The 52,767-nt window shown below is 60.9% G+C and carries 63 protein-coding genes, 1 tRNA gene and 2 pseudogenes (1 of these 66 only partly in view); 22 read left to right on the plus strand and 44 right to left on the minus strand.

Annotated elements, in window-relative coordinates; translation table 11 throughout:
- Nucleotides 1-345: a nitroreductase/quinone reductase family protein gene (locus tag ASU23_RS24895; protein ID WP_037129595.1), complete on the minus strand. Its 345-nt coding sequence runs from the start codon at nt 343-345 to the stop codon at nt 1-3.
- A 238-nt stretch (nt 346-583) separates the two neighbouring features.
- Here ASU23_RS24895 and ASU23_RS34535 point away from each other — a divergent pair, with 238 nt between their 5' ends.
- Entirely contained in the window at nt 584-805 is a 222-nt protein-coding gene (locus ASU23_RS34535) for an RGCVC family protein (RefSeq protein WP_081557469.1), read from the plus strand.
- Nucleotides 806-912: 107 nt separating this feature from the next.
- Here the strand turns inward: ASU23_RS34535 and ASU23_RS24905 are convergent, their stop codons facing one another.
- Nucleotides 913-1,515, minus strand: a complete 603-nt coding sequence (locus ASU23_RS24905) for a hypothetical protein (protein ID WP_081557470.1) — start codon at nt 1,513-1,515, stop codon at nt 913-915.
- Between the two features lie 23 nt (nt 1,516-1,538).
- Complete coding sequence (locus ASU23_RS24910; protein WP_007726458.1) at nt 1,539-1,988, minus strand: helix-turn-helix domain-containing protein; 450 nt, start codon at nt 1,986-1,988, stop codon at nt 1,539-1,541.
- Between the two features lie 127 nt (nt 1,989-2,115).
- Between ASU23_RS24910 and ASU23_RS24915 the strand changes: the two are divergent.
- A pseudogene (locus ASU23_RS24915) lies at nt 2,116-3,243 on the plus strand (MFS transporter); the annotation flags it as partial.
- A gap of 36 nt (nt 3,244-3,279) precedes the next feature.
- On the opposite strand, the gene ASU23_RS33570 reads toward ASU23_RS24915, so the two are convergent.
- The 5 genes and pseudogenes from ASU23_RS33570 to ASU23_RS34540 all read right to left on the minus strand — a co-directional run bounded on the left by ASU23_RS33570 (nt 3,280) and on the right by ASU23_RS34540 (nt 6,368).
- Nucleotides 3,280-4,530 carry an amidohydrolase gene (locus ASU23_RS33570; protein ID WP_064689438.1) on the minus strand — a complete coding sequence of 417 codons (1,251 nt, stop codon included), beginning with the start codon at nt 4,528-4,530 and terminating at the stop codon, nt 3,280-3,282.
- Nucleotides 4,531-4,627: 97 nt separating this feature from the next.
- Nucleotides 4,628-5,050 carry a hypothetical protein gene (locus ASU23_RS24930; RefSeq protein ID WP_007726468.1) on the minus strand — a complete coding sequence of 141 codons (423 nt, stop codon included), beginning with the start codon at nt 5,048-5,050 and terminating at the stop codon, nt 4,628-4,630.
- Between the two features lie 195 nt (nt 5,051-5,245).
- Nucleotides 5,246-5,344 (minus strand): annotated as a pseudogene (locus tag ASU23_RS34950) (FAD-binding oxidoreductase); the annotation flags it as partial.
- Between the two features lie 175 nt (nt 5,345-5,519).
- Complete coding sequence (locus ASU23_RS24935; protein WP_003943619.1) at nt 5,520-6,068, minus strand: hypothetical protein; 549 nt, start codon at nt 6,066-6,068, stop codon at nt 5,520-5,522.
- 159 nt (nt 6,069-6,227) lie between these two features.
- Nucleotides 6,228-6,368, minus strand: coding sequence for a hypothetical protein (locus ASU23_RS34540; protein ID WP_156423194.1), 141 nt, complete (start codon nt 6,366-6,368; stop codon nt 6,228-6,230).
- 187 nt (nt 6,369-6,555) lie between these two features.
- Between ASU23_RS34540 and ASU23_RS24945 the strand changes: the two genes are divergently transcribed.
- From ASU23_RS24945 to ASU23_RS24960, 4 genes are all read left to right on the plus strand, one after another.
- On the plus strand, nt 6,556-8,271 hold the full coding sequence (locus ASU23_RS24945; RefSeq protein WP_058038916.1) for a 3-ketosteroid-delta-1-dehydrogenase: 1,716 nt from the start codon (nt 6,556-6,558) through the stop codon (nt 8,269-8,271).
- 689 nt (nt 8,272-8,960) lie between these two features.
- Entirely contained in the window at nt 8,961-9,773 is an 813-nt protein-coding gene (locus ASU23_RS24950) for a peptidoglycan DD-metalloendopeptidase family protein (protein WP_253741465.1), read from the plus strand.
- Between the two features lie 175 nt (nt 9,774-9,948).
- The gene (locus ASU23_RS24955; protein WP_253741467.1) at nt 9,949-10,779 is read left to right on the plus strand and encodes a pentapeptide repeat-containing protein; all 831 of its coding nucleotides are present in this window, start codon (nt 9,949-9,951) and stop codon (nt 10,777-10,779) included.
- Nucleotides 10,780-10,793: 14 nt separating this feature from the next.
- Nucleotides 10,794-11,210, plus strand: a complete 417-nt coding sequence (locus ASU23_RS24960; RefSeq protein ID WP_058038919.1) for a hypothetical protein — start codon at nt 10,794-10,796, stop codon at nt 11,208-11,210.
- Between the two features lie 78 nt (nt 11,211-11,288).
- Here the strand turns inward: ASU23_RS24960 and ASU23_RS24965 are convergent, their stop codons facing one another.
- The 4 genes from ASU23_RS24965 to ASU23_RS24980 form a co-directional block, all read right to left on the minus strand.
- On the minus strand, nt 11,289-11,630 hold the full coding sequence (locus tag ASU23_RS24965) for a hypothetical protein (RefSeq protein WP_058038920.1): 342 nt from the start codon (nt 11,628-11,630) through the stop codon (nt 11,289-11,291).
- Complete coding sequence (locus ASU23_RS24970; protein WP_058038977.1) at nt 11,627-12,778, minus strand: alkane 1-monooxygenase; 1,152 nt, start codon at nt 12,776-12,778, stop codon at nt 11,627-11,629. Before ASU23_RS24970 ends, ASU23_RS24965 begins: the two co-directional genes overlap by 4 nt.
- Nucleotides 12,779-12,873: 95 nt before the next feature.
- The gene (locus tag ASU23_RS24975) at nt 12,874-13,527 is read right to left on the minus strand and encodes a class F sortase (RefSeq protein ID WP_058038921.1); all 654 of its coding nucleotides are present in this window, start codon (nt 13,525-13,527) and stop codon (nt 12,874-12,876) included.
- A complete protein-coding gene (locus ASU23_RS24980; RefSeq protein ID WP_058038922.1) occupies nt 13,528-14,859 on the minus strand; it encodes an ice-binding family protein in 1,332 nt (443 codons plus the stop codon).
- Between the two features lie 223 nt (nt 14,860-15,082).
- On the opposite strand from ASU23_RS24980, the gene ASU23_RS24985 reads away from it, so the two are divergent.
- Nucleotides 15,083-15,799 (plus strand): TetR/AcrR family transcriptional regulator C-terminal domain-containing protein, encoded by a 717-nt coding sequence (locus ASU23_RS24985; protein WP_058038923.1) that lies wholly within the window; start codon nt 15,083-15,085, stop codon nt 15,797-15,799.
- A gap of 356 nt (nt 15,800-16,155) precedes the next feature.
- Here the strand turns inward: ASU23_RS24985 and ASU23_RS34360 are convergent, their stop codons facing one another.
- The 5 genes from ASU23_RS34360 to ASU23_RS25005 all read right to left on the minus strand — a co-directional run bounded on the left by ASU23_RS34360 (nt 16,156) and on the right by ASU23_RS25005 (nt 20,991).
- Nucleotides 16,156-16,299 (minus strand): hypothetical protein, encoded by a 144-nt coding sequence (locus tag ASU23_RS34360; protein ID WP_172827092.1) that lies wholly within the window; start codon nt 16,297-16,299, stop codon nt 16,156-16,158.
- Between the two features lie 57 nt (nt 16,300-16,356).
- Entirely contained in the window at nt 16,357-16,818 is a 462-nt protein-coding gene (locus ASU23_RS24990) for an Hsp20/alpha crystallin family protein (RefSeq protein ID WP_058038924.1), read from the minus strand.
- A gap of 186 nt (nt 16,819-17,004) precedes the next feature.
- On the minus strand, nt 17,005-17,889 hold the full coding sequence (locus ASU23_RS24995; protein ID WP_042452347.1) for an MBL fold metallo-hydrolase: 885 nt from the start codon (nt 17,887-17,889) through the stop codon (nt 17,005-17,007).
- Between the two features lie 137 nt (nt 17,890-18,026).
- A complete protein-coding gene (locus tag ASU23_RS25000; RefSeq protein ID WP_054780856.1) occupies nt 18,027-19,280 on the minus strand; it encodes a wax ester/triacylglycerol synthase domain-containing protein in 1,254 nt (417 codons plus the stop codon).
- A gap of 46 nt (nt 19,281-19,326) precedes the next feature.
- Complete coding sequence (locus ASU23_RS25005) at nt 19,327-20,991, minus strand: hypothetical protein (protein ID WP_253741469.1); 1,665 nt, start codon at nt 20,989-20,991, stop codon at nt 19,327-19,329.
- A 183-nt stretch (nt 20,992-21,174) separates the two neighbouring features.
- Here ASU23_RS25005 and ASU23_RS25010 point away from each other — a divergent pair, with 183 nt between their 5' ends.
- Nucleotides 21,175-21,792, plus strand: coding sequence for a hypothetical protein (locus ASU23_RS25010; protein WP_007726510.1), 618 nt, complete (start codon nt 21,175-21,177; stop codon nt 21,790-21,792).
- Between the two features lie 200 nt (nt 21,793-21,992).
- A complete protein-coding gene (locus ASU23_RS25015) occupies nt 21,993-22,484 on the plus strand; it encodes an FBP domain-containing protein (RefSeq protein WP_058038925.1) in 492 nt (163 codons plus the stop codon).
- A gap of 149 nt (nt 22,485-22,633) precedes the next feature.
- Here ASU23_RS25015 and ASU23_RS25020 read toward each other — a convergent pair whose 3' ends face one another.
- The 4 genes from ASU23_RS25020 to ASU23_RS25040 form a co-directional block, all read right to left on the minus strand.
- Entirely contained in the window at nt 22,634-23,374 is a 741-nt protein-coding gene (locus ASU23_RS25020) for a hypothetical protein (protein ID WP_058038926.1), read from the minus strand.
- A complete protein-coding gene (locus ASU23_RS25025; RefSeq protein ID WP_058038927.1) occupies nt 23,371-24,306 on the minus strand; it encodes an ABC transporter ATP-binding protein in 936 nt (311 codons plus the stop codon). The genes ASU23_RS25020 and ASU23_RS25025 overlap by 4 nt, the downstream gene beginning before the upstream one ends.
- Complete coding sequence (locus tag ASU23_RS25030) at nt 24,306-24,665, minus strand: GntR family transcriptional regulator (RefSeq protein ID WP_058038928.1); 360 nt, start codon at nt 24,663-24,665, stop codon at nt 24,306-24,308. Before ASU23_RS25030 ends, ASU23_RS25025 begins: the two co-directional genes overlap by 1 nt.
- Before the next feature lie 2,435 nt (nt 24,666-27,100).
- Nucleotides 27,101-27,174, minus strand: a tRNA-Gly gene (locus ASU23_RS25040).
- Between the two features lie 173 nt (nt 27,175-27,347).
- Here ASU23_RS25040 and ASU23_RS35140 point away from each other — a divergent pair.
- The 4 genes from ASU23_RS35140 to ASU23_RS25060 all read left to right on the plus strand — a co-directional run bounded on the left by ASU23_RS35140 (nt 27,348) and on the right by ASU23_RS25060 (nt 30,211).
- The gene (locus ASU23_RS35140; RefSeq protein ID WP_256261805.1) at nt 27,348-27,470 is read left to right on the plus strand and encodes a hypothetical protein; all 123 of its coding nucleotides are present in this window, start codon (nt 27,348-27,350) and stop codon (nt 27,468-27,470) included.
- A gap of 9 nt (nt 27,471-27,479) precedes the next feature.
- Nucleotides 27,480-28,049 (plus strand): dCTP deaminase, encoded by a 570-nt coding sequence (gene dcd, locus ASU23_RS25045; protein ID WP_058038930.1) that lies wholly within the window; start codon nt 27,480-27,482, stop codon nt 28,047-28,049.
- Between the two features lie 25 nt (nt 28,050-28,074).
- On the plus strand, nt 28,075-28,359 hold the full coding sequence (locus ASU23_RS25050) for a hypothetical protein (RefSeq protein WP_058038931.1): 285 nt from the start codon (nt 28,075-28,077) through the stop codon (nt 28,357-28,359).
- A 328-nt stretch (nt 28,360-28,687) separates the two neighbouring features.
- A complete protein-coding gene (locus ASU23_RS25060) occupies nt 28,688-30,211 on the plus strand; it encodes a hypothetical protein (protein ID WP_058038933.1) in 1,524 nt (507 codons plus the stop codon).
- 3 nt (nt 30,212-30,214) lie between these two features.
- Here ASU23_RS25060 and ASU23_RS25065 read toward each other — a convergent pair whose 3' ends face one another.
- A complete protein-coding gene (locus tag ASU23_RS25065; protein WP_058038934.1) occupies nt 30,215-30,967 on the minus strand; it encodes an IclR family transcriptional regulator in 753 nt (250 codons plus the stop codon).
- On the minus strand, nt 30,967-32,478 hold the full coding sequence (locus tag ASU23_RS25070; RefSeq protein ID WP_042452324.1) for an APC family permease: 1,512 nt from the start codon (nt 32,476-32,478) through the stop codon (nt 30,967-30,969). The genes ASU23_RS25065 and ASU23_RS25070 overlap by 1 nt, the downstream gene beginning before the upstream one ends.
- Nucleotides 32,479-32,716: 238 nt before the next feature.
- Here ASU23_RS25070 and ASU23_RS25075 point away from each other — a divergent pair, with 238 nt between their 5' ends.
- From ASU23_RS25075 to tatA, 3 genes are read left to right on the plus strand one after another with little or no spacing between them, the layout of a single operon-like run.
- On the plus strand, nt 32,717-34,297 hold the full coding sequence (locus tag ASU23_RS25075; protein ID WP_003943721.1) for an FAD-dependent oxidoreductase: 1,581 nt from the start codon (nt 32,717-32,719) through the stop codon (nt 34,295-34,297).
- Nucleotides 34,298-34,336: 39 nt separating this feature from the next.
- On the plus strand, nt 34,337-35,008 hold the full coding sequence (locus ASU23_RS25080) for a Rid family hydrolase (RefSeq protein ID WP_058038935.1): 672 nt from the start codon (nt 34,337-34,339) through the stop codon (nt 35,006-35,008).
- A complete protein-coding gene (gene tatA / locus ASU23_RS25085; protein WP_003943732.1) occupies nt 35,008-35,184 on the plus strand; it encodes a Sec-independent protein translocase subunit TatA in 177 nt (58 codons plus the stop codon). The genes ASU23_RS25080 and tatA overlap by 1 nt, the downstream gene beginning before the upstream one ends.
- Before the next feature lie 52 nt (nt 35,185-35,236).
- Here the strand turns inward: tatA and ASU23_RS25090 are convergent, their stop codons facing one another.
- The 5 genes from ASU23_RS25090 to ASU23_RS25110 all read right to left on the minus strand — a co-directional run bounded on the left by ASU23_RS25090 (nt 35,237) and on the right by ASU23_RS25110 (nt 39,240).
- Entirely contained in the window at nt 35,237-35,851 is a 615-nt protein-coding gene (locus ASU23_RS25090; RefSeq protein ID WP_007726541.1) for a class I SAM-dependent methyltransferase, read from the minus strand.
- The gene (locus tag ASU23_RS25095; RefSeq protein ID WP_058038936.1) at nt 35,848-36,606 is read right to left on the minus strand and encodes a PIG-L deacetylase family protein; all 759 of its coding nucleotides are present in this window, start codon (nt 36,604-36,606) and stop codon (nt 35,848-35,850) included. The genes ASU23_RS25090 and ASU23_RS25095 overlap by 4 nt, the downstream gene beginning before the upstream one ends.
- Nucleotides 36,600-37,538, minus strand: a complete 939-nt coding sequence (locus ASU23_RS25100) for an acyl-CoA dehydrogenase (protein WP_054826873.1) — start codon at nt 37,536-37,538, stop codon at nt 36,600-36,602. Before ASU23_RS25100 ends, ASU23_RS25095 begins: the two co-directional genes overlap by 7 nt.
- Nucleotides 37,535-38,239 (minus strand): glycosyltransferase family 2 protein, encoded by a 705-nt coding sequence (locus tag ASU23_RS25105; protein ID WP_042452319.1) that lies wholly within the window; start codon nt 38,237-38,239, stop codon nt 37,535-37,537. The genes ASU23_RS25100 and ASU23_RS25105 overlap by 4 nt, the downstream gene beginning before the upstream one ends.
- Nucleotides 38,240-38,472: 233 nt before the next feature.
- The gene (locus ASU23_RS25110) at nt 38,473-39,240 is read right to left on the minus strand and encodes a GAF and ANTAR domain-containing protein (RefSeq protein ID WP_058038937.1); all 768 of its coding nucleotides are present in this window, start codon (nt 39,238-39,240) and stop codon (nt 38,473-38,475) included.
- 136 nt (nt 39,241-39,376) lie between these two features.
- Here ASU23_RS25110 and ASU23_RS25115 point away from each other — a divergent pair, with 136 nt between their 5' ends.
- On the plus strand, nt 39,377-40,048 hold the full coding sequence (locus ASU23_RS25115; RefSeq protein ID WP_242692654.1) for a HemK2/MTQ2 family protein methyltransferase: 672 nt from the start codon (nt 39,377-39,379) through the stop codon (nt 40,046-40,048).
- On the opposite strand, the gene ASU23_RS25120 is transcribed toward ASU23_RS25115, so the two are convergent.
- Nucleotides 40,005-41,054 carry an iron-containing redox enzyme family protein gene (locus ASU23_RS25120; RefSeq protein ID WP_058038939.1) on the minus strand — a complete coding sequence of 350 codons (1,050 nt, stop codon included), beginning with the start codon at nt 41,052-41,054 and terminating at the stop codon, nt 40,005-40,007. The genes ASU23_RS25115 and ASU23_RS25120 overlap by 44 nt on opposite strands.
- On the opposite strand from ASU23_RS25120, the gene ASU23_RS25125 reads away from it, so the two are divergent.
- Nucleotides 41,055-41,294 (plus strand): CDGSH iron-sulfur domain-containing protein, encoded by a 240-nt coding sequence (locus tag ASU23_RS25125; protein ID WP_003943717.1) that lies wholly within the window; start codon nt 41,055-41,057, stop codon nt 41,292-41,294.
- Nucleotides 41,295-41,440: 146 nt separating this feature from the next.
- On the opposite strand, the gene ASU23_RS25130 is transcribed toward ASU23_RS25125, so the two are convergent.
- The 3 genes from ASU23_RS25130 to ASU23_RS25140 all read right to left on the minus strand — a co-directional run bounded on the left by ASU23_RS25130 (nt 41,441) and on the right by ASU23_RS25140 (nt 43,462).
- Nucleotides 41,441-41,644: a cold-shock protein gene (locus ASU23_RS25130; protein ID WP_003943666.1), complete on the minus strand. Its 204-nt coding sequence runs from the start codon at nt 41,642-41,644 to the stop codon at nt 41,441-41,443.
- 316 nt (nt 41,645-41,960) lie between these two features.
- A complete protein-coding gene (locus ASU23_RS25135) occupies nt 41,961-42,938 on the minus strand; it encodes a YihY/virulence factor BrkB family protein (RefSeq protein ID WP_003943713.1) in 978 nt (325 codons plus the stop codon).
- An 86-nt stretch (nt 42,939-43,024) separates the two neighbouring features.
- Nucleotides 43,025-43,462: an STAS domain-containing protein gene (locus ASU23_RS25140; protein WP_058038940.1), complete on the minus strand. Its 438-nt coding sequence runs from the start codon at nt 43,460-43,462 to the stop codon at nt 43,025-43,027.
- A 330-nt stretch (nt 43,463-43,792) separates the two neighbouring features.
- Between ASU23_RS25140 and ASU23_RS25145 the strand changes: the two genes are divergently transcribed.
- Entirely contained in the window at nt 43,793-44,041 is a 249-nt protein-coding gene (locus ASU23_RS25145; protein ID WP_003943680.1) for a hypothetical protein, read from the plus strand.
- Between the two features lie 16 nt (nt 44,042-44,057).
- Here the strand turns inward: ASU23_RS25145 and ASU23_RS25150 are convergent, their stop codons facing one another.
- Nucleotides 44,058-44,777 carry a SigB/SigF/SigG family RNA polymerase sigma factor gene (locus tag ASU23_RS25150; RefSeq protein ID WP_223304625.1) on the minus strand — a complete coding sequence of 240 codons (720 nt, stop codon included), beginning with the start codon at nt 44,775-44,777 and terminating at the stop codon, nt 44,058-44,060.
- A gap of 59 nt (nt 44,778-44,836) precedes the next feature.
- Nucleotides 44,837-45,271, minus strand: coding sequence for an anti-sigma factor (locus tag ASU23_RS25155; protein ID WP_003943620.1), 435 nt, complete (start codon nt 45,269-45,271; stop codon nt 44,837-44,839).
- Between the two features lie 237 nt (nt 45,272-45,508).
- Here ASU23_RS25155 and ASU23_RS25160 point away from each other — a divergent pair, with 237 nt between their 5' ends.
- Nucleotides 45,509-45,946 (plus strand): hypothetical protein, encoded by a 438-nt coding sequence (locus ASU23_RS25160; RefSeq protein WP_039972685.1) that lies wholly within the window; start codon nt 45,509-45,511, stop codon nt 45,944-45,946.
- Between the two features lie 9 nt (nt 45,947-45,955).
- On the opposite strand, the gene ASU23_RS25165 is transcribed toward ASU23_RS25160, so the two are convergent.
- The 5 genes from ASU23_RS25165 to ASU23_RS34365 all read right to left on the minus strand — a co-directional run bounded on the left by ASU23_RS25165 (nt 45,956) and on the right by ASU23_RS34365 (nt 48,175).
- Nucleotides 45,956-46,273: a WhiB family transcriptional regulator gene (locus ASU23_RS25165; RefSeq protein WP_003943622.1), complete on the minus strand. Its 318-nt coding sequence runs from the start codon at nt 46,271-46,273 to the stop codon at nt 45,956-45,958.
- A gap of 185 nt (nt 46,274-46,458) precedes the next feature.
- Nucleotides 46,459-47,130, minus strand: coding sequence for an ANTAR domain-containing protein (locus ASU23_RS25170; protein WP_007726556.1), 672 nt, complete (start codon nt 47,128-47,130; stop codon nt 46,459-46,461).
- A gap of 48 nt (nt 47,131-47,178) precedes the next feature.
- Nucleotides 47,179-47,313, minus strand: a complete 135-nt coding sequence (locus tag ASU23_RS35145) for a hypothetical protein (RefSeq protein WP_256261806.1) — start codon at nt 47,311-47,313, stop codon at nt 47,179-47,181.
- A gap of 73 nt (nt 47,314-47,386) precedes the next feature.
- Nucleotides 47,387-47,932, minus strand: a complete 546-nt coding sequence (locus tag ASU23_RS25180; RefSeq protein ID WP_003943731.1) for a Dps family protein — start codon at nt 47,930-47,932, stop codon at nt 47,387-47,389.
- Between the two features lie 84 nt (nt 47,933-48,016).
- On the minus strand, nt 48,017-48,175 hold the full coding sequence (locus tag ASU23_RS34365) for a hypothetical protein (protein WP_003943664.1): 159 nt from the start codon (nt 48,173-48,175) through the stop codon (nt 48,017-48,019).
- A 358-nt stretch (nt 48,176-48,533) separates the two neighbouring features.
- On the opposite strand from ASU23_RS34365, the gene ASU23_RS25185 reads away from it, so the two are divergent.
- Entirely contained in the window at nt 48,534-48,836 is a 303-nt protein-coding gene (locus tag ASU23_RS25185) for a MerR family transcriptional regulator (protein WP_003943719.1), read from the plus strand.
- A gap of 24 nt (nt 48,837-48,860) precedes the next feature.
- Here the strand turns inward: ASU23_RS25185 and ASU23_RS25190 are convergent, their stop codons facing one another.
- From ASU23_RS25190 to ASU23_RS25205, 4 genes are all read right to left on the minus strand, one after another.
- Nucleotides 48,861-49,238: a hypothetical protein gene (locus ASU23_RS25190; RefSeq protein ID WP_007726560.1), complete on the minus strand. Its 378-nt coding sequence runs from the start codon at nt 49,236-49,238 to the stop codon at nt 48,861-48,863.
- A 136-nt stretch (nt 49,239-49,374) separates the two neighbouring features.
- Nucleotides 49,375-50,862 (minus strand): trehalose-6-phosphate synthase, encoded by a 1,488-nt coding sequence (locus ASU23_RS25195; RefSeq protein ID WP_058038941.1) that lies wholly within the window; start codon nt 50,860-50,862, stop codon nt 49,375-49,377.
- Nucleotides 50,859-51,278, minus strand: a complete 420-nt coding sequence (locus ASU23_RS25200; RefSeq protein WP_007726563.1) for an STAS domain-containing protein — start codon at nt 51,276-51,278, stop codon at nt 50,859-50,861. The genes ASU23_RS25195 and ASU23_RS25200 overlap by 4 nt, the downstream gene beginning before the upstream one ends.
- Nucleotides 51,279-51,537: 259 nt before the next feature.
- Complete coding sequence (locus ASU23_RS25205; protein ID WP_136472457.1) at nt 51,538-51,726, minus strand: PI-type proteinase; 189 nt, start codon at nt 51,724-51,726, stop codon at nt 51,538-51,540.
- 166 nt (nt 51,727-51,892) lie between these two features.
- Here ASU23_RS25205 and ASU23_RS25210 point away from each other — a divergent pair, with 166 nt between their 5' ends.
- Nucleotides 51,893-52,141 carry a hypothetical protein gene (locus ASU23_RS25210; RefSeq protein ID WP_007726566.1) on the plus strand — a complete coding sequence of 83 codons (249 nt, stop codon included), beginning with the start codon at nt 51,893-51,895 and terminating at the stop codon, nt 52,139-52,141.
- Between the two features lie 220 nt (nt 52,142-52,361).
- Here the strand turns inward: ASU23_RS25210 and ASU23_RS25220 are convergent, their stop codons facing one another.
- Nucleotides 52,362-52,767 carry the 3' portion of a hypothetical protein gene (locus ASU23_RS25220; protein WP_207624484.1) on the minus strand. The gene runs 86 nt beyond the window's last position, so only the last 406 of its 492 coding nucleotides appear in the window; the start codon falls outside the window, past its right edge; it ends in the stop codon at nt 52,362-52,364.

Genomic DNA, 52,767 nt, shown 5'->3' on the forward strand with positions numbered 1-52,767 from the left:
TCAGTCGACGGGAGCGAGTTCGACGGAGACGTAGACACCCTTGCCTTTTCGGTGTGCGAGTGCCTCGCCGGGGCGATCGATACCGTCCAGTTGGAGAACGATCGGACCTTGTTCCGGGTAGAAATTGCGCCACCAACTCTTCTTGTCCGGCATGGCAACGCCGATCGTCACATGGTCGCCTTTTCGTTTGTAGGACACGGGCGCGCTGAAGGTGCGACCGGACTTGCGTCCGACGTAGGTGATGACGGTCATGGAACGGCCCAGTAGTTTGCCTACGATCGGAGCGCCGATCAGTGGTTGGACCACTACGTTCACGGCGGCGGATACACGTTGGAAAGTGTTCACGAGAAGCCCTTTCACGACGAATGCTGCACGAATTCGAATCCTGCACGGAAATGGTGCGTGCAGTAGTTCTATCCTGCTCGACCGGGATTGTCGCGTGGGCAGAAATTGGTACAAACCGGTGTGCCGAAGCGAGTAGCGTGGGGTACGTCGAGGGTCATTCGAATATGCGCGGTCAAGCCATGTCGTCCTCGACGCCAACCCGGTCTGTGGTCGAACGGCCGAGAACTGGAGCGCCGGTATGGCGTCGAACCCGTCCGATGTGTCGAATGCACGAGGGCAATCCGAGTCGACTGACGAGGATCAGAAAACACCGTCGATCTGCCCGGCGTGTCAGCACAGTATGAAATCCCACGATCCGCTCGGGGTTCGCTTCTGCGCAGTGACTGCCGACCGCGGTCTCGATCGAAAGTGCATCTGCGCTGCCGATCGTGAGGAAATTCAGCACTACTCGCGATACTGATCCGCCTGGGCATCACGTCAATTCATACGCCAAGATTCGACTGTCACCTCGACGACACTGCCCGCGCCACTGAACGCGCCGCGGGTGAACCGCACTGAGTGACAGATTCACCCTCGTTGCGACCACTTGCTGCGCAGAAGCATCAGTGCGGTAAGGGTGAGGCCCCATCCGATTGTGGACAGTGCGACGCCCACGCCTGCCTGTCCGGTGACATCAGTACTGGCGTCGATGCTGAATGCGGTGGTGAATCCCGCAGCAGTGCCGGCAGCGGCCGTCATACCGCCGGCCTTCATCCATCGCGAGCAATGGGCGGAACCGAAACACGCCAGAATCACTGTCAGTCCACAGGCGACGACCTGCCAGGTGGGGAACTGTGTCGGGGCAGGCAGGCCGGGGCCGCGGAATCCGCCTTTGTAGTCGGCTGACCAGCTGAGCCAGCCCATGCAAGACAGAAAGCCCAGTGCAAAGGCCAACAGGCCGGTGCTCCACAGTCCGAGTGAGCCCGATCCCGTGTGCCCGCCGCCGAGGGCGGTCGTGGAGTGCTCCAGGCCAGTTCGTTCCGAACGCCAGATTGTCCAGATGATGCTCGCGCCGATAGTTGCGGGCACGCCGACGAAGATGAATGCAATCCAGAGAAACTGCGGCCAGGAGAACTCGAGATCGACAGTCATAGTCGGAGTATGCGCGCACTTCGAATCATGTGCGCCCATCTGTCAATCTGGCGAGTTGCGGGTCAACCTTCCTCGACCTTCTCCACATGTGTACTTGTAGGGTCCAGGTCGATATTCCGTGTGTTGATCAGTCGAAGCCTGGGAACCGGATCGCCCGTGGTGTCGTCGATCAAGATCGAGTGTGGCTCACCGTCATCGAAGGCGTGGCGCTCTCCCCACTGTCGCAGGCTAATGATCACGATGAACAGATCCATACCGCGTTCGGTCAGGATGTACTCGTTGCGGGTACCTTGCGCGTTCGGTTGGACTTCGAAGATTCCCTGCTCGACAAGGACTTTGAGCCTGTCCGTGAGAATGTTCTTTGCGATGCCCAGGTTTCGTTGAAACTGACTGAATCTCGATGACCCGTCGAAGGCGTCACGCACGATCAGCAGCGACCATCTGTCGCCGATGATGTCGGCCGCTCGGGCCGTCGGGCAGTGCGGGTCCGTCCATTGTGCGCGATCCGGCATCGAGTTCCTCATTGGTTGCGTTTTGAAACTGTATTGACGTAACCTCCAAATGGTATCAAAACGCAACCAAGTTGAGGTGGAAGTGACTGCACGTCATGCTGTCGAGAACGCGCGGGGCAAGTTGAAAATGTCTCGCGGACTTCGCCTGTTGCTCGCAGTGCTCTGCGGGGTCTCGGTAGCCAACATCTACTACGCACAGCCGCTCCTCGGGCAAATAGGCTCGGATCTTTCCATTCCTCCGGCCGGCCTCGGTTTCGTAGTCGCACTCGCCCAACTCGGTTATGTGGTGGGGTTGATCGTGTTGGTGCCATTGAGCGATCTCGTGAATCGAAAGAAATTGATCGCAATCCAGATCGTCGCTGCTGCAACGGGAACGATGCTTGTTGCTCTGGCCACCACGAATCTGCAGCTGTTGATCGGGATGGCGGTCGCAGGCACGTTCTCGGTAGTTGTTCAAGTCATAGTTGCCTATGCTGCGGCAATCAGTGACCCGGACGAGCGGGGCGCAAACATCGGTGTCATCACCAGCGGCGTTGTCGTCGGCATCATCCTCGCTCGGACTGTCGCCGGCGCAGTTGCGGATCTGGCAGGCTGGCGGGCGGTCTACGCGGGATCCACTTTCATTTCGGTACTGGTCGCGGCCGTCGCGCTGACGATGCTGCCGAAAGATCCTCGTTCGCAACACGATAGGCGTTCGTACGTGCGTGCAATGGGGTCTGTCGTGACGTTGACGCTTACGAACCGACTGTTTCGCACCCGGGCCCTGATCGCCTTGTTCCTTTTCGCGTCCTTTGGTGCTTTGTGGAGCGGAATGGCCCTGCCGTTGAGTGAGGAACCATGGCGGTTGTCGACCACACAGATCGGGCTCTTCGGAATCGCAGGATTGGTTGGAGCATTGGGCGCGGTCGGTGCCGGTCGGTGGGCCGATCAAGGCAAAGCGCAACGCGTCACCGGGGCGTCGTTGGTCGTTCTCTTGCTGTCGTGGGTATTCAACGCGCAGGCGACGCACTCGCTGGTGTTACTCGTAGTCGGTGTTGTTGCGTTGGACTTCGCCGTGCAGGCTGTTCATGTCACGAGCCAGAATCTGATCGTCGCGAACACACCGGAATCGTCGGGGCAGATCATCGGTAGTTACATGGTGTTCTATTCGTTGGGCAGCGCGGCTGGGGCGGTTTCCACCACTATGGTTTTCGACGCGGCAGGGTGGGGCGCTGCAAGTATTCTCGGCGGCGCCTACGCGTTTGCAGCCTTGATCGAATGGACGATCGATCGATTGCGGACCCGCAACACTCTAGGGAGTTGGGAGCCACGTCCTGGCCGCGACGACCAAGGCGTTCACACCGATGGTCAGGGTCGGCTCGATCACGGGAGCGTAGTGCGGAGAGTGGTTCGACGGCACGGTTCGCAAAGCCGGATCAGTCATGTCACCTGTCGTGAACAGTGAAGGGTCGGTACCGCCCAACAGCCAGTACGACAGTGGCGCACCGGCACTGGTCGCGAGAATGCCGACATCTTCACTACCTGCTCCCGCTCCGGGATCGAGAATCTTGTTCGTCCCCAACCATTCGGCAAACGCATCGAGTGTCTTGTCCAGCGCTGCCGGATCATTGACGACGATCGGAAAGTGCTCCGTCTCGGTGATGGTCGGTGGGGTGGGTGCACCGGCGGTGGCCGCTTCGCCCCGGACGATGCGGTCGACGCTGTCCAGGATGCGCTGACGCACACCTGCGTCGTAGCTGCGGATGTTGAGTTGCAGTTCTGCTTCGCCGGGAATGACGTTGGCGGCATCTCCAGCATGGATGGAGCCGACGGTGAGGACAGCTGTGGCAGTACTCGGGACCTCGCGTGAGATGACAGTTTGCAAACGCAACACGGTTTCGGCTGCCATGACCACGGGATCGACCGAGTTCTCCGGCATAGATCCGTGGGCGCCCTTTCCGACCAGTCTCACACGAAGTGAGTCCGATCCCGCATACGAGGGGCCGGCGTGCCCGGCGATCGTGCCTGCCGGTAGCGGCGATACATGTTGTCCGAGAACGATGTCGGGCCTCGGGAATCGCTCGAACAGTCCGTCGTCGACCATGGCTTGCGCACCCGCGCCAAGTTCCTCAGCCGGTTGGAAGACGAGGACAAGAGTGCCAGACCAGGTCGTCGTATCCTGAGAGAGGATCCGGGCCGCACCGAGTAAGCAGGTCGTATGCAGGTCATGGCCGCACGCGTGGCTGACCGAGACGGTCTTTCCCTGATCGTCGGTCGTTGTTACGGTACTGGCGTAGTCCAATCCGGTTTCTTCCCGAACCGGGAGGGCGTCCATATCCGCACGCAGCAGCGCTGTGGGGCCCACTCCGTTCTTCAGGACTCCGACGACTCCGGTAGTCCCGACATCGGTGGTGGTGTCGAATCCAAGTGCTGTTAAATGTCTTTCCACCAGACTGGATGTTCGTTGCTCGTGAAACCCCAGTTCCGGATGGCTGTGGAGGTCCTTGTACAGGTCGATCAAATCCAGATCCACGGCGATCGTTTCGTGCACTGACGAGGTCATGAGTGTCCTCTCGGTAGCGTCTTTTCAGGCTAACCGGGATGACGGGTCGGTAAACAGGACCTTAGGTCCAACGGTGCCGGTGATGCGGAGTCTGGTGCTACGGCACGTAGAACGATGTGACACCTGGGGTGATGATGGATCCGGCCACGGACAGCACGGCAACAGCGACTTGACCGGTCCCGGTCTGCACGATCGCCTCTGCTGGGACTCCGTTGAGACCGTCCGAGAGCCGAGCCGAGCCGGAGGCCCCGGTCGAAAGGTTCAGCCAGCGCACTTCGGACGAGAGCAGGCATCCCCACCGGCCTTCCTTGCCTCCGGTGATCGTCACCGTGCCGGGTTGTTCACCGACGACAGCTACGCAGCGGACGGCCGGCGCGTCGAAGCTGCCGTTCGGGTTGCCGTACGGCGCAGGGTTGACCTGGAATGGAATGGTCACCGCGGCGGATGCGAGCGCTACCGACGTCAGAGTAGAAGCGATCACGACGGATGTGCAGACGCTCAGTCGGCGAACGAGATTCATCACGGAGGCCTCCAGCCATGTCCAGGTGATTTGCTTGTCTTCCCCGACGTAACGTTTTGGTCGTAGCTTCCCTTCTTGCATCGCCGCATTGAAGACGACAGCCTCACCGTATCCGGTTGCACAGGAGAATTCAGGTACTCGTCGCTATTCGCTACATGTGGCGGCCTCAGATGCCGTCCGTCGAACCGCCTCTGCCGTCGTCGAAGCACGTACTACGGCAACCGGTGTTCCGGCTGCGGGATCGAAACTCCAGTCCTGCCGATAGGACTGGAGTAGATCTGGATCTGTGATCATCGCACCTGGCGACAATCGCTGGGCGAGCGTGTTCAAAGCGTCGACACTACCATGATCTGGTTTCAGCCTTCCGCTCCGAGATGTGAAACTCATTGTGTCCAAGGCATGTCCGTGGATCCGAGAGTTGAAAGTCAGTATCTCGAGTGCGGTTGAGATCCACCGAATATGGCGTACGTCATATGTTGCTGAGGTCGGTCAGTACCTGATCGAAGGCGCCGGTACGTCCAGGTGTCACTACCTTCTGAAACAGTGTCAGGACACATTCGTCAAGGGCGTCCGTTGCCGTGAGGGTTCTTCTGGCGACGGTGCTTCTACCGGACCATCGGCCACGTTCCATGTGTGCCAATGCGATTCCGTCACGCCGGGCTGTTGCCTTTCGGCCCGATGAATGAACGAAGAGGTATGTTCTGCCCGCGATATCGACTTCGCACAGCTTGTTCTTGCGGCGCATGGCCTTGGGCTTCTGGTCGATCAGGGTCCCGATCGTTCCGTCGGACAATCGAAGTGATGCAGGTCGGCCTTTACGGAATGTGAGCCTGGATCGATCCTGCTCGGCTGTTGACGATTTCCTCTTCCGCCCGCCGGCAACGCTCTCCGATCCGTCGTCGGATGCGGGAATCAGTTCGCCTTGAACGTTCCCCGACGGATCGAATATCGATACGGCCGAACCACCTTCGGCGAGGTTGACGAACCAGCCGGTCTCTGTAGGGGTGTTCCATTTCATGTAGATGATTATTCTTCATCAGTGCCGAGGAACATCAGCCGACAGCCCGAGACGAGGATCGCGGTCAGGATTCGACAGTCATCTCGATCACGCCATCGTCGCCGTTGAAACGAACCGCCGGCCAGTACCCGTCCATGAAATGCAAACCGCACGAGTCTGTCAGACGTTGACAATCGCTTCGACGGCCAGACGGTGAAGAGCCTGGTGCTGCTCGAAGACGTGGCGTAGGCGGGGAAGCATGCCGCGTGCAAGGGTGCCGAGCGTTTCGTCGACGATGCCGAAGCTGGGATTTGTCCTCACGTGAGCAGCGTAGACATCGAAGAAGGCAAGCCGCGATTCTGCTGGGGCGGGCACAACGCCCGAACCGTGGCAGGAGCCGTTCTTCGCCAATCCACTCGCAATGTCCCGCTGACTGGGCATCCGGAACCTTCTGCGCCGCGACTGCCTTAGCGTTCTACGTCGATAACCACGTGAAGGGATTTGTTCAATGGCGAAGAATCAGGCACCCCCCGCGACACAAGCCAAGGACATCGTTGTCGATCTACTGGTGATCGGGTCCGGTACCGGCATGGCTGCCGCCCTCACCGCGAACGAGCTCGGCTTGTCCACGCTGATCGTGGAGAAGACGCAGTACGTTGGCGGTTCGACGGCGCGGTCCGGTGGAGCGTTCTGGATGCCTGCCAACCCGATCTTGGCGAAAGCCGGTGCGGGCGACACCGTTGAGCGCGCGAAGACATACGTGCGGTCGGTGGTCGGTGATACTGCCCCTGCCCAACGTGGGGAGGCATTCGTCGACAACGGTGCGGCCACCGTCGACATGCTTTACCGCACGACGCCCATGAAGTTCTTCTGGGCCAAGGAATACTCCGATTACCACCCCGAACTGCCGGGAGGTAGCGCCGCCGGACGTACCTGCGAGTGCCTGCCGTTCGACGCGTCGGTACTCGGCGCGGAACGCGGTCGCCTGCGGCCCGGTTTGATGGAAGCCGGACTGCCGATGCCGGTGACAGGTGCGGACTACAAGTGGATGAACCTGATGGTGAAGAAGCCGAGCAAGGCTTTCCCTCGCATCATCCGCCGCCTGGCGCAGGGCGTTTACGGCAAGTACGTACTCAAGCGTGAATACATCGCAGGCGGTCAGGCGCTCGCCGCCGGCCTGTTCGCAGGTGTGGTCCAGGCCGGTATCCCGGTGTGGACGGAAACGTCGTTGGTTCGGCTCATCACCGAAGATGGCCGCGTAACGGGTGCAGTTGTGGTGCAAGACGGACGTGAAGTGACGGTGACCGCTCGGCGTGGTGTCGTTCTGGCAGCCGGCGGGTTCGACCACAACATGGAGTGGCGCCACAAGTACCAGTCGGAGAGGCTCGGTGAGCACGAGAGCCTGGGCGCAGAGGGCAACACCGGCGAAGCGATCGAGGCAGCACAAGAGCTCGGCGCAGGTATCGGATCGATGGATCAGTCGTGGTGGTTCCCGGCGGTGGCAAGCATCAAGGGCCGCCCGCCGATGGTGATGCTCGCAGAGCGTGCGCTGCCAGGCTCGTTCATCGTCGACCAGACCGGTCGTCGATTCGTGAACGAGGCGACGGACTACATGTCGTTCGGCCAGCGCGTGCTCGAACGGGAAAAGGCCGGAGATCCGGCCGAGTCGATGTGGTTTGTTTTCGACCAGGAGTACCGCAACAGCTACGTGTTCGCAGGCGGTATCTTCCCTCGTCAGCCGCTTCCGCAGGCATTCTTCGACTCCGGCATCGCGCACAAGGCGAGCAGTCCGGTCGAACTTGCCCGCAAGGTCGGTCTTCCCGAGGAGGCTTTTGCCGAGTCCTTCGAGAAGTTCAACGAGGCCGCTGCTGCCGGTAGCGATGCGGAATTTGGTCGCGGCGGAAGTGCATACGATCGGTACTACGGCGACCCGACAGTGTCCCCGAACCCGAACCTGAGGAAGCTCGACACGAGTGCCCTCTACGCGGTGAAGATGACGCTCAGCGACCTCGGCACCTGCGGCGGTGTGCAGGCAGACGAGCATGCACGCGTGCTTCGTGAGGACGGCAGCGTGATCGACGGCCTGTATGCGATCGGCAATACTGCGGCCAACGCATTCGGTCACACCTACCCGGGCGCCGGTGCAACGATCGGCCAGGGGCTGGTTTACGGATACATTGCCGCTCACCACGCAGCCGAGAAAGTAGCTGCGACTCAGCAGTAGATCCACTAGGCAACAGATCGCCGAACGGGAGATCAGCACGCGTTTCCGATGCCGGGAACGTGCACTGGTCTCCCGTTCGGCTTGGAGGAGCAATGCCGCCTGTATGTCCCATCTCGGTAACGCTGACGCGCCGGGTGACCAAGACGCGGTATCGTCTCCAGAAGTGACATGGGGCACTGGCGATTGTTCGACCAGATGCCATCCACCGAAGGCGCGCCTGATATCGACCGGTCGGGTCGAATGCGCAAAAACAGGTATGTACCCAGGTAATTCAACCGTGGTGTGGAGCGTCGTGAAGCGACAGCGTATGAGGTGATTCCTCATCCGCAACGCAAGGATCTCCATGTTCCACCCTCTTTCCGACCATCCGGGTAGACACCCACCCTGTCGATCTTCGAATGAGAAGCCTTCGGTTTGTTCCGGCATTCGTAGTCCTCGATCAACGATCGATTCAGGCACTGCCTCGATGTAGAACCCGTATCTCCTGTGCTGTCACCAGGAGATACAGACCTGCGGGTCTATGCGCGCGCTCGCGTTCGAGAGCGGTCACCGTACCTCTCTCCATGGCGCGATCCGAACATTTCACTCCAACGGAGTCTTGGTGCGATACACCAAGTAGCTCAGCACGTATTGAGTGCTGTCTGCGGGTAGAGCCTGCACCTGCTCCGAGCACATCAGTCAAGGAAAACATGAGTAAGCACAGAAAACACAAGCCTTCCAGCACAAAACGATTCATCGCCGTAACTGCGGGACTGGGCGCCCTTGTGGGGGCCGGAGCAGTAGCCAATGCAGGTACCGCCGGTGCGCAGGGCTGGTCGGGGAGTTGCAATTGGGAGTGGCCGGTAAGCGGATCACTTTCGCAGGGTTACCACGCGGGACATGACGGAGTCGACTTCGCTGTCAACGTCGGCACCGCGCTCCACGCGCCCACATCGGGCACGATTTCTGTTGCCGGACCCAATGATCCGGGTGGATATGGAACGTATATCCAGTTGGAAGCGGACAGTGGCGAGCAGATTCAGATGGGCCACCTCTCCGAAACATGGGTCGGTGTGGGGCAACACGTCGAGGTAGGCGACGAGATCGGGGCAACGGGCAACACCGGTAGCTCCACCGGTCCACATCTGCATCTCCGCATTCACAGTGGAGGCGCAGTCGATCCCATGTCCTTCCTGAGTTCGATCGGGGCGTGCGATACCGGGTCGAGTATTGTTCCCGCGCCCGCGCCCGCGCCCGCGCCGGCACAGGACGTAGCACCCGAATTTGCACCGGAACCGGCGCCTGCTCCCGTTGTCTACTCTGAGACATCCGAATCTGCACCGGTAGAAAGCATTCCGGAGTCGGAGACTCCAGCGCCCGGCTCAGAGGTAGTCGTTGCGGCCGGTGATACTTTGTTCGACCTCGCGGCAGAACGAGGTCTCACCTGGCAGCAGGTGTGGGACATGAATCCGCAGATCGTCAATCCCGATCAGATCTTTGTGGGCGACGTGATCAACTTGTGAGAGTTGATAATTCGATACTGATCCGGGGATGAGTCAACTACTCGTACACGACCGGTTTCAGTACCCCAGTTGACTCCGAGTTCCACTTGGTGTGCGTGAGCGCTGCAGCCGGGCCGTGTATTTCACGGTCCGGCTGTTTTGCGCGCTCCGAGAAGTGATTCCTACCGAAGTACTGATGCGTGGTGGTTCGCTTCTCGGACAGCCACGGCCAATCGCTGGGGATCTTGCCGATACTATTGAGCCCGTGAACCGGTCCGCGATCACCTCCCTACGTCGACGTTGGTCAGATGAGGACGTCGATAATTTACGGGCGCAATTGCTCGATCAGTCGCGGATCGTCAAGCCTCCCCACACTCTCGTCTCCCCACGGGCGGAGACCGATGACGGGCTGATCGATGTGCGTGGCCTGACAGCGGGTAGCGCTGGATTGGACATTCGGTATCTCACGTTGGAACGGATTGATCTGAGCTTCGCTCGGGGTTCGATCTCCGTCTTCGAATCCGAATTATTCGACTGCCGTTTCGATTTCGTGGCACTGACCGGACAGCCCCGTTTCAATCGCCGACTCGAACGGTGCAGTTTCCGGGGTGCGACGCTCTCGCGTGTGGCGCTCGGACCGAGGGTCGTCGATTGCGATTTCACTGGAGCCAAAGCACGCGGGCTCCGCTCCGTGCCCAATACTGTGTTCGAACGATGCGCATTCGACGACACAGACCTGACTGGTGCGCAGCTCGCCGATACCTCATTCGTGGAGTGTACTTTCGGCGGCGCACGATTCTCGGCGGCCACGAGTTTTGTGCGGTGTTCCTTCACCCGGACCGCTGTCGAGTTCTCCGAGGCGCAAGTGTCGCGAACAACGTGTGACGGCACCGCGATTCCGGATCAATGGGAAGGTGAGGCCGATTCAGCAGTCGCACTGGAGCGGTATGCCGGTCGATATGCCCGAGCACTTGGCGTGGGGGATACAGAGGGTATGGCCCTCGATCCTGAAATGGATGATTCGTAAAGGGGGGCAGATCGATGACTCGCGGGGTCACGTTCAGGACAGTATTCGGTGGACCGTCGGTGCCGCTTGACTTCATCGAGGAGTTGACTCGGCTCAGACACCGGCTGAGGGGCATCGCGATGCAGTACGACTTCGATCTGTTTGTTGTGGTTGGTGGCGACATCTCCGTGGTGACCGATCCGACCGGGACCCGGCTTCCGCGTGTGTTTCTGGGCAGGCGTACCGCTACGGCGCAGGTACAGATGAACACTGACGACGTGATGGGGGTGCCCGACCCGCGTGCATTTCTGTACACGACGATCCATGCGGCACTGACGGAACTGATCACGCGTGTCTCAGACCGCGACAACGACTTCGATGCGGACGGGGAGCGAGCGAAGATCGAGTTCTTGATCCTCGATGACATTGGCGAGCGCGAATCAAAGCTGTGATGGCAAATGACAAATGCTGCGCTCCCGCATTCGTCAGGCTGTTGTCACTCTCTGGCATCAAACACTGCGGTGACCACTTCACAGAAAATCGCCGGGTGCCGGCGATGGACGAACCTCACTGTGAGTTCTGCGGTGCGCGGTAGCGGTGACAAGTGGGTAGCGTTCAGCTGCGGCGTAGTCGGTGATCGATGTTCCGTCGGGCCCGGGGGTTTGAGTGATCAGGTCGAGGTATCGGCGGCGATAGAGGTATGCGTCGGGCTGGGTCAACAGGTACTCCGCGGCAGCGACGACGTCCAGGCTCGGTGCGGCTCGTCTGAGCCGGGTGCGCGCCGGCTGGTACGCAGCTCTGGCGTGTTTGGTCGGCCCGGTGGCCGTGTAGTGCCCGTCGCTGTGGTCGTCGTCTCGGGCATTGTCATTCATATCGTCGCCTTGGTGTGAATGAGCTCGACGTTGCCGTTGTAGTAGCCGAGGACACGGTGATCCATCATCCGCCGCCACAGTGGTGGTACGGCAGCGCAGACGATCATCACCGCGTATCCGGCAGGGAGTTGCGGAGCGGTTGGAGCGCTGCGCAGAGATTGGTAGCGCAGACGCGGATTCGCGTGATGGTCACTGTGTCGTTGTAATTGGTACAGGAACAAATTGGACAAGAGATGATCACTGTTCCAACTGTCTTCGGGCCGGGCTTTGACAAAGCTGCCGTCTTGTCTTCGCGCACGGAGCAATCCGTAGTGTTCGAGGTAGTTTGCGGCCTCGAGGAACGTGATCCCGGCCAAGGCTTGCAGGAGCAGCCAGGGCAGTATCTGCCACCCGAATAAGTTGATCAACGTCCCGAACAGTGCGGCGCTCAGCGACCATGCCTGCACGATGTTGTTTCGAGGTGACAGTGCGGGTGAACCCTGCCGGCGCAGGCGTGCTGATTCGATCCGCCAGCCCGATTTCAGACCTCCGAATATGCTGCGGGGCAAGAATATCCAGAACGATTCCCCGAAACGAGCACTGGCGGGATCGCGCGGCGTCGCAACGTTGACGTGGTGACCGTGATTGTGCTCGATGTAGAAGTGCCCGTAGAACGATTGAGCGAGCACAATTTTCGCCAACCGCCGCTCGAGGCGGCTGCTCTTGTGGCCTAGTTCGTGTGCGGCATTGATACCGACGCCCGCAACGACGCCGACGGTCATCGCCAGTGCGATCTTCTCTCCGGTTGCCATCGGGGCGTGCGCCCAACACCATGCGGCGAAGACGAGGCCAGCGTATTGAAGTGGCACGAACAGGTAGGTACACCATCGGTAGTAGCGGTCGTCCTGCAATACCGCGATCACGTTGTCGGGTGGGCTGCGGCCATCTGCGCCGACTGCGACGTCGACGATCGGGATGACGAGAATCAGGATCCAGGCACCGGTCGCCCAGAACAGGCCGAGGTGCAAATATTCGACCAGCAGCCAGGACAGGAAGGGACTCAGCGGGATCAGCAATCCCAACGGCCACCAGTAACGCTTCCGATCCCGCCATGCAGGAGCGTCGACACCTGCTTCGGCGCTCGCTCGAATGTCGCCGGTGTCTGTCATCGAAACTTCTCGAGCACGGGAAAGTGGAATACGGTCATTGTTCTCCAACGGTTCGTGCGGACTTTCGAAGTGGTGTGCTGCGGCGTCTCAGGCGGTTAGGCCAGGTCGGCGAATGCGATGATGTTGTCGTTGTAACTGCGTGCGGTTTCGTCGAAGGATCCACCGCACGTGATGATCCGGAGTCCGGGGTGGTCGATGTCGCCGTATACGACGTCGGTGGGAAAGTCCTCTTTGGGGAAGTGTTCGACACTGGTAGCGGTGAACACTGCGCGACTTCCGTCTTCGCGGGTGACGATGATGTCGGCTCCTGTTTCGAGATTCCGCAGATCGAAGAAGACCCCGTCGGTGCCTTGCCAGTCGACGTGGCCGGCGATGATTGCCGGTCCGACCTCACCGGGGGCGGGAGCGCCGGTGTACCACCCTGCGTCCTTCCCATCCGGTGGGACCTCGAGTGCTCCATCGGTATCGAGTCCGAGATCGATGATGTCGGTGTCGACGCCGATGGACGGGATTTCGAGGCGCGCGGGGCGGTGGTCAGCAGTTACCGGCGCCCTTTCGGGCAGTGCAGAGTCAGTGGCGCGCGGCGCGGATGTGGTGTCTTGTCGAGGCGACGAGTGTGGTTGTGAATTTCCGCTGTCGGATTGTCCGCCGGCGCATCCGACCACCGTTACGAGTACTGAAACAGTAAGGGCGAGAGCCGTGATGGCTCGGCGAGTTCGCGGAGCCATCACGGAGTTTTCGTCTTTCATCTATCGACTTGTCCGACGGATGACGAGGGCCGACATAGCCACGACGCTGAAGAAGCCGACGAGCAGGGCGATCCACCCTCCACTGGACTGTCCGCCGCGTTGGGATTGTGTGCTTCCGTCACCGGTGTCGACCGACCCTCGTGGTACCTGCTGCACCTGAGGGGCTCGAACATTCGGGGATTCCGGGCCTACCGGTTGAGTGGTCGGGGTACCCGTTCGAGAAGCTGACGTCGTCGGCACCCGAGACGGGACGGTTACCGTCCCGGGAACGGTGGGAGGTATTCCCGGCAGTGGTGGGAGACCGGGAATCTCGGGTATGGACGGAATGTTTCGGCTGGTCGTGATGATCGGCGGTACGTCCACAGTGGTTGTAGTCGTGCCGTTCGGCCCTGGTGTGGTGGTCGTCGCTTCCACCGGTGTACCAGTCGTGGTTGTAGTCACCTCCGGCGGGACGACCGTCGTGGTTGTAGTCACCTCCGGCGGGACGACCGTCGTGGTTGTAGTCACCTCCGGCGGGACGACCGTCGTGGTGGTAGTTGTCGCGGTGTCAGGCGGGACCGTAGTCGTCGTAGTGGTCGGTGTCGTGGTCGTGACAGGAGGCGCACAGGTCGGGATCGTAACGGTGTTCGTATCCAGAGTGACCGCGCCATTGATCGCCAACAGTCGACCCTCGACGGTTGCCTCGGTTGTGGCAGTAATGTCTGTCAGCGCCAACAGGTTTCCTCGGAAGACGGAGTTGGTGCCCAGGGTGGCGGAACTTCCAACCTGCCAGAAAACATTGCACGCCTGCGTTCCGTTGATCAGTGCAACGGTGCTGGACGACGATGTGATCAGCGTTGATCCCGCTTGGAAGACGAAGACTGCATCGGGGTCACCTTGCGCGTCGAGGGTGACGGTTCCCGACAGTGCGATCGACGAACCGGAGTTGTAGACACCCGAAACCAGTGTCCGACCGGTCAAGTCGTCTCCCGTCGGTTGTGTGAGTCCCTGACCGGCAAGAGTGTTGTAGGCAGTCAACACGTCGGGTTTCGCTCCCTGCGATACCGCGTCGCCACCATGATTGGTGCCGGTAATCGTCAGGCCCGATACACCGGTGATGGTTGGAGTCGGATACGTGCCGATATCGCCGCCGAGGGTTGTCGGTCCGGTGTTGGTGATTCCTGCTCCGGCAAGGACTGCAAAGGGCTCAGCGGTGCCGAGTCCGACAGCAGTCGCTTCCGCGCCGGCAGTGCCGGCCGGCAAGACGAGAATGCCGACGGAGAAAACGGAAATCGTTGCAATACCCGAGAATTGAAAGAACCGCGAGCGTCGTGTTGCGGTGGGTGCTGTCATGTTCTGTTCATCTTCGATCCTTTGAAGAAGGGACTCATGCGACGAAAGTGAGTCCGTACGTCCGCGCCGACTCCGGCGCCGGGACGTATCGATGAGCGCCCACGTAAATCCGGACATTCCGGGTATACGTTGCGCGTATACGTTGTATGCATAGGGCGTATCCGAACAGTAAACCAGCCGTACTGTTCTGTCAACGCGTAGGCATACGATGTATGTTTTGTGGATGACCGGACACTCGCCAGATCGCACTAAGGGTTTGATTCCCGCCGCGGACCGCGAGGAGCCCCTCACCAGGGCGCTCGTACTCTCGACGGCGTTGGCGATCATCAACGAGGAAGGTGCCGACGGCCTCTCCATGCGCCGACTGGGCAAAGCGCTCGACAGAAATCCGATGACTCTCTACAGGTACGCGGCCAACAAGGCGGCCCTGCTGGACGGGGTCGTCGAGACCGTGCTCGAACAACTGGTCGTCGACCCGTCCGATCGCGACTGGAGGGGGCAGCTGCACGCAGTTGCGTACGGGTATCGCCGCCTCGCGCTCACGCACCCCAACGTGGTTCCTTTGCTGGTCACTCGGCCGCTGTCCACCCCGCTCGGATTGCGTCCTCCCGGGACGTTGCGCTACGTCGAAGCGATTCTCGAACTGCTGATACGGGCCGGTTTCACTCCTGAAGACGCATTACACATCTACCGAGCAGTGTTCGGCTTCCTCAACGGGCACATTCTCAACGAGCTTCAGGAAATAGTCGAAAATCCCGAGGAGACGGACGATCTCTTGCGGCTCGGTCTGCATCGGCTTGCGCTTGCCGAGTTTCCGAGACTGCGGTCGATGGCTACGATCATGGCTCACTACGACGGGCAGGACGAACTCGAGCGCGGTCTGGCAATCCTTCTGGAGGGTCTGGCGACGGCATCTCCTCCGACGAGGGTTGAGGGCTGACCACTTTCAGTTTGGGTATAGACATGAGACGACCTCGACGGCCACACAATTCAGGGGACCGACGAGGTCGGTAAGCGTCAGCGCAGTCACTGACGTCTACATTTCAACCGTACGAGTCACGGTTGGCAGGTGGCGGCGAGCTTCGTCCTTGTTGTGTGAGTGTTTCGTCCTGCTTCGCCCATTTCGGGCGGTTCCTGACCTGCTGCAGGTGATGGCTCTTCGGTTCGGCCGGAATGCTTCATCGAGCTGAACGTGTGTAGAGCGCCTGTAAATGCCGTCCGTCCGCCTCGGTGGACGGACGGAAGGCATCAATTCATTTGTGGGTGACCGTATTCGGCGAACACGGTCTGGTTTTGTCAGGGTTGAAATTCTTCGTTGGTGGGGTTCTGGGGCGGGGTGGCCGCGAGGATGCGCTTCCACCAGCCTTGCCGCTGCGGGTCTTCGTTCCAGACGACCGGTTCAGCCAGAGCTGCGGCGGGGGCCATGATTGGCGCGGGCATAGTGGACCTCCTGGATGAAAGGTTCTCGTACAGTCGATTTCGTGCAAGCCGTTCAGGTCAGGCTTCGATCTGTCCTTGGGTTTTCACCTCGGAGTTTGCGGTGCGGGACGGCGGTCTCGACGAGATTTCGATCCGCCGCGGTTTCGCCTTCTCTGCGATCGGCAAGGTCACGGTCAACACGCCGTTGTCGTATGAGGCGACGATCCGTTCGGAATCGATGTCCTCACTGATGGACAGCTGCCTTCTGTATGTTCCTGTGAAACGCTCACCGGCCAGCCACGTCACTCCCTCTTCGGAAATGGCGCTGCGGTGCGCGGTCAGGGTGAGGGTCGAGCCGTCTACCTGTACGTCCACTGATCCTGGGTCGACGCCGGGAAGATCGGCGTGAAGGACGTAGTGGTCATCGATCTTGTAGAGGTCCATCGGCATGAAGCGTGGACTTCGGCTGCTGCCGGTTCCGGTGGCAAGCAGGGACTTGGTGATCGCGTCGATGTCGGTGAAAGGATCGAAACGAAGCACAGCAACACACCTCCCGTATCGTCTAAGAAAGGTCACCGTCACCTCGACGGCGACCGAACTTACTGTGCGAGAACATGATAACCAGCCAAATTGGCACTCTGCAACCTCGAGTGCCAGATTTTTTCGGTGAACTTCGGTCCGATTTTCGGAAGTATCCGAAATGGCGCGATCAGTTCGCCAGGGATGTCAGAGGGTCCGGCGAAACACCTTGTCTTCGTCGACTGTGACGGCACCGGATGCGATGAGTCGTTCGAGGTGTAGCTGAGCTGTCCGTCGTTCGACGGCGTCGACGTACGGTGCCGATACGTGGGGGCGGTAGACGAGTCGATGAGCGACTATGTCTTCCAATAGTTTTGGTTCGCCGAGGAATTGGATGAGACGGTCTTCGCGGCTCAGTAATTTGTCGCGGTATGCGGACAACCGGCGACGGAACTCGTCGCTGCCCTCGACCACGCCCTTCTGATGGAATGTTCCGTACCAGCGTGCGTCGATCGTTGCGACGTGGTCGATGGAGTCGAGGAAGTCGTTGACGCTGCTACCCAGGTCGCCGTACATCGGGCCGAAGGAGGTGAGGTCGATGTCGGCGACGTAGAAGAAGCCGTCTGGTTCGACGAGGACCCCGCAGTGTCCGCGGGTGTGCCCTGGCAAATGAATGACTGTCGCAGTGCGGTCGCCGAGGTCGAAGACGTGGCCGCCCGCGATCCCCGACACGTTCTCGTGGGTCGGGGGTATGCCGTATTGCGTAGCAATCGACTGCTGGACCTCGACTCGTTCGTTCGGAGGAAGGCCGTAATTGGTGAGCATCGTGTCGAGGGATGCGACTGCGGGTGCGTCGAGATGGTGCGCATAGGCCGGGGTGTCGAAATGGCGTAGTCCGGCGATGTGGTCCTCGTGCCCGTGGCTGACGAATACGAGGTCTGCGCCGACGGGGTCGCGGTCGAGGGAGAGCGAAGGGTCGATGACGAGCGTGCTTTCAGATCCGTGCACTACCACGGTGTTCCCGTAGGGGACGGCACCACCGTTCTCAGGAACCAGTACCGAGACCTTGCCGAATTCTGCAGGTGTGAACATCTTTCGCCTTCCTCGTGACGATCGTGTCGTGACGACACCGGCTTGCAGGCTCGAATCAGTGGAGATGTTGTCGAGACGTCTCGACAGTATCCGTTGCCCAAGCGGCGAGGTGCATCGGATAGTGGCAGTAGATCCAGTCAGTGTGCAGTGCCGGCTATTTCGTCGAGAGTCCGTTCGACGGCTCGGGCGATCTTGCTTGCAGGTGGGAGATGCTCGGCATCGGCCTGGATTCCGATCCAGAATGTGTCGTTGTAGGACGCTGCGGTGAAGCCGACGCGGACATTGCCCGCCAACGGGCCCAGAGGCCAGAGTTCGACTAGCGCTGCCCCGTCGAGCGTGAGCGGGCCGCGCGGTCCATGGACGTTGGACGCGACTGCACCGATCATGTGCTGCCGCTTTGCGAGCTTGTCGAAAACGCCGGCGATACGCGGTGACCGAAAGGTTGTTCCCGCAGCGCGTGCGGAAGGTTTGGCCGCAGCGGTTTGCTTCGCGACGATCGCGACTGTGCGTTGTGGGTCGGTTTCACGAAGTGGAAGGTCGATGATCATGAACCCGACGGCATTGCGTGCGCTACCGATCGCTGTGACTGCGACGGGTACCGATACCGCAATCGACTTGGGGATGGGCTCGCCGCATTCTTGGAGGATGAATCGCAGTCCGCCGCCCACCGCAACGAGATAGGCATCGTTCAAAGTGCCTCCCGCTTGCTGCGCGGCATGCTCGATCAGAGAGGTGCGGACGTTGACGGACGAGATCGATCTCGTGGGACCAATGGCGCCCAGCAACACCCGTGATCGGATTGGCCGGTGCAGGAAAGTACCGATTCGAAATCGGAGGAGGTCGAGGGAACCGGCGGCCTTCGGAGGGATGTTCGGCACGGGAGCGCCCGGGTCGGTACTTTTCGAATCAGGTGAGGCGAACAAGCGCTCGAAAAGGTCGCTGGCTCTGGCGCCGTCGAGAACCGCGTGATGCACTCGGATCACAATGCCGCACAGACCCGGTCGAGCTGCAGGAACGAAGGCGATGTGCCACAACGGTCGGGTGGTGTCGAGGGGTTGCATCACGAGTCGACCACAGACGGATTCGAAGTCGGGTTCTGTAGGCCCGCGTTCGTCAAGCGAGAGATGGAGGTCGAAGTCGATGTCGTTTTCCGTCCACCACCATGACCCGTTCCGCATGATCGGTCGCTGCCGCAGTAACGGCTCCTGCGCGATGTGAGCGGCGAGAGTGCGGTGAAGTCGCACTAGATCAGGTCGACCGTCTCGATCGACGAAGCCACCAGGAGCGAGCAGTCCGGCAATAGTGACCAGGTAGGGCTGGACGTGCACACCGAGCTGGAAGCTCGCAGCGTCGACGGGTGATATCGGCACGTCGGGTGTGGTGTCGACCATCTGCTGAGCCTAATCGAGGCGACATGGTGGACGGCGCTGTTTTCGGCTAGCGGATCACCAAGTCGTGGTCGGTGGCGCTGAGCGTGATCGCGGCAATGGGGTTTCCGTGCATCCAGTCCTGCACGAACGCGTCCAGAGCGGGGTTCGATGCCCGATCCGCGTACGCGTCCGACGGGATCTCGATTGCCCCGACGAGGTGGCGCGGATCGGCATCGAGGCCGGATGCGCGGGGAGTCATCCGTAGTCCGTCGGCGGTGTGCAGGACGACCGGAAGAACCGTGCCATCCGGTGCAGTCACGGTCGCGGTCCGCGTGGTGGCGACCGGGTCGAAATGGTCCACGTCCAGTCGGTATCCGGACGGTTGTGCGTGCTGGCCGATCGCGTCGAGCATGCGCGGATCCACCACAGAGTACGGAAACCCGATGTCGATCAGAGTCTGACCGTCGATGGCACCGTCGCGGGCGGGCAAGGTCGTGGACAAGTGCCAGGGGGCAGCGGGGGACAGGGTATCCGTCGACCGGTCTGTCGGCGCGTTTTCGATCAGTGTGCCGAGGAGGGACGCGCCGGTCGGTGTGAACTCCCAGTCGCCGCCGACGAGATCCTTGTGCCAGAAGCCGGATTCGGCGCCGCGGAGACCCTCGACACGCAACTCCCGCCGGTTCGGGCCGGGACCGAGTGAGTGCACACTGATCGCGGATGTAACTTCACCGGGAATTTTGGGCTGGTGCACCCAGTCGGGGGCCGGAAGTTGGATCGCGGCGGTGCTGCGGTCCAGTGTTTCGGCCACGAGGTTGGGTGCCGACGGCTTGTCCGACTGATCTTCCCAGCTGTAGCGGAAGAAGATCGAGTCCGATCCCGAAGAATCGAAATCAAATGTGCGGGTGTACATGTCGCCGTACTTGTTCATCACGAAAGTGGTTGATCCGGCCGCCGACAGCGAGTCCGCCTGGAATCGCACGCCGAGCGGGCCGCCGATCTCGTAGCTGTCGTCGTTGGGCAGCCACGGGTCCGCGTAGGTTATCCGGCTGCCGTCCCCGGTCAACGTGGGGATCATCGTCATCTTGGCGAGTCCGACGAAGTGAATCCGTCCTGCGACGTCGGTGAAAGTTTGGTTGTCCCAAGGCGACGAGACGCTCAGTGCCCACCCGTTCGGGTGGTCTCCGGGGAGTTGTCGGCCGGGACCGCTCCACAGCGGTGCGCCCCATGCCGAGGTCCAATTCCACACCAGCGGATCCTGGGATGCGTTGTCCATCGTGTAGATCCAGCCGTTGTCGTCGACAGCGACGAGTTCGTCGTCGTCCAGTGATATCCCGACCAATCGTCCACGCAGGCACCCGGGCATCGGCACGAAACGCCACGGTTGAGCCGTTGATGCGCCTGGCTCTCGCGGCCGAGCGAGTAAGTCGTGGTCGACTAGCGCGAAGTCCCAGAAACGATTGAATTGCGTAGTTGGCGTGCGGATCTGGACCGAGCTGGGGGCGGTTGAACCGGTGAATGTCGGTAGGTTTGCCAACCCGACTCGACCTCCACCGGAGGGCGCACCTGGTGGCAGTTGGGCGGTTCCGAATGATATGCAACTGGCCGGCCCAGGTTCGGTGGGCGCGGCAGCGGCGAGGGGAGTGGACCACAGGAGGGCGGCGGAGAGTAGGACGCCGACGCTCAGCAGTCGCGGTCGGTGCGGGTGCGAAACTCCACTCGCGGTCTCGTTCACCGTCCGATTGTCGCATGATCGGCACGTTGAATCTGCGAATTGTGAGGTTTGTCCATCTGTGTCGGTTGCGGCGAGAGTGCCGATCGCTGCGTTGGTTGTTGTGAGTGGAACGAGAGTGCGTGTACTGCAAAGGTATTCGCCGTGTAGCTGAGTTTTGCCATGACCTGCAGATACGGTGGGGTGATGAGAAGGCCGAAGTCGCTGGGTGAATGGTTGGTAGCTGACCCTCCGGAGTCGTCCAAGCCACCGGGGCCGATTCTTTTGGCATTCACCGTTGTTCCGCTCATTGCGTTGGTCTGCCGGCATTACGGTTGGTGGCCTTCGCCGTTCGGGGAGTACAGATGGTTGGATCCCTTCCTCGTCAGCGCCGCGGCTCTGCTCATCTTGATCGTGGTCGGTCTGGTGTGGGCGATCCGCACCCTCTATGCCCTTGGCCAGGACCGGCGGTGGTCGTGGTGGATTCTGTCCTCCCCGATCGCCGTCATCGCTGCAGTAGCTCTGGTGTTGTTGATGCCGCCGGCAACTTTCCTCGACAAGAGCGGAGAGTTCGAGACCATCGCGATTGGTCTTTTGGAGCAGCCTGAATCGACCGTGGAAGAGCTCGAGATCGGCCAGTTCGATATCAGTAGTGCCCATGTCGTGCGGCCGGATGAGGTCTACTTCATCGACAACGACAGCATGTTCATCACCTCGAGTGGGTGGGTGTACTCGCCCAGCGGCCCACCATCGGGGTTCGATGATTTCTCCGCAACTCACCTCGGCGGACCTTGGTACGAGTTCACGGCGGTATGGCGTGACTGATAAATCGAGTGGCCTGTAACGCAGGCCTGTAGCTACCATCGCGGTGTGGATACGTACACGGTGACGCCCCATGGGCGTGAGGGGGTTGTCGGCGTCGTCTTCGCCGGCGACAGATAGCGCATTTCGGACCCGACAGCACTTGGTGCTGATCGGGCCATGAGCTGTACCCACCTTCACCGAGCCACGATTGGTATACACCCATGATCATTTTGACCGATACATCTATTCGTTCCAGCCTCGTCAACGCGAGTCGTAAGGAGAAGTCCGATCTCACCCTGCCGGACGGCTTCGGCACCATCGACTTCGACGCTCTCGACTACCTGGGCTGGCGAGATCCGAAAATGGGCCGACGCGCCTACACGATCGTCCCGACACTCGACGGGGAGACCATCGGAGTCTTGCTCGTTCAAGCCGAGGCCACTCCGCGATCGCGCGCCCAGTGCTCCTGGTGCCGCGACACGCGACTCCCCAACGAGGTCGTCTTCTACGGCGCCAAGTTGGCCGGGCCCGCCGGTCGACGTGGCAGCACGGTCGGAACACTGATCTGCCGAGACTTCCAGTGCTCGTCCAATGTTCGTAACGACCCCCCGCTCCCGTATGCCGGCTACGATGCCGCCGCTGCGCGCCAGAACCGGAAAGATGAACTGGTGCTGCGGGCTTCGAGTTTTGTCGAGCGGGTGGCTCGGCAGTAGAGCGGACCAAATCGGGGACGAGATAGCACCCTGTTGCGACGTTCGTCCCCCTTTCCTGACTCAGGGAGGGGGACGAGCTGTCTAGACGGGTTTGATCCGACGAGCACTTCGAGACGACGCGACATGTGGCGTCGCACATGATCGCGCGGTCACGGCGTTGCTCGACGCAACGTCGCCCAGGCTCCGGCGATGCACGCGATGGCAAGGGCCAGAGGGAGTAGCGCCATCGGTACCACTCGGGGAGTATCGACAAACCACGAACCGATCGCCGGCCACCACCCAGCCCAGGTGATCGCGATCGCTGACAAGCCGAGCAAGCCGAAAAGCCCAGTGAGGGAGGCGAGTAGACCGGTGATCCTCCACCGCTGGTAGATAGCACCTGCCAGCATTGCGATCGAACTGGTCAGCAGCAGCGTCGCGAACAGTGCGAGCAACTGTACGGCGGTGTTGTCGGTGAAGTAGCGTGCGATGCCGAACATGCGCATGTGCACACCCCAGCCGTTGGTGGCGGACTCCACCACTGACAGCAGTTGCAGCGCGATTGCGAAGATTGCGGACTGTGCCAACGCCATTATCGCGGTGGCAGTGAAGAACTCGCGGCGAGTCACGCTCAGCCCGAGCGCGAACGGGAACGTCTGGGTCATCGACTGGAGGTAGAACGCCAGCACGAAACCGTAAACGGAGAACACACTGCCGGTGAATCCCTCACCTTGCTCGTTTCCGACGATCGCGTAGATAGTGAAGCTGATGAGGAAAGAGATCAAAAGGATGCCCACCGGCCAGGCGATCAGCAACGGCCACGCGACCGTATGCAGTTGTAGGACGGCACCGATCCTGGACCGAGCGGGCGTCTTCGGGACCGTCCGTGGCTCTGTCGTTGCGATACTCATACGGTGATCTCCTTGCGCTGCGTCGAAGTCGCGATGACAAGTTCCTGCAAAGATGCCGGTTCCACTTGGACTCCAGCCTCCCGCAGTCGGTTTCGCTCGGTCTCTGTCACATCGGCCTGCAACATGATTCGGCTGTGGGCGCCCAGTGTCTCCCGGCGCAGGACCCTGCCGGACGCAGCAACGGCATCCACCGCATCAATGGGACCGGATACCAGCACGGCGCGACCTCGCAGTGCGTCCGCGTCCTCGTCGACGACAATCCGGCCGCTGTCTACGACAATCACGTGCTCGAGCAGATTGGCTACCTCGTCGATCAGGTGAGTCGAAAGCACTACAGTGCGAGGATGTTCGGCGTAGTCGGCAAGCAGTCGATCGTAGAACAGTTGGCGTGCAACGGCATCGAGGCCGAGATACGGCTCGTCGAATAGCGTGAGCGGTGCACGGGAGGCAAGTCCGATGATCACTCCCAACGCTGACCGCATGCCGCGCGAGAGCTTCTTCACCTTGCGGCACAGGGGAAGTTGGAAGTCGTCGAGCAGTGTCTCGGCGAACGCGTGGTCCCAATTCGGGAGTAGATGGCCGGCGGCGACGAGTACGTGCTTGACCTTGAGGTCTTCGGGGTACGTCTGGCTTTCCTTGACGAAGCACACGTTCGCCAGTACGTCGGCACTTTCGAACGGGGCAGCCCCGAAAACTTCGACGTCGCCGCTGGTGTGCAGGTCCTGCCCGGTCAGTATCTGCATGATCGTCGTCTTGCCTGCGCCGTTGCGACCGAGCAGGCCGTAGATCTTGTTGCGGCTGATCTCGAACGAGACGTCCGCGAGCGCGTCGACGTCCCCGTACTTTCTGTCCACGGAGCGCATCGAGGCGACGAGTTCAGTTTCGTCGAAACGCCTGACGTGGGGCTCGGTCGTTGTCGTGCTTGCGTTCATCAGTCCGCCTTCCTGTCGTCCAGCATGGATTTGAGTTCTTCGAGGGAAATCTGGAGGCGGTCGGCCTCCGCGACCAGCGGCTCGATGTACTGGCGTGCGAACGCTTCTCGGCGTCTGAACCTGAGTGCATCACGGGCGCCGACAGTGACAAACATTCCGATTCCGCGTTTCTTGTAGAGAATCCCCTCGCCCACGAGTTGATTGAGGCCCTTGGCTGCAGTGGCCGGATTGATCCGGTGGAACGCCGCCAGTTCGTTGGTCGACGGCACCTGCCCGTCTTCCGGCAGGGAGCCGTCGATGATCGAACTCTCGATCTGTTCGGCGATCTGTTGGAACAGTGGTCGTCCGTCGTCGATCACGATGATCGATGCCCGATGTTCACTGGTTCATTACTCATGTAATGAACCATAGAACGTCGTGGGGCATGTTGGCAATGAGATCGCGGAATCTGGCACCGATGACTTGGGTCTCCGAGCGCTGCCTATCGGGACATTCATCGCAGAGGCTGATGGAACAGCTTGGATGCAGACCGGCTACGACTTCCAGATCCCGGGGCGTTGCGCACAGGCATTGAGCTTCTTCGGAACCATGGAACCGCCGATCTAGGTGGTCGACCACGGGACGGGGCACCTTCGGGTGGCCGGTAGATATCGCCTCAATGAATTCGGCCACCTCGTCGAAGGCGGCAACTATGTCGCGGGGGTCATTCTGCATGGACGTTGTCGATGGAGAGTTCGCTATGTGTTGACGCAAACACCCGTCAGCATCGGCAGTTCGCCACCCACCCGTGAAGCAGGCGAAACCACCAGCCTCGGCTTCCGGTCGTAACCCGCAGTCGTAGAACAGAAGCCGGACCGCACGCCGCGGTCGGGCTGTTTTTCGTCAACCCAAAGACGGAGTCGTATCCACCGCAAGTAGGGACTTAGCGCCCTGTTTTGGTGTTTCTGTACTGATTCGCAATCCCGATACGTACGCTTCCGGCCAGGGAATCGGACACTCGACCAGCAGGGGTATCTATGCCGAATGTGACAGTGAAATTCGGGGGTTCAGACCCGGAAACAGCAGACCTCGCACGCCGGGCACTGCAACCAGTACTAGACAGCATTTACCGCACGTACCGCAGGAAACCGCTCCCATTCGTCGAAGCCGCACTTAGACGCGCAGGTCGAGGAAGCTTCTCACAAGCAGGAATTGAGCGATTCGCCGACTACATTTCAAGAGGAGACCGACCGATTCTCACCACATAGCGGCCGCTCGTGATCGGGCCGAAGACCGAAGCGCTTCCACCGGCTACCTGTTCGACGACCTAAATTGGTCAGTGCCAACTAGGTGCAGGTCCATCGTGGTCAACATCAACATCAAGAGACAGCGCCCGCCCGCGTCCGAGATCGGTAGCTTGCCTCACCGTGGCAAGGGCACTCGAGCCAGCAGACGTATTCGATCAAACGGAGCTGAGAAGGCTGATTCAGCAGATGCACATTAATCGACCTCTGTGTGAATTCTGCTCACGGTGCGCACTCGCGTGATCAAACCAGTCGGCGCTGTGACATTCGGTTGCTGATCCTATTCGGGGCGACCTCGACCGACTATTTGTGACCACCGCACGATCCACGCATCTTCTGATATGCAGGTTTCAGGCAGAGCTGAAAATGTCATCCACATGCGGTCGGCCGATCTTCTCTACAAGTCGGGAGCGGTTAGTGGCCCTGCGCCTTCTAATGAGAAGGGGATCGTGGAACCGTTCGCCATCGCCACGATCACGTTGACGATAGCAAAGAGGACGTTATCCATTTGAATTCACCTCCTCGCTCCGTCTAGGGCCCGGCAGTATTCGCTACTGCATACAGGGCAGATGTCCTGCTATCGAAATTGAGACCTGCAATGTAAGCGGCGAGCCTGGACCGAATGAGGTGACTGTCCTGATATATCCCGAGGCCATTCGAGGAGTTGTAGTCCACCAACCAAGATCCACCAGAAGCACCTGCGCCAAAGTTGCCCGGTTTGGCAGTTGCGTGAGAAGCCGTAGTTCGAACGTCATAACCAGGGAAGACGCTGCGATGCTTGCGGGGAATGAGGTTTCGACTCTGGACACTTACGGCCTTCTATCGAATTGGGGCCAATCTGCCGGTTTCCAAAGATCTTCGGGAAGGTAGCACGACGCTAATGTGACAGTCCTCGAAACTGGGGTATTTCTTCGAGCTTTATCCGGCTCTCCGGATCCGTGCAGAGCGATGGTCGTGCATTGGGGCTTACGGTTAGGGCTGTCCGATACTTAGGAAGAATACGTACTTGATGCTTTTCGAAGGTGATTTTTGACGCACTTGGGTCCTTTCACAGTTGTGATTGTGAGAAGACCTGCATTCGTGCGTGAGTTGTGGTCCTCGGCGTATGGGTGCGCTACGGCAGATCGTTTTTGCAATATTCAACTGACAAGCTGCGCGGAGTCCGAGCGGAGACAGTTTCCAAACCCATTTGTTGGTAGTTGCACTCGAATCACTGATGGAAGGCAAACGAACCGAGGTACCGGCGACCATCGGCTTCGAGGTCGACAGCACTCTCCTGACAGTGCGCGCAATGGACACCGATTCAGGCCGGGGGACGACCAGTCGGACTGCATCGATGAACTGCAGAATTCCGAGACGCGGTCCTCTAGCACCCCCATTTTCGTTGGATTCACATTGACTGATCACTGAATGGAGGGGGTTGTGTACCTGCCGTGTACCTGTCACAGGATTGGGACCCAAACAAGCGAAGTTCGACTGCCCCAAAAGGGCTCTGAACTGCGGAGAATCTGTGGAGCCGATGACGGGAATCGAACCCGCGTATTCAGCTTGGGAAGCTGATGTTCTACCATTGAACTACATCGGCGTCGCAGCCGACCGGACGTGTTTTCACCGCCGATCAACGTGCTTTCCGAACATTATCAGACGAGCTTTCAAGCGGCGGTGTCCCCGGCCGCCATTGATCAACACAGGCATGTCGAAGTCGGCGCCTTCGGTAAATGATTTGCCCACAAGTTCTGCGCGGGAAAGCCTTTCGGCATGGAGAACTTGAGACAGGTGGGGCTGGGCTCTGCCGTGGGAGTCCAGAACCCGCGCATCGTGTTCGGTAACCACAGTGTGATCGCCCCGGCGATGGGCCGGCACTGCCCGCAGAACCGGTAACCTCTACCTGTGCTGCTCTCCGATCGTGACATCCGTGCCGAAATCTCCGTTGGACGTCTGGGTATCGACCCTTTCGACGACTCCATGGTGCAACCGTCGAGCGTCGACGTGCGCCTCGACGGTCTTTTTCGGGTTTTCAACAACACGCGGTACACGCACATCGACCCGGCACTGCGCCAGGACGAGCTGACCAGCCTGGTCGAACCGGCAGAGGGCGAGCCGTTTGTGCTTCATCCCGGCGAGTTCGTTCTCGGTTCGACTCTCGAAGTGTGCTCACTGCCGAACGACCTCGCCGGCCGCCTCGAAGGTAAGTCGAGCCTCGGGCGCCTGGGCCTTTTGACGCACTCCACCGCCGGCTTCATCGACCCGGGTTTCAGCGGCCACATCACACTGGAGCTGTCCAATGTCGCAAACCTGCCGATCACGCTCTGGCCGGGAATGAAGATCGGACAGCTCTGCCTGCTCAAGCTCTCGAGCGCTGCAGAGTTCCCCTACGGAAGCTCCGAGGCCGGATCCAAATACCAGGGCCAGCGCGGCCCGACACCGTCGAAGGCGTACCTGAACTTCAACCACGGCTGAACGAACGAACTTCGGGGGGAGTCGCATGATCGGAATTTTCTACGGTCTGGTTTTCATGAACTTGTTGTTCGTGACCAGCACCGTGTGTTTGATGAAGCCGTCCAAAGCCAGTGTTGTTGCGACCGTCTGTGCAGGGGTGGCGTGGCTGTTCTTCAATGGACCGCTGGAAGGTCAGGTCTTGTGGTCGTTGAACAGAGAACACGGTCTGACGGTCTCGGATCTGATGTCGCTTGTTGCCTTCGGCATCGCCGCTCGTGGTTGGAATCAGGTTCGCAAAGCCCGTGAAACCGTCGACGCAGATCGTTTCTGACCTGCGCGCTCACCTGGATTGACCGCCACGATTCGGACAGATGTTTCGACCTGGAGCACAACAGTCGTCGAATCGGGCACAATTACTGGTTATGTGGTGGATTGTCGGAGGCGTACTACTCGTATGGGTCGTGTGTTCCATTCCGATTGCCATCCTGGTGGGGAGGGGTATCGCGCGTCGGGACCGCGCGGAATTCGACGGGCGAAATCAACAGTGGGCCGACGAGGTTGTCAGGTCGATCGAGAAGCAATCGGAGCAGGACAATGCCGATCGGCGTAAGCCACCACTGATAGGCTGACCAGCTGGACTTTTCCGGAGGTGAGTGGGCATGGAACTTCCATCCGATACTCCCGACGACGTCGTGGCCGCGGCCGCCGGCGGACCAAGGGTTCCGCAGTTCGATCCCACAGTGGGGATTCCGGTAGTTCCGCCAGGGGGAGATGCTCCCAACCGGTTGGTGGTCATCGGCGATTCGCTGTCGCAGGGATTCCAGAGCGGGGCGATCTTCAATACCGATCTGTCGTATCCGGCGATCATTGCTCACCAGCTGGGCCGGCTCGACCAGTTCCGCTTTCCCCGTTACGGCGGCCCGGGCGGGCTTCCGCTCAACATCGAACTGTTGCTCCGCACCCTCGAGGAGCGCTTCGGCCCACGGCTCGACCTCTGGGAGGTTCCGCTCGCACTCTTTGCTGCACGTGCGTTCATGGATCAGGTAGAGGACTACTGGGAACGCGGACCGGGCAGCGAAGCGCCGACGTTCTCGGCAATCAACCACAACCTCTCGGTGTACGGGTGGGATCTTCGTGACGCTCTGACCAAGACGGCGCAGGGCTGCGAGGATGCACTTCACCAACCGCACGACGATTTGATCAGCCAGATCGTCGAGAACAACGGCGAGCGCGCCGCACTGCGAGTTCTGCCGCGAGGCTCCGACGCCGAGAAGCGTATGACCGCGTTCGACGCAGCAGCGGAGTTGGGCAAGGAAGGCATCGAAACTCTGATCGTCTTCCTCGGTGCCAACAACGCGCTCCGCACCGTCACCGAACTTCGAGTCGAGTGGAGCGGCAACAACTTCCGTGATCCGGGCGGCAAGCGCGACTACACGGTGTGGCGGCCTGAGCACTTCGCGTCGGAGTACGCCGAGGTGCTGGCCGCGATCCGCAAGATCAACGCCCAGCACGTCATCCTCTGCACCGTCCCACACGTGACCATCGCACCGATCGCCCACGGGCTCGGGGGGAAGATCGAAATCGGATCCCGCTACTTCCCGTACTACGCACGACCGTGGGTGCGCGACACCGACTTCGACCCACAACGCGATCAGCACATCACCGGCGCGCAGGCGTGGGCCGTCGACACCGCAATCGACATGTACAACGACGGAATCGAGCAAGCCGTCGCGAATGCCCGTCGGGTGGGGAAGGACTGGTACCTCTGCGATATTGCCGGGTTGCTCGAGCGCGTGGCCTCACGGCGCTACGTCACCGACGTCAATGCGCGGCCGTCATGGTGGACGCCGTACCCCCTTCCCAAGGCGCTGACCGACTTGCAACCCGTGCCGGACTCGCTGTTCCTCTCCGCCGACGGTCGCGGCGGCCGCGCTTCGGGCGGCCTCTTCTCGCTCGACGGCGTTCATCCCACGACAGTCGCGTACGGGGTGATGGCGCAAGAACTGGCGAACATCATGGTCACGGCAGGGGTCCAGTTCGACCGCGCTCAGATCGATTTCGACCGACTCGTCCGACGCGACACCTTGGTGCGCACTCCGCCGCAGAATCTCGATTCCACGCTCGGCGTCATCGGCTGGGCCGACGAGCATCTCGGCTTTGCCAAACGTGTGTTCGGCCTCTGACTTTCAGCTTGCCTTCGACATCGTCGGTGCAACGATGCGTTCCGCGTACTCCCGCAGCAGTGCCACCAGGTCTGCGTCGTCGACGGAAAGTCTGCCGGTCGGACCTATCGCAGCCAAGGCACCGACGACACACCTTTCCGCGTCGTGGACCGGGACGGCGACGGCGGAGCGTCCGACACGAATCTCGTCGACCTCACGGGCGGCCTCACCGCGCCGGATCCGCGAGAGCTCGAGTTCCAACGCGTCGCCGTCAGTGATGGTGTGTGCGGTGACCTTTCGCAGTGGGGCCTCGGCCAATTCGGGTCGGTTGGCGAGGAGCAGCTTCCCGATAGCCGACGCGTGAACGGCTGTGACCAGTGTCCGTTCACCACTGAGTTCGTGGTCGGGATCGCGATCGACGAGCCGAATTCTGTTTTCTGCAAACGACGCGAGGTAGACGCCGAACCGTAGCTGTTCGCGGAGTTCTTCGAGGAGCACCGAATTGTCGATGGGTGTGGGTTCGGCGGCAGCCCCGGCTAATTCACGGGTGCGTCGGCCTAGTGCGAAGCCGGAGAGGTCGGCGATCCGAACCAGGTAACCGTCGGCGACAAGGATGTTGAGTAACCGATACGCAGTGGCAGGTGGGATGTCGGCCAGGGCGGCAATGTCCTTGGCGGTGGCTCCCGATCCGAGCCTGGCCGCCGACTCGAGGAGGGCAAGGGCGCGCTGAACCGCTCGGGGTTCGTGCCCACCGAGGTCGCGTGGTCGGCCCACCATCAGCGGGCGCCGGCAGTCGGCTCGCCCACCAGCACGATGTTTCCGGCTGCGTCGGTGGCGAACACCCCAGCTCCTGGTAGTACGTCCTCGGTTTCGGGACTGTCGAAAGCTCCGACGTGCAGCAGACTTTTGGGGCTTCGGCGTCGCAGGTAGAACTGCCAGAGTGTGCCCGAAGTCAGGATCACGAGCACGGCGATCGGTGCAACGTACGCGTGGTCGATCGTGTTGGCATAAACCAGGTAACCGAGGACTATCGCTCCGGCACCACTGCCACACGACGCGGCCGCGAGAACGCCGGGAGTGTGCTCGCCGATCCGTGTCAGGAAGACAACGGATGCGATAGCCGTCAGTGCATAGGCCACGATGACGGCGCCGCGAACAGTCAGTCGAACGTCGTCGAAGATTTCTCCGCGCCCGAGTACGGCAAAGGTTCCGCCGCCCAGCAGGACGGTGCAGACCACGGTAGTCAATGCGAAGTAGGGCGTACGGAAGGCACTGTGAACCGAGGCGAACCGGCGGGGGAGTAGGCGCTCGACACCGAACGAATAGACCAGGCGTGACGCAGCATTGGATGACGCCATCGAGGACGCCAGCCACGAGCACCCCAGACCGACGTTGAGCGCGATCACGACACCGGGGCTCACGCCCGTCGCCGTTCCGTGGAGATAGGCGTTGACGAGGGTGTCACTGCGCCCGGACCAAGCGGCCCAGCCCGCGAAGATGAAGAGCGATCCACAGATGATCGGAGTGAGAAGGACTGTGCGGGTGACGGTTACCAGCGGGCGACGGGCCTCGGGGCCGAAGAAGGCCGCGCTCTCGAATCCGGCGAGAGCGAACACGGCAGCCAGGGCGGTGAGTAACAACCCGTGGCCGGAGGTGGGTGGAACGATCTGTGCTTGTTGACTTCCGGAACCGCCCAGGATCATGAGCCCGACGATGAACAGAAGTGAACAGCTTTCGACGACGAGGATCGCGAGCGCGGCAAATCTGACACTTCGCACGAGAGCGCCGAGAATCAGCAAGGCTATCCCCAGATAGAGCGCGATGACGTGAAAAGTCTTGTCCACGTGCACACCCGCGAAGCCGAGCAATGCGATTGCGGCCTGTCCGCCGTGATAGAGCGTCATCACCGCGCTGCCGACGTACTTGACCAGCATGGCGATGCCGGTCGTCAATGCTGCCCGGGTGCCCAGGCCGCGAAAGACGAAGCTGTGCAATCCGCCCGACGCAGCCATTCGGCGGGTGAACTGCGAAACGCAGAAGGCTATGAGCGTCACCAGCACGGTGGCTGCGATGATGGTGATCATCCCGCTCAACAATCGGCCGTGTGTCAGCATGGTGACGGGCAGAACGACCATCGACACAGCAGGGGCAGTGGTTGCCACCGACTGGGCCAGCACTTCGGCGCCCGAGAGTTGCCGACGGCCCAACGCGCGCAGCGGTGATCGCGCCGGGGGTTGCTTCTCGCGCGTGGTGAAGGACCGCGCGATGGCTTCGGTGAGAGCGGACATGTCGCGCCACGCTAGTCCGGTTCTGTAACGCCGATATTGCGGGCATGCTTCCGCTGATCGCACTCGGGTGAGAGAGCCCGATGCTGATGCTCGCAGGTTTCTCACTCGGTCCCCACTGACTGTTTCCTGTGCGTCAAGTTCCGGACCCAACGCTCCTGAAGTCTGTGTTCAACACCAACCACCCGGGTCACCGGGAGCACACTGGGGAGCTCGAATGCCATACACACGTAGATCTTTCATGCGCAGCCTGGGAATCACCGGCGGCGCCGGCCTGGCGCTCGGTGCTATGTCGTCCATCGGCCTGGCGCCGGCAGTGGCGTCGACGCCGAGGCGATTTCAGGCACCTGCTGCGGGTGACCTGATCGGAAAGGTCAAGGGAAATCACTCCGTCGTGATCCTCGGCGGCGGACCGTCCGGGCTGTGCTCTGCCTACGAACTGCAGAAGGCCGGATACAAGGTCACCGTCCTCGAAGCACGCAACCGCCCGGGTGGTCGGGTGTGGTCGATCCGCAACGGCACCGAAGAAACCGACCTGAACGGCGAGACACAGACCTGTACGTTCTCGGAAGGCCACTTCTACAACCTCGGTGCGACGCGCATTCCGCAAAATCACAACACCATCGACTACTGCCGCGAACTGGGCGTCGAACTGCAGATGTTCGGAAACCAGAACGCGAACACCTTCGTCAACTACACCGGCAACAAGCCGCTGGCGAATCAGTCGATCACCTACCGAGCAGCCAAAGCCGACACCTACGGATACATGTCCGAGCTGCTGCAGAAGGCCACCAATCAGGGCGCTCTCGACCAGGTCTTGAGCAAGGAAGACAAAGAAGCACTCTCGTCCTTCCTCACCGACTTCGGTGATCTCTCCAGCGACGGCCGCTACGTCGGATCCTCGCGTCGAGGGCACTCCGCGGAGCCGGGCGCCGGCCTCAACTTCGGAACCGAGATCGAACCATTCGGGATGAGCGATGTCATCCAGGGCGGCATCGGGCGTGCATTCTCCTTCGAGTTCGGTTACGACCAGGCCATGACGATGATGACCCCCGTCGGTGGCATGGACCGGATCTACTACAAGTTCCAGGACGCGATCGGGATGGACAACATCGAGTTCGGCGCCGAGGTCAGCGGCATGAAGAACGTGCCGGAAGGCGTCACCGTCGACTACGTCGTCGACGGCAAATCCAAGTCGATCACCGCCGACTACGCAATCTGCACGATCCCGCCGCACTTGATCAAGCGGCTGAACAACAATCTGCCCTCCGACATCCTGCTCGCGTTGGATGCAGCCAAGCCGTCGTCGTCGGGCAAGCTCGGTATCGAATACTCGCGTCGGTGGTGGGAGACCGAGGACCGCATCTACGGTGGCGCGTCCAACACCGACCGCGACATCTCCCAGATCATGTTCCCCTACGATCACTACAACTCCGACCGCGGCGTCGTCGTCGCGTACTACAGCTCGGGTAAGCGTCAACAGGCTTTCGAATCGCTCACCCACCGTCAGCGGCTGGCAAAGGCCATCGCCGAAGGCGCAGAAATCCACGGCGACAAATACACTCGCGACATCTCGTCGTCCTTCTCCGGAAGCTGGCGTCGCACCAAGTATTCGGAATCCGCCTGGGCATCATGGGCCGGCGCGGGAGATTCCCACGGCGGCATGGCAACTCCCGAGTACACCAAGCTGCTCGAACCCGTCGACCGGATCTACTTCGCCGGCGATCACCTCTCCAATGCCATCGCCTGGCAGCACGGGGCCTTCACGTCCGCGCAGGACGTCGTGACCCACCTGCATCAGCGTGTTGCGCAAACTGCCTGACGTGCTTCGTTTTCCATCACTTTCTCTGGAGGTCACATCATGAAATCTCGCAGAACCAAGGTCCTTGCAGCGGCATTCGCCGCCACTACGCTACTGGGCTTCGCCACTGCCTGCTCGTCTGACGAGGCGGACGCCGAGACCACATCGAGTTCGTTCGCCTCGAAATCGATTCTCGAAGCGGGGCAGGCAAACCCGATGATCGCTCAGGGCGTCGCGATCGGCGGCGACACCGCAATCTACAAGACCAGCGGCATCGGTCCGTCGGCAGGAAACAAGGCGGCGCCGGAAGGTTCGCCGGAGTCGTACATCGACGGTCAGTTCTCCGGCGGTGTTCTGCCGGCCGGTGTCACCGTCACCGAGGCGCAGGGCATCAATGTACTCAAGAAGATCCGCGACAACCTCGAAGCTCAGGGATTGAGTCTCGAAGACGTCGTGACGATGCGCGTCTTCCTCGACAACGCGCCGGGATCGGACAAGGCCGACTACACAGGATGGAATCGCGCGTACCGGCAGTTCTTCGCCAACACCAATCTCGACACGGGTGACACCGAGTTGGTGCCGATGGGCACGGCCGAGCCGATCGCTCCGATCGAGCGAAACAGCGCCCGGCCCACCCGATTCGCCCTCGAGGTTGCCGGACTGCCCGTTGCCGGTTGGCTCGTCGAGGTAGAGGTCGATGCGGTGTACCCCGACGGCAAGGAACCCGCCTGATGGGCGCGCTCAGCCCGACTCACTGGGCGATCGTCGCAGTAGTGCTCGTGGTGCTGTTCGGTTCGAAGAAGCTGCCCGACGCGGCCCGGGGCCTCGGCAGGTCGATGCGGATCCTGAAGTCCGAAGTCGGTGAACTGCAGTCGGATACGGACCTCGCGTTGGAGCAGCGAGACTGACCCCGGTGCGCGGTTGAGGAGCCCCCACACTCCTCAACCGCGCACAGGTTTACTAGATCAGACCTTCGGAACGAGCTACCGACGGTGGTGACGGCGGACCCTTCACGAAGACATCGATCAGCACGTCCTCGTCCTGGTACGACGCGAACTGCGCCAACCCCGGCGTCTGGCGCACAGCCGAATGAACAGCGTCACCGTTTTGCGGATACTCCGGCACGACGTGACGCCAATGGGCGCACAGCAGCGTTCCGCCAGGCTCGAGATGCTCGACGACCTGCAGCATTGCCTCGATGAGCTTTTCGAAGGTCAGGTAGTAGCCGACTTCGCTGATGACGACGAGGTCGAAGGTTTCTTCGGACCAGTCGTCACCCAAGGCCCAGAGCCGAAATTCGGCGTCATGTCCGGTAAGCCTCGCACGAGCGCTCTCGAGTGCGGTCGGGACGATGTCGGTGGCGAGAACGCTGTCGCAGCGCTCGGACAACTTCTCGGTGAGAACCCCGATCGAGCACCCCGGTTCGAATGCGCGACGGTATCGAGGTTTCGGGAGCATAGCGACACTGAGTGCGTACTTCCGCTGCTCGTACCAGCGGGATTCGAAATCCCATGGGTCGGACTGTGCGGCATACATCTTGGCGAAGTAATCCGCGGGGAGTTCACGATCGCTCATACGAACACCGTCTCGTACGGCCTCAGTAATCGTTCCATCGCGTGGCGGGGGAGGATGGGTGCATCCGCGGGATGATCGGAAAGCGGAGCGATCTGTGAAGTGAACTCATTGGTGGCAGCAGATTTCGCAGCCTGAACGTCGGAGGGCAAGGGCACCTTTCGTGCTCTTTCCCACGGGACTGCCGCATGATCCGGCGCGGCCCAATGCCACGCCCAGATGGGATACTCGATCAAGCGCGATCCAGTGTCCGCGCACGCCCTCGCCGCCGCGTCTCCGGTGGCTTCGTGGTCCGGGTGGCCGTCCCCGCGCCACGTGGAGGCGCACCAGGTATCCGCCGAGGAATCACCGAGAATCGAGCTGAGGCGGTCGGTCAACTCCTGTCGGTTCTCGCCGATCTTTCCGTCCGGGATGCTCAATCGAACCGGTGTGGGAATTCCGAGGACACGCGCTGCCCGATCCGACTCGGACCGTCGACGGCGTTCCATCTCGGGCTGAGTCACGGTCGGTGAATCGGGATGCGAAGCTCCGCCGTCGGTGACAGATACGACCTGAACACTGATGCCGGAAAGTATTGCCAGAAGAGCGGTTCCGCCCAGACCGAGTATTTCGTCGTCGGGATGGGGAGCGACGATGATCAATCGTGAGCATCCGGTGAGATCCAGTTCCGGAAAACTTCTTCCCCACTCCCGCCATGTCGATTCGGGAGTACCGCCGTCGTCGACAGGCTTCTGCGCGAACAGTTTCGAGTTCACCACGGCCGTTTCCCCTTGGCTGCAATCCGGCCCAGCTCGGCGAGATCCTTCTCGGCGTGACTCTGCCGCAAGTAGACGGTGAGATCGGCTACCCGTGCGGCGTGCGCGGCGTCCATGCAGAGCGGTGCGGCGCCGAGAGCGCGTCCCACCCGATCCAGGGTCTCGGTAGCGGCGCGCTCGACAATTGCGCGCACACGGAGTGCCCGCTGCATGGCCTCGGCATTTTCGTCGAAGGGATCCGCATCGACCTCGGCCGCCGCGACTGCGAGCGCGTTGCGCGCTGCGGCGAGCGCTGCATCGACCGCACCGAGGTGTGCGAGTACGTAGGGATCTTCGCTGCTTGCAGCCTTGTCGTACAACGGATCAGCGACGCCGCAGGCGCCGCCGTACCAGCATGCAGCCACGCCGATCGCGCCGTGCCAGAACCCCGGGCGGCTCAGGTAGTCGCCTGCCGTCCCGACCGGTATGGCCGGAACCATGTCGAAGTCGACCGCGCTGGAGTCGCTTTCGGCCATACCGACGGCCTTCCACGAATCGGGAACGGGATGCACCCCAGGTAGTCCGAGCTCGACCGCGAAGAGGGAGGGGACACCGTCGACCAAGGCGGTGATCAGTGCATGCGTGCAGGTGTTGGCGCCGGAACACCACAACTTGCGACCGGTGAGCGTCCAGATCCCCACGTGCTCAGACGCATTCACCACAGGTTGGGGTGGCTCGGCCGCCCACACTCCCCACAGCTGCCCGGGTTCGGGATCCGGTCCGTCGAGTTCGGTGAGTATCGCGACGGCATCGGTGTGAGCCTCAGCCATCCGGCCGAGAACCACATTCTCCCGTGTGAGCTCTGCCAGGGAGGTCCACCGTGCGGCCGTCGCGCCGCCGCCGGGCAGCGGCAAGTACAGTCCACCTGCGTCCAGGAGTGTGTGTAGTCGTTTCATCGTGCCAGCTCCGCTTCTTCGTTATCGGCGGTCGTACCACCCAGGTTACGGATATGTCCGGCAAAGCCGCCCGGAGTTCGGCCGTCGAGACGCGCAGACGTGGTGACCGCAATGTCCTCTGCCCACGCGATACAGGCACCGGCCTCGCTCAACCGCCGGACGAGATCGACATCCTCGTCTTCTTCGAGATCGCAGAATCCTCCGACGTCCCAGTACATATCGGCGCGGACACCGAGGTTGGCACCGTGGACGTGACCGTGTCGACCATAGGGATGTGCGTGGTACATACGTTCGTACCGTTCGCGAACGGAGTGCGGATGGCCTTCCCAGTCCGCGATGCGAACGGTGCCCGCGACGACGTCCGCAGTACGCGCATACTCCAATTGGCGCGCAATCCAGGTGGGGCCGACCACCGAATCGGCATCGGTCGTGGCGAACCACGCTGAGGCCCCCAAATCCGAGCCGAACGCAGAGAAACCCGTCGCTCGCGAACGGCCGACGTTCTGATGCTCGACGCGGAGTACTTCCACCCCGTCGGGGATGACCCCCGCGGTTCCGTCCGAACAGTTGTCGAGGACGGCAACCACTCGGACGGGGACAACGCAAGCCGACGCCGCTGTTGCGAGTGCACGAAGGCAATTGGGGAGGTCTTCGGCTTCGTTGTGGGCGGGAACTACGACAAGAACCTGGTCGATTGGCACAGTGACGATCCTTTCCTCACCCTGGTACGGTCGGGTCTTCTTTCGTCCCGGTTCTCAACAGATAACCACATTTCGGACGGGTGCCGCCGCGCGACCGCCAGCAGCCGTGCAGGTCGAAAACTGTTTCGGTGAAACATCTCTGGATACGTTTGAGAGATGTGCCGGCGGGGTACAAGACGGGGTTTTGCGACTGTGCTTTCGGGTGCAAAACGGGGTTTTGCACCGAAGAATCTTCAGAACCGGCGGTGGCGCACCGAATCGACGAGCATCCGGGCCACCTCGTGCAGTTTCACGTTGGTGTGCTGCGATTGCTGAACGAGTCGGCTGAATGCTTCGTCGGCGTCGATGCCGTGGATGGCGATCAGCACGCCCTTGGCTTGTTCGATCTCGGCACGAGATTCCATGGCGCAGTGCAACTGTTCGATGTGCTCGTGTGCCTGACGCCAGCGTCGTGAATCTGCGATCGCCGCGCCCGCACCGGCGGTGAACAATTTCATCAACTCTTCGTCGAAGGGCTTGAACTCTGTCGAGGCGAATCCGTAGACGTTGAACGCGCCGAGAAGTTCGGTGCTTCCTTCGCCCATGGTGAGCGGCACGGACAAGTAGGACCGGACACCTTGTTTCCGGGCCTCGGCGGTGAATTCCGGCCATTTGTCGTCGTGATCACCCACCTTCGACCGAACCGACGACATGGTGCGCGCGGAGTCAACGCACGGACCACGATCGGCGGAATGCTGGGCATCGTCTATCGCGGAAAGGTAGTCCGCGGTAGATGCAGCAGTTCGTGGGCCATCGGCGGACAGCACCGTCACGCTGACAGCATCGGCATCCGGCAGCGCTTTGACCGCCGTCTCGGCCAGACGTTGGAGCATGGAGTCGAGATGCGCGTCCGTGTTCAGAGTGGACCGGAGTCCGGCAATCGCTTCGGCGAGGGTGTCGAGCGAATCTGCTGCGGAAGCAAACGCCGCGGCTCCCTGTGGGGTGTCCGCATTGCCTGTCATGATTCAGGTCTACTCCGCAAATTGCGGCGATGTAACCGTTCCAGGCGGTCTTTGCTTCGATGTTGCATGAAATCCGAGGTTCCTGGGTAGCCGCACGCAGCGATGTGCGATGTCGCCTGAAAAAGAGGAGCCGATGATGATCCTGCGTTTACCTGGTGTGTATCCACCGCAACACGACACGTCGTTACTGGCGGATGCGCTGCTGTTCGAGCGCCTCACCGCTCGCAGTCGGGTGCTGGATCTGTGCACGGGGACCGGCGCCCTCGCTGTCGCGGCATCCGCGGCAGGCGCAGGCCACGTCGTCGCGGTCGACATATCTCGCCGCGCGTGTGCCAATGCTCGTCTCAACGGGATCCTCAACGGAACCTCGATCGACTCCCGTCGTGGCGACCTCACCGGGGCGGTGCACGGCGAACTCTTCGATCTGGTGATCTCCAACCCGCCGTACGTCCCTGCTCTTGCAGATGATCTCCCTACCGCTGGAATCGAACGTGCTTGGGACGCAGGAAAGGACGGACGCGCCCTCATCGACAGGATCGCAGCCACCGTGCACGAGGTGCTCGTCCCGGGCGGCACACTGCTTCTCTTGCAATCGGTGCTGTGTGGGGTCGACAAGACCGAGGCGATACTCGAAGAACACGGTATGGCCGTAGAGATTTCAGCCCGGAAGTACGTTCCCTTCGGGCCCGTGATGCGCGAGAGGCGCACCATGCTCGAGGCACGAGGGTTGATCACCACCGGTCAGGAAATCGAACAACTCGTGATCATTCGCGCAACGAAGTCTTGCCCTTCTCCCAACTCGATGTGAGGTGATCGCCGAGAAGATCGTCGAACGCCAGGCACGCTGCGGCGCCGAACAAGATGTCATCAGTGCGGTGCGGCTGCGAAGAAGCGAGACCGCCGGCAAGTTCCCGAACGGCGATCTGTTCGTGAACGGAATCCGCTTCCACGTGCTCGTCGTAGAACAGTGTCGCGCCCGAACCGAATCCGAGTCGGCGCAGTCCTGCGCTGTATCGTTTGCTCGGCAGCGCAGACGTGGTCTCGACAGCGCACAGGTGCCCGACCAGCGTTCCGAGATGGCGGCGATGAAAACCGAAGAGCGAGAGAGCATTCAACGACGCCAACGTTACCGCGGGAACAGAATCGATGTAGTGGCCGTAGCGGTCCGAAAGACCTACAGCCCGCATGGTGTCGGCAAAAAGACGCGAATGCATTCGCTCTGCGCGGCCGCCTCCGTACTCGTCGCTCTGCACTTCGACGAGGGCGGCCTTGACGGCACCGGAGAGGCGCGAAATTCCGAGGGTGTGCACATCCGCCTCGCGGAGCTGATTGAGCGAACGGTGAATCAGCACCTCCGAGAACTGATCGATCGTTGCATCTTTCGCCATGAAGGACGCAAGACCTGGGCCTGCACTGGGGGCGGTCATCGACCAGAGGTCGGCCACGACGTCGCCAGACGACTCCACTGTCCCCACGAGTTGCGCGATGGCGGACTCGAAACGCTCTTCGAGCCGAGACCGCACCGCGAGCAGGTCCGGATTCCACTCCCATTTGTCCGAGACGTTCTCGATTCCCTGCAAATGAAGCTCGTAGAGGAGCGTCAGGGTCAGCTGAGCGTCGTCGTCACGAAGAATGTCGTAGGTGAGGTCGGTGGACTGTGCATCCTCGTACGCGTCAGCGGCAGCCGTAATCTCCCTCGGATCGGCCGAGGAGCGCAGAATGGAAACGAGAGTGGCGCTCAGTGGGCCGCGGGCCTGTGGAACAGGCATGGAAGTGGGCACACCAGTGGCCGAATCGAGAACTGAAGAGGACATATGACCGCGTTTCCCGAATCGTCATCTGCCGAAACACCGAGTGTTCCCGGTAACAACACCACCATAACCGCCTGCACGGACGGCCCGCTGCTGGTGCGTGGTGACTTCGAGTTGCTCCGTGACGACGGCACTCCGATAGAGAACAAGCGCTCTACGGTTGCATTGTGTCGATGTGGGCGGACCGGCATCGCGCCGTTCTGCGACAGCTCCCACAAGAAGAAGCGGGCGCGAGCGACGTAACCGGTGCCAATATTCGAACAAGCCCGACCCGTGAACCGAGACGACCCGGAAACCAAGACGACCCGGAAACCAAGAAAAGGCTGGATGCCGGCACCATGCGGTGCAGCGTCCAGCCTTTTCAGTCTGAAGTCAGACTGGGATCGAACTCAGATGGCGCGAACATTCTGAGCCTGGGGGCCCTTCTGGCCCTGTCCGATCTCGAACTCGACCTTCTGGCCCTCGTCGAGGGACTTGTAGCCGCTGCCCTGGATCTCCGAGTAGTGAACGAACACATCCGGTCCGCCACCTTCCTGCTCGATGAATCCGAAGCCCTTTTCACCGTTGAACCACTTGACACTGCCCTGAGCCATAACCAAATTCTCCTGGATCCATCGAGCCGAGCCCTCCCATCGAGAGTCCGGTCTCACACCTGATCCTGCCATGCTCTTCTTTTTCTGTCTCCAATTACATGCATGGCGAGTTGCAGTATTTGACGGCTTTGTCCCGTTCCGGGACCACGTCGGAAGCAGGTGATTGTTCAACTATGCGCGTTTACCTGCTGTGATGTATTCGTCCCTTCGATGCAGCGCGAAATGACAACACCTGTGTTAAATCTGGATTCGCGGCGCAGAATGCCACCCCGATACCGAGGAGGGGACCAAATACCCAACTCGATCGGGGTCGAGATCAGTCCGAATCGTCGGGTTTGGTGTGCCCGTCGAACGTCACATGGATGTTCTCGTGGGGAACCGCGCGTTGTGCTTTTGCTTGATCGGCGAAGGTGCGCCGATCGCCTTCGATGAGTTCGGTGTTGTCGGTGAACGGAGCCAACAACGCCCGCGGATGGAGTTTGTCGACTCGCACGACGTTGATTTCCGCGCACATGACGATCGAGGCTGCAGCGAGGAACAAGAAGGCCAACAAACCCAGAACGATGGCAAAGACGCCATTGGTGGTGGAGGCACCCCGCACCACAGAGGTCACATAGAGGGCACCGAAGGACTGAAGTGCTTGCCAGAGAACAGCAGCGGCGATCGCTCCAGGTGCCACATCGGCTACCGAGAGCGGGCGGGCGCAGGTGAGCCGGAAAGCGACGATGAAGATGCCCGCATTCAAGACGACTACCGCAAGGGTCAGCAGGAAGCTGAACGAACCGCCCAGATGAAGCGCACCGCCGATGTTGGAGACAGCGGTGGTCCCCAAGATCGCGAGACCGATCGTGCCGAGGAGTAGTAGCCCTTGGAGACGCCCGCGGATGGGATCCGGTCGCATGTTTCGGGGTACCGACCACACCGTGTTCATCGCGTTCTGGCAAGCCAGAGCGACACCGAGGCCACCGTAGAGACCACCGACGATTCCGATCACCAGACCCGTGACACCGCCGCCGATCTGTTGCGCATTGCCCAGGTCGTCACCGATCACCGGAAACTGATGCAGCGCGGAGTCCAAGATCTGTTGCTGAAGCTCAGGGTTGCCCGACAGCACGAAGCCGAGAATGGTCGAGAGCAACAGAAGAAGAGGAAAGAGCGAGACGAAGCCGTAGTAAGCGATCAGCGCGGCTAGATAAACACCTTGATCGTCGAGGAACTTGTAGAGGACCGCTATCGGGAACCCCAGGGCCGGATGCTTCTGTTGCAAGGCATCGAGGCGCTTGGCGATTGTCATTCTCGGTCTCTCTCAGCTCGTCGGACAGCCCGACGAACCTTAGTCGCTGCGAGCGCCCGGCGCTCGACGCCGGTGCAGCCGTCGCGTCAGGAGGCTTCGAGTGACTTCTCTGCTTCGTCGAGCGCGCGCATTGCTCCCTCGACAGAGTTGGTGACCGGGAATTCCTCTTCCGCCCGCGCCGCGCGAAGCAAGCGTCGAAGCGGGTGTGACCCGATCGCGGCCCACTGGAAGTCGTTGGCTCGCGAACGGGAGTTCAGCTCGGCGAACAGTTCGAGGCAGACCGCACCGACGAACAGTGAGTTGGACAAGTCCAGAATGACGCGAGACCACTCCGCAGCGTACGAGTTGAGAAGTTCTCGTAGTGCTGGGGCGGAGAGTTTGTCGAGGTCGACGTCGACCTGGATCAAGACTGTCGAGGGCGCTATCCGCCAGGCCGCGAAACCATGCGTTTCCACGATCGGCCCCAATTGTGTTGAGGGATCGATGGAATCGATCGGTGTGTGGTCGAGTTCATTCAGATTCATGGCAGATCCGGTCTGTGTGCTTTCATCGAAAGGCTGACGACCGATCTGGCGGCGCGGAAAGTGAATGCGTCCAGGCGTGGAAAGCTTTAGAGCTCAATGGAAATGAACAGTACAGATGTGCGCAGGAAATACTCACCTGATCCAGAGCCTTGATGCGAACCGAGCGCCAGTGGCTTCAACCCCGGCTGTATTCTCAACCTCGGTACCGTTCAGTGTAGCTCGAGGGCGTGAATCGGTCCAGGTGAGAGGTCGAATATTAAGCGGTGCAATGTTTTTGGCTCGACGCTTCGGTATGGTGGAAGATCAGCGTCACCGGACGAAGGGAATCAGATGAACGACCGCGATGCACTCACGGCCATCTCGACCAAGCTCGACACACTGATCGGCGCGGAGACCAACGGTTTGCGGGACGAGGTTCCGCCCGGTTCCAGTGTGCAGCGCACCGAGCAGGACGGCGAGCACGGCCGGTGGGGGCACGATTACCGCCTCGCCAACAAGTATCTCGAGGCCCTCGACATCGGCCAGCCCGGTCTCATCGATCGAGACGAGCTGGAACGTCTTGCACAGGAATACATCTGATCCTCGAGACGTACCTTCAGAAGATTTCACCCATCTCGGTGCGTAGCTGCTTCAGTGACTGAGTGAGGATTCTGGATACATGCATCTGAGAGATGCCGACCTTTTCGGCAATCTGGGATTGGGTGAGATGGCCGAAGAATCTGAGAACGACGATCGTGCGCTCGCGCTCCGGTAGTGCCAGGAGCGCGGGCCGCAGGGTTTCGTGATTGTCGATCCGACTGATCGCTTCGTCGTACTGTCCCAAAGTGTCTATCAGAGTCAGACCACTCCCGTCGCCGGCGGACGCGGTGTCGAGCGGTGTGGTTCGGTACGAATTACCGGCGGTCAAACCTTGTTCGACCTCGTCCGGTTCGATGTCGAGTTCCTTGGCGAGTTCCGCGACTGTCGGTGCACGGCCGAGCGTCTGGGACAAAGTCGTGAGCGCCCGGTTGAGGGCAAGGTGCCGTTCCTGAAGGCTACGAGGCACTCGCACGGACCAGCCGTGATCGCGAAAATGCTTGCGAACCTCACCCATGACGGTCGGGACGGCGAACGACAGGAAATCCGATCCTTTGTCGACGTCGAATCGCTGCACGGCCTGTATGAGCCCGACACGAGCAACTTGCTCCAAGTCCTCGAAAGGCTGGCCACGCCCCTGGTATCGGCGAGCGACGTGTGTGGCCAGGGGTAGGCACAGTTCGATGATCGAGGTGGTGATCTTTTCTCGGCTGGGATCATTCGGCGGAAGCGAGGCCATCGAGACGAACAGTTCGACAGCTGTTTCGTACTGGTCCTTCTTGTCCGGTGGGACAGCGGTCACGCACGCTCCTGGGGCAAGCCCTTTTCAAGCGTCATCGTCAGGGTGATGTGACCGTCCGCGTCGATTTCCGACTGTTCCAAGCGGACGGAATCGACCAGCGCTTCGAGAACGAACCATCCGAAGCTGTGCGACTTGTCGGGTATCTCGGAGTGCGCGATCACGGACACGACGGTCCGAAGTGTGCGGCCGACGGTGTCGAATCGGCAGGTCAAGTCGCTGGACGGTATCGCGTGGCCGATGAGGATGCTCGCGACTTCGTCCATCGCCAGAGCAAGGTCGGCTGTTCCGTCGACATCGAGTCCGGTGTTGTTGGCAACCGTTCGGGTGATTCCGCGCAGAGTGGGAAGTTGAGAGTACGACGCGCGGACGCGGAGCGAGGCGATGGAGTCGTGAGTTAGTTCGGTTTCGGTCGGACTCGACAGAGGGATCAAGGGGCTTCCTGTAGGTAGATGTGGCGTAATTCCGGCGGACCGAGGCAAGGACCGGTACCGGCCGTGCGTGCCAGCCATCTCTACCCCGGAAGTATTCATGGCCTTGGATTACCCTTCGCCCGGCGAACTAACCCTCTTTACCCGAACTAGAGGATGAATTGTGAGACACATCACCTGTGGTGCGGACGTACCGAATCCTCATCTTTCATTTTCGCGTCGTTCGGGTACAGCCGCTTCATGGACACCCATTCGGACAGACAGATCCCCGTACACATACGACCGGAAGGTGTCACTGATGACGAGGTGAAGGCGGCAGGAGTGCTGTCGAACGCCCTTGAAACGGTGGAACGGGCACGCGGTGCCCTGTACGACTTCCATCAGCTGATAGGGCATGCCGATCTGATGCTCGACGAGGTCGTCGAGCTACTGCGATCCAGCGGCAACGACGACCTGGCCGATCAGGTCGAGGGCGAGTTGATGGGCCGGAACGTGGTCGAGGGGCGCTGGACTTTCCAGTTGGTCGAAGAGTTCGACGAGAACTACTGGTCGTTTTTTCGTGAATGCGAGAAAGTGGTGCGCGACAAGCTGGCAGGCGGAGTGCCGCACCTCTTCGAAGCCGAGATGAAGGAGCGACGCCGCACGCACGGTTTGCGGCACCACGAGGCCAGGCCCTGAGATTCCTATCTACTCTCGTGAGCTCGTCGCGGCACTGATCAGTGGTTCAGTTCGAGCTTTGCGCAACGATTCTCGCTCGGTCGCCGTCATGCCGCCCCAGATACCGTGGGGTTCCCCGGTCTGGATGGCGTGCACCAGGCATCTCTGCACGACAGGGCATCTGGCGCACACCAGCTTCGCCGAACTCTCGCGCTTCGCTCGCCTGGAGCCGCGCTCGTTCGTGTCGTCGTAGAACAGAGCGGGGTCGGTGTCGCGGCAGGTGCCGGACAGTTGCCAATCCCACTCGTCGGCAAGGGGCCTGGGAGATGTGTAGGAGCGCATGAACATGGACGTTCCCTTCGCTGCGTGACGAACTCGACTCGGATCGCGGATCCAGGTCGGGTGTTAAGGCAAAGCTCGGTCCCGCCGGCCTGAACCGGCGGGACCTTCGAGGCTCCTCCCTCGAGGGGGAAGATTTCGGGGGTACCTCTGGTCGGTCATTACCCAGCCGTACAACTTTTGAATCCCGGTCGTCAGGAATTCTTTTGATCCACGGCACGTCGTTCTGCTGCGGCGACAAGACCACCGGCGATGTCGCGCACCTTGACGTTCCATTCCTGCGACATCTGGACCAGAAAGTCGAAGGCTTGGTCGGCCGAGCACTCACGCTCGGCCATCAGTAATCCCTTGGCCTGCTCGATCAAGGGCCGAGAATCCAAAGCTCTTCTCAGTTCGTCATTTTCCGCGCGAAGGCGGGTGAGGACGTCTGACGCCGAACTGGACTGCTGAGCCAGCGGTCGTTGAACCTCGTATACACGATGAAGCACACCGATGACTCTGCCGTCATCATCGGTGACGGCGGAATTCACCGTATTCCAATATCGGGTGACAAACATCCCGCTCCCGCGCTCGTCGCGCACGTCGTAACGCTGAGTCGGCAGTGTGTCCCGAGTTCGGGACCGCATCGTGCGCTCGAATGACGCTGTCAACGAGAAGATTCCATCGGCAAACGAGTCGTCGGGATTGTCGGGGAAGGCTTCGAACACTTCCACTCGGTGCAATTGATCGAGGCTGCGACCGGATACGGCAAGGTATTCGTCGTTTGCGCCCTGGATACGAAAATCGCTGTCCACGAGCAGAAGAGAAGAACTGCTTGCCGCAAATCGATCGCTACGAACGATCGAGCGGAGAGTGCTCGAACTCATGATTGTGTCGTTTCTGTCCTGTCTTCGACGGTTGCGGCCCCTGATATTTCAGAAGTAGGTGATCGCGAGAACTCCAAGGGCGGTGCCTGCCAGGATCGATCCGAACAACAAACGCTGCTGCAACACGAACATCTGATACTCGCGACGTGTTTGTGTCGAGGTGCCGCGCGAGTCCGCAGACATGCTCTTGCCCTTTCCTGTTGTGGGGAGTGCGGTTTCGGCCGACCCCCGATCGGCCGAAACCGCGGACGGTGCATCAGTTCTGACGCGCCTCATTTGCGGCATCCTGCTCGGTGGACGCGCCTTCGTGTACGAGGCTGCCACCCGAGTTCTCGAGGTGAGCACGAACGAACCACTGGAACTTTTCCAACTGCGCCGTCTGGCCGATCAACATGTCCTCGGTGATCGGATCGATCTTGCCGACACTGTCGATTGCGGTGCGACTGTCGGTGATGATCCCGGTGTAGACGAGGTCGAGCGCAGCGAGGTGCGCACGAGCGTCGTCGCGGCCGACGGAGTAGTCGTCCCACGTTCGATCGCGCTCGATTGCTCCCGCGGTGCCCTTGGGTGAGTTACCCAGTGCCGCGATACGTTCGGCCACATCGTCGGCGTAGCCGCGAACCAACTCCACCTGGGGGTCGATCATCTCGTGCACGCCGATGAAGTTGGGGCCCACGACGTTCCAGTGAACGTGCTTGAGCGTGAGGTGAAGATCGTTGTAGGCGCTGAGGCGTTCCTGCAGAATATCGGCGACGGACGAACCGTCTGCGCTGCTCAGTCCCGGTACGGTGAACTCGGACATATGTTTTCCTCTCGTCTTGATGGGGATCGCCCTCCAGTGGGGCGGTCTCGCGCCATCGTCAATCGGATCGCGTGTCGGTCAGGTTCAGTGCGCGAGTGCTACTGGCTCCTCTGTCACCGGGTCGCCGTACATCATCGCGATTCGGCGCTTGACCTCTTCGGTTGTCAAAGTCGCACTTGCGACAGTGATTCCGATGCCGGTGGTGCTCTCGCCCTGTGTGGGCGGGATGTCGATCGTCGTCATCTTGCTCCCGGTGAAGAGTGTGCCGTGAGGGAGTCGGCTGAACCACCGACTCCGACGTCTGGGTGTTCTGCGCCTTCGAGCTCCAGTTATGGCGCTTTCAGGTGCTACAAAATCTATATCAGCCGATGTAGATAATTGGCAAGGCTACTTCGATTCGCGGGCGAAGGAAAGCGCATTGTGCAATCTTGTCGAAATCGGCTTTGATCTGCCATTTCACGCCTTTTCTGCTCGACGATTCTTGTTGTCAGTGGTCCTGGACACGCTTGAATCTATGTCCTGGGCGTCAGATTCACTGCGTGATGGTGCTAAGGTCGGGTGACGCCGATTGAGACAGCCCACACCGAACTAGGAGGTTCCAGTGACGTCGGAATCCCAGACCCGGGCGCTGCGCGGCGTGTACGGGATCTCAGTGATGTCTGAACTGTCCGGGGTAGGACCTCAGACGCTGCGCCTTTACGAGCGAAGGGGCTTGCTCACACCAACCCGCACCGATGGCGGTACGCGCCGGTACAGCGAGGCCGACCTGGATACGCTCGGACGAATCACCGCGCTGATCGACGACGGAGTCAATCTCGTCGGTATTCGTCTGATTCTGTCCCTCGAGGCCGAGAATGCAGTCTTAGCGGCTCGAATCAGCCAGTTGACCGCCGAGGGGGACTAGTGGTGCTGCTCGAGACGATGCCGTTCAGGATGGAGTTTCGGTGCGGGTAGGGTCGCCGAAGTCCGCGTCGGCGGAGATTTTGTTCCCTGCCGCTGCGATCTGTTCGAGCGCGGCGTCCAACGCATCGACCAACCATTGATGCGACGCCTCCGCGAGGAGGCGATCCGGAGTGTCGGTGTTCTCGGATTGGAAGAACCGCACCAGCCATGATTCTCCGTTGTCGGGTCGATCGGAGAGTCCAGCCGCGGTATTGGTCGCCAGAAGGAACCGGTTGTATTCGAGGTCAACACGAATGGCGTACTCGCCGAACAGGTTCACCACGTTGGCCGGCCGATGAGTAGCGGCAGCGAGCGCAATGAGAGCGTCGTTGTAGGTTTCGGAGTACTTCATCGTGAGGGGCATGGTCGGCCTGTCTTTCTGGGCCGATGCAGCATTGCACGGCTATGTCGAGGAGATCAGTTCGCAGCCGCTGCTTGACGATGAACTGAAACCAATCCTAGCTCGAGTCTCCGAGCGCACTGACGCAAGCCCGTGAGGGTCAGTTGTTGCGCGCAAAGTTCGACTCACGCTCCGTGACGAACTGATCGTCCGGAAGCGGTCCGGGTGGGGCAAGCGCAGTCAGGAACGACTCGGCCCACTGATGCACATCGTGTGTCATGACCTGTCGATGTAGCGCAGCCATACGGCGACGGCCTTCCTTCGGATCCTGATGAACCGCGGTCAGGATCGTATTCTTCACGCCGTCCAAATCGTGCGGGTTGACCAGGTATGACTGTCGTAATTCCATTGCGGCACCGGTGAACTCGCTGAGAACGAGAGCACCTCCGAGGTCGCCACGACAGGCCACGTACTCCTTGGCCACCAGATTCATCCCGTCGCGCATCGGCGTCACGAGCATGACGTCGGCAGCGACGAACAGTGCGATCAGTTCTTCACGGTCGATCGGCTGATACAGGTAGTGAACGACGGGGCGGCCGATCTGACTGTGGTCACCGTTGATGCGGCCCACCTGCTCTTCGATGACGCTACGCAGGTCGATATAGTGCTGCACGCGTTCACGACTGGGCGTCGCGAGCTGCACCATCGTGTACTTCTCCGGATCCAGACGATCCTCGTCGAGGAGTTCCTTCAAGGCTTGAAGCCGCAGGTCGATACCCTTGGTGTAGTCCAGCCGGTCGACTCCCAGCAAGATTTTCTCGGGATTTCCCAGCTCTTCCTTCAATTCGCGCGCGCGACGCAGGACCGAATCGCTTTTCGACTGGCGCTCGAGTTCGGCAGAATCGACGGAGATGGGAAAGGCGCCCACCTTGACGACGCGAGAATCGAAATCCACATGCCCGAGCGCACTTCGAACACCGACGCCCGCGGTCGTCGTCTTGAGGCCGAGAAGTTTGCGGGCCAAGAACAGGAAATTGTTTGCGCCACCAGGTAAGTGGAAGCCGATCAGATCGGCGCCCAGCATTCCCCTGACGATCTCCTTGCGCCACGGAAGCTGCATGAAGAGCTCGACCGGAGGGAACGGGATATGAAGAAAGAACCCGATCGTCAGATCTGGCCGCAGCTCGCGCAGCATCGCCGGCACAAGTTGCAACTGATAGTCCTGCACCCAGACAGTCGCTCCGTCCGCGGCGCAACGCGCGGTTTCCTCGGCGAACCGCTGGTTGACTGCGACGTAGGTGTGCCACCACGACCGCTCGAACGTCGGAGCCACCAGAACGTCGTGGTAGAGCGGCCACAACGTGTCGTTGGAGAACCCCTCGTAGTACTCGGCGAGGTCCTGAGAGGTCAGCTCGACGGGAAACAGACGAAGGCCGTCAACCACTATCGGATCGACCTTCTCGTCCGCGACCCCCGGCCAGCCGACCCAGGCGCCATCCCGCTGTCGGAGGATGGGTTCGAGCGCAGTGACGAGCCCACCCGGACTTCGCTTCCAGTTCTTGCTTCCGTCTTCGTCGGTTTCGAGATCGACCGGCAGTCGGTTTGCGACGACGACGAATTCGGAGAGCTTTTCGAGATCGGTACTCACGCCGACATCGGCTCCGCCAGGGTCTCGTCCAGGACGGAGGTCGAGGACAGGTACGCGACTGCATCGGCTGTCGAGTCGGTGTACACGATGTCGGTGTCCATCTTCAGAAGAGACAGCGGACGCCTGACAGGGTGCGCTGCGACGAGCGTCCACGGCACGCCGAGCCTCCGTGCCTTGGCCGACAGAGTCTCGATGATGGAAAGACCTCCGACGGAGATGAACTGGACGTCCGAGCAGTCGAGTACGAACGGGTGTCGCTCACCGATCAGGTCGTCGACGCAGGCAGCGAAATCAGCTCGGGACCGGACGTCGATCTCGCCGCTGACCACGAGCGACTGAATGTTTTCGGCACAGGTCGTCGTGAAGGTGGGGGGACTGTCCGTACGCTCATCTGTAGTTCTCGAAAACTCGTTCATCGAAACTCCTGACGGATTGCTCGAAACGGTTCGTTCGAACGGTCTGGTTCGAAACGGTTTCGTTCGAAACCGGGAAACGGCACGGGAAGCAACGCACGAACCGTGCTCGTCTTCAACGGCTGGGTACTCAACCGTGCTGAGTGCCTACCTTACCGCATCGCGAAAACCCAGGTGAAAAGCGTTAGATCCGTACGGATTTCAAGGTCCCGTGAGCGTCGGCCCACGGGACCTTGGTCCCGATGGTTCAGACCTTCCGGGATCAGTCGGTGTCAGTCGCCGGGCCGGTGCTCGAGGCTCCGCCCTCGTCGGCCCACGTACGTTCGCCCGACGGATCGGTCTGAACGTCCTTGGGTGCGGTGTCGGAGCCGGTTCCCGGACCGTGGTCGGTGCCGGTGGTCTGCGGCTCGTCCGTCTGATCCGTGCGGTCGGTGGAATTCTGTTCACTCATGGTGTGCGTTTCCTTCGGGAAGTCGTTGTTCATGTACTTGTCGTTTCCTGCTCACCCGCGAGGGGTACTCAGTAGGGGTAGTGCGTCACGTCGAGCCAGTACGTCACGTCGAGTCCATACCGGCAAAGTCAGCTGTCACCGAAGCAGGAGATTTCACGTGAACCATATGACCGTGACGACCGAACACCTGCGTGCACTGCTGGGCAGTGGCCCCCATTCGGAACTGGTAGCGGTCGGGGGCGAGATCGAGATCTACGTCCCCGATGAAGAAGGGTTCGGTCTCGAGGGTATCTCGCTTGTCACTCGCGAGCAGTTGGCCGAACGTCTACCGTCCTCACCCGACAATCCCGACGAAGGTGAACTACGTATCGCCGCAGAATCGTTGAGCGAGATGATCGCCGAACTCGGCGGTTGAACTCCGAAGTTCGGGGCAGCCGACGTCAGATCTGCGGGATCGGATCCGGAGGGTACGGGTTCGGTGGCGTCGGAGTCGGTGGCACGGGCGGCGGATTCATCGGATCGGGTGGTGTCGGCGCCGGTGGTGTCGGCGGCCCCGGGTCGGGGGCGGGGCCCGGATCCGGTGGTGGGGGAGTGGTCATGAGTGCCGGGTTCCCAAACACTTGCCGAACAAACACCTAGTGTTCGGAGTGGCTTTTGGTGTTCGCTTCGGCAGGTAGATCATCGACGATGTCGACTACGGCGACGTGGATGCTCTCTGCAGAGACCGGTGGGTCCGTGTCGCCGAGGATCAGGTGAACGACGTCCACGACGGTGAACCGAACCCGGTCCGACAGTTCGGCCAGATCCACTCCGTATGGCGCTGCCAGTTCGATACGTAGTGAACGTATTTCGTGGCCGTCGACGAAGAACTCGATGCTGCTCGGCGAGCAGTGGTGCCGAGAACGTATCTCGGCGGCCAAGTGGGTGCGGAGTACGTGATCGCTCACCGACACAGTGCCTAGACGTGGACCTTCCGACGCGTGTGCGTCGAGCGGCCAACCGGACGCCGAGGTCGACCGTAGCGCCCGGATCACCTTGTCG

This window comes from Rhodococcus sp. KB6 (assembly GCF_001445685.1).
Classification (GTDB): Bacteria; Actinomycetota; Actinomycetes; order Mycobacteriales; family Mycobacteriaceae; genus Rhodococcus_F; species Rhodococcus_F qingshengii.

Bases quoted from the DNA above. Each gene is read 5' to 3' on its own strand.
- ASU23_RS34535 (WP_081557469.1), top strand. From the start codon at position 584: ATGGCGTCGAACCCGTCCGATGTGTCGAATGCACGAGGGCAATCCGAG.
- ASU23_RS24905 (WP_081557470.1), bottom strand. From the start codon at position 1,515: ATGGGCGCACATGATTCGAAGTGCGCGCATACTCCGACTATGACTGTC.
- ASU23_RS24910 (WP_007726458.1), bottom strand. From the start codon at position 1,988: ATGCCGGATCGCGCACAATGGACGGACCCGCACTGCCCGACGGCCCGA.
- ASU23_RS33570 (WP_064689438.1), bottom strand. From the start codon at position 4,530: ATGACCTCGTCAGTGCACGAAACGATCGCCGTGGATCTGGATTTGATC.
- ASU23_RS24930 (WP_007726468.1), bottom strand. From the start codon at position 5,050: ATGAATCTCGTTCGCCGACTGAGCGTCTGCACATCCGTCGTGATCGCT.
- ASU23_RS24935 (WP_003943619.1), bottom strand. From the start codon at position 6,068: ATGAAATGGAACACCCCTACAGAGACCGGCTGGTTCGTCAACCTCGCC.
- ASU23_RS24945 (WP_058038916.1), top strand. From the start codon at position 6,556: ATGGCGAAGAATCAGGCACCCCCCGCGACACAAGCCAAGGACATCGTT.
- ASU23_RS24950 (WP_253741465.1), top strand. From the start codon at position 8,961: ATGAGTAAGCACAGAAAACACAAGCCTTCCAGCACAAAACGATTCATC.
- ASU23_RS24955 (WP_253741467.1), top strand. From the start codon at position 9,949: ATGCGTGGTGGTTCGCTTCTCGGACAGCCACGGCCAATCGCTGGGGAT.
- ASU23_RS24960 (WP_058038919.1), top strand. From the start codon at position 10,794: ATGACTCGCGGGGTCACGTTCAGGACAGTATTCGGTGGACCGTCGGTG.
- ASU23_RS24965 (WP_058038920.1), bottom strand. From the start codon at position 11,630: ATGAATGACAATGCCCGAGACGACGACCACAGCGACGGGCACTACACG.
- ASU23_RS24970 (WP_058038977.1), bottom strand. From the start codon at position 12,778: ATGACAGACACCGGCGACATTCGAGCGAGCGCCGAAGCAGGTGTCGAC.
- ASU23_RS24975 (WP_058038921.1), bottom strand. From the start codon at position 13,527: ATGAAAGACGAAAACTCCGTGATGGCTCCGCGAACTCGCCGAGCCATC.
- ASU23_RS24980 (WP_058038922.1), bottom strand. From the start codon at position 14,859: ATGACAGCACCCACCGCAACACGACGCTCGCGGTTCTTTCAATTCTCG.
- ASU23_RS24985 (WP_058038923.1), top strand. From the start codon at position 15,083: ATGACCGGACACTCGCCAGATCGCACTAAGGGTTTGATTCCCGCCGCG.
- ASU23_RS34360 (WP_172827092.1), bottom strand. From the start codon at position 16,299: ATGCCCGCGCCAATCATGGCCCCCGCCGCAGCTCTGGCTGAACCGGTC.
- ASU23_RS24995 (WP_042452347.1), bottom strand. From the start codon at position 17,889: ATGTTCACACCTGCAGAATTCGGCAAGGTCTCGGTACTGGTTCCTGAG.
- ASU23_RS25000 (WP_054780856.1), bottom strand. From the start codon at position 19,280: ATGGTCGACACCACACCCGACGTGCCGATATCACCCGTCGACGCTGCG.
- ASU23_RS25010 (WP_007726510.1), top strand. From the start codon at position 21,175: ATGAGAAGGCCGAAGTCGCTGGGTGAATGGTTGGTAGCTGACCCTCCG.
- ASU23_RS25015 (WP_058038925.1), top strand. From the start codon at position 21,993: ATGATCATTTTGACCGATACATCTATTCGTTCCAGCCTCGTCAACGCG.
- ASU23_RS25020 (WP_058038926.1), bottom strand. From the start codon at position 23,374: ATGAGTATCGCAACGACAGAGCCACGGACGGTCCCGAAGACGCCCGCT.
- ASU23_RS25025 (WP_058038927.1), bottom strand. From the start codon at position 24,306: ATGAACGCAAGCACGACAACGACCGAGCCCCACGTCAGGCGTTTCGAC.
- ASU23_RS35140 (WP_256261805.1), top strand. From the start codon at position 27,348: ATGGAGAACTTGAGACAGGTGGGGCTGGGCTCTGCCGTGGGAGTCCAG.
- ASU23_RS25050 (WP_058038931.1), top strand. From the start codon at position 28,075: ATGATCGGAATTTTCTACGGTCTGGTTTTCATGAACTTGTTGTTCGTG.
- ASU23_RS25060 (WP_058038933.1), top strand. From the start codon at position 28,688: ATGGAACTTCCATCCGATACTCCCGACGACGTCGTGGCCGCGGCCGCC.
- ASU23_RS25065 (WP_058038934.1), bottom strand. From the start codon at position 30,967: ATGGTGGGCCGACCACGCGACCTCGGTGGGCACGAACCCCGAGCGGTT.
- ASU23_RS25070 (WP_042452324.1), bottom strand. From the start codon at position 32,478: ATGTCCGCTCTCACCGAAGCCATCGCGCGGTCCTTCACCACGCGCGAG.
- ASU23_RS25075 (WP_003943721.1), top strand. From the start codon at position 32,717: ATGCGCAGCCTGGGAATCACCGGCGGCGCCGGCCTGGCGCTCGGTGCT.
- ASU23_RS25080 (WP_058038935.1), top strand. From the start codon at position 34,337: ATGAAATCTCGCAGAACCAAGGTCCTTGCAGCGGCATTCGCCGCCACT.
- tatA (WP_003943732.1), top strand. From the start codon at position 35,008: ATGGGCGCGCTCAGCCCGACTCACTGGGCGATCGTCGCAGTAGTGCTC.
- ASU23_RS25090 (WP_007726541.1), bottom strand. From the start codon at position 35,851: ATGAGCGATCGTGAACTCCCCGCGGATTACTTCGCCAAGATGTATGCC.
- ASU23_RS25100 (WP_054826873.1), bottom strand. From the start codon at position 37,538: ATGAAACGACTACACACACTCCTGGACGCAGGTGGACTGTACTTGCCG.
- ASU23_RS25110 (WP_058038937.1), bottom strand. From the start codon at position 39,240: ATGACAGGCAATGCGGACACCCCACAGGGAGCCGCGGCGTTTGCTTCC.
- ASU23_RS25115 (WP_242692654.1), top strand. From the start codon at position 39,377: ATGATCCTGCGTTTACCTGGTGTGTATCCACCGCAACACGACACGTCG.
- ASU23_RS25120 (WP_058038939.1), bottom strand. From the start codon at position 41,054: ATGTCCTCTTCAGTTCTCGATTCGGCCACTGGTGTGCCCACTTCCATG.
- ASU23_RS25125 (WP_003943717.1), top strand. From the start codon at position 41,055: ATGACCGCGTTTCCCGAATCGTCATCTGCCGAAACACCGAGTGTTCCC.
- ASU23_RS25130 (WP_003943666.1), bottom strand. From the start codon at position 41,644: ATGGCTCAGGGCAGTGTCAAGTGGTTCAACGGTGAAAAGGGCTTCGGA.
- ASU23_RS25135 (WP_003943713.1), bottom strand. From the start codon at position 42,938: ATGACAATCGCCAAGCGCCTCGATGCCTTGCAACAGAAGCATCCGGCC.
- ASU23_RS25140 (WP_058038940.1), bottom strand. From the start codon at position 43,462: ATGAATCTGAATGAACTCGACCACACACCGATCGATTCCATCGATCCC.
- ASU23_RS25145 (WP_003943680.1), top strand. From the start codon at position 43,793: ATGAACGACCGCGATGCACTCACGGCCATCTCGACCAAGCTCGACACA.
- ASU23_RS25150 (WP_223304625.1), bottom strand. From the start codon at position 44,777: ATGGCCTCGCTTCCGCCGAATGATCCCAGCCGAGAAAAGATCACCACC.
- ASU23_RS25160 (WP_039972685.1), top strand. From the start codon at position 45,509: ATGGACACCCATTCGGACAGACAGATCCCCGTACACATACGACCGGAA.
- ASU23_RS25165 (WP_003943622.1), bottom strand. From the start codon at position 46,273: ATGTTCATGCGCTCCTACACATCTCCCAGGCCCCTTGCCGACGAGTGG.
- ASU23_RS25170 (WP_007726556.1), bottom strand. From the start codon at position 47,130: ATGAGTTCGAGCACTCTCCGCTCGATCGTTCGTAGCGATCGATTTGCG.
- ASU23_RS35145 (WP_256261806.1), bottom strand. From the start codon at position 47,313: ATGTCTGCGGACTCGCGCGGCACCTCGACACAAACACGTCGCGAGTAT.
- ASU23_RS25180 (WP_003943731.1), bottom strand. From the start codon at position 47,932: ATGTCCGAGTTCACCGTACCGGGACTGAGCAGCGCAGACGGTTCGTCC.
- ASU23_RS34365 (WP_003943664.1), bottom strand. From the start codon at position 48,175: ATGACGACGATCGACATCCCGCCCACACAGGGCGAGAGCACCACCGGC.
- ASU23_RS25190 (WP_007726560.1), bottom strand. From the start codon at position 49,238: ATGCCCCTCACGATGAAGTACTCCGAAACCTACAACGACGCTCTCATT.
- ASU23_RS25200 (WP_007726563.1), bottom strand. From the start codon at position 51,278: ATGAACGAGTTTTCGAGAACTACAGATGAGCGTACGGACAGTCCCCCC.
- ASU23_RS25205 (WP_136472457.1), bottom strand. From the start codon at position 51,726: ATGAGTGAACAGAATTCCACCGACCGCACGGATCAGACGGACGAGCCG.
- ASU23_RS25210 (WP_007726566.1), top strand. From the start codon at position 51,893: ATGACCGTGACGACCGAACACCTGCGTGCACTGCTGGGCAGTGGCCCC.